This is a genomic window from Pseudomonas sp. P1.8 (genome assembly GCF_001269805.1).
In the GTDB taxonomy this organism is placed as follows: Bacteria; Pseudomonadota; Gammaproteobacteria; order Pseudomonadales; family Pseudomonadaceae; genus Aquipseudomonas.
In genome coordinates, this window is the sequence record NZ_LHVM01000016.1 from 115,344 (window position 1) to 172,424 (window position 57,081).

Genomic DNA, 57,081 nt, shown 5'->3' on the forward strand with positions numbered 1-57,081 from the left:
TTTGCTTGGCTCGGTATTGGCGTCGGACGGACGAATCGCTTCGTGAGCCTCTTGTGCGCCTTCCTTGCTGCTGTAGACGTTCGGGGTTTCCGGCAGGTACTTCTTGCCGAACTCGCCTTCAATATAGGTACGCGCCATCGCCACGGCATCAACCGAGAGGTTGGTGGAGTCGGTACGCATGTAAGTGATGTAGCCCGCTTCGTACAAACGCTGGGCCATCATCATGGTTTTCTTCACACCGAAGCCCAGGCGGTTACTCGCCGCCTGCTGCAGGGTGGAAGTGATGAACGGCGCCGACGGCTTGCTGCTGGTCGGTTTGTCTTCACGCTTGACGATGCTGTAGCTGGAAGCCTTGAGCTTTTCCAGCGCAGCCATGGCCTGGGTTTCGTTGAGCGGCTTGAAGGCTTCGCCCTTTTCGCGAGCCACATCGAAACGCACGGTCGCGCCTTTGGCGGTACCGAGGTCAGCGTGGACTTCCCAGTATTCTTCCGGGATGAACGCACGAATTTCACGCTCGCGCTCGACCACCAGCTTTACCGCAACCGATTGCACACGACCGGCGGACAGACCGCGAGCGATCTTGGCCCACAGCAGCGGAGAAACCATGTAACCCACGACCCGGTCGAGGAAACGACGCGCCTGCTGGGCATTGACACGATCGATGTCCAGTTCGCCCGGTTTCGAGAAAGCTTCCTGAATCGCCTTCTTGGTAATTTCGTTGAACACCACGCGCTTGTAGCGGGTGTCATCACCACCGATGGCTTCGCGCAGGTGCCAGGCAATGGCTTCCCCCTCGCGGTCCAAGTCGGTTGCGAGATAGATGGTGTCAGCATCCTTGGCGAGCCGGCGCAGCTCTTCGATGACTTTTTCCTTGCCCGGGAGGATCTCGTACTTGGCTTTCCAGCCATGATCCGGATCGACACCCATGCGCGCGACCAACTGCTTGCGCGCTTTCTCTTTCGGCGAGAGCACCGGACCTTCGCCCGCGGCAGCCTTGCCGCGCTTGGCGGCAGGCTCTTTGCTGGCGCTAGCCGAACCGCTGGTGGGCAGGTCTCGGATATGGCCGATACTCGACTTCACCACGTATTCGTTACCCAAATACTTGTTGATGGTCTTGGCCTTAGCCGGGGATTCCACAATGACCAGCGATTTGCCCATGGATCAGAAAATTCCTGAATTCGAGAAGTGAAAGGCGATTGGCGCCTGACGCGGCACCGCTATATATAGTTGATACAAGGTGAGGTCAAGCGCAGGGTTTTGCGCGCACTCAGCTTACGGCTTGGTAAAAAGGCTTTCTTCGGCCTGCACCAAAGCAAAGCGTGGCACCTGTTCGCCGTCAACCTCGACGGACTCCAGGAACATGCTCAAGGGACGCACCCAAAAGCCGTAATCGCCATACAGGGCTTGATAGAAGACCACTTCTTCTTCGGTTTCCGAATGCCGCGCAATACTGAAAACACGGTACTGCGGACCTTTGTAATGTTGGTAGAGCCCAGGTTGTATCGGCATGCTTTGGCCCTCACTCAAATGTTGTCAAAATAAAAACAAAAATAAATCCGCAAAAACAAAAACCGGGGCACTTGGCCCCGGCTTCCATCGACGAGACGCTTAAACGCGTTCGAAGACGGTGGAGATGCCTTGGCCGAGACCAATGCACATGGTGGCTACCCCGAAGGTACCGCCATTTTGCTTCATCACGTTGAGCAACGTGCCGGAGATACGGGCACCAGAGCAACCGAACGGGTGACCCAGAGCAATCGCGCCGCCGTGCAGGTTAACCTTCTCGTTCATCTTGTCGAGCACTTTCAGATCTTTCAGCACTGGCAGGGCCTGTGCGGCGAAAGCTTCGTTGAGCTCGAAGAAGTCGATATCGGAGATACCGAGACCCGCACGCTTCAGTGCTTTTTGTGTAGCCGGTACTGGACCATAGCCCATGATCGCCGGATCCACACCCGCCACTGCCATCGAACGAATCACCGCCAGAGGCTGGATACCCAGGTCCTGTGCGCGCTGCGCCGACATCACGATCATGCACGAAGCACCATCGGTGATCTGCGACGATGTACCGGCTGTCACAGTGCCGCCCTTTGGATTGAATGCCGGCTTCAGAGCCGCCAGACTTTCCAGGGTAGTTTCCGGACGAATGGTTTCGTCGTAGTCGAAGGTTTTCAGGAAACCGTTCTCGTCATAGCCCTGCATCGGGATGATTTCGTCTTTGAACTTGCCTTCCACGGTCGCCTTGTGGGCGAGTTGGTGGGAGCGCACGCCGAAAGCGTCCTGCTGTTCGCGAGTGATGCCGTGCATTTTGCCCAGCATTTCAGCGGTCAGGCCCATCATGCCCGAGGCTTTCGCCGCGTACAGGGACATGTGCGGGTTCGGATCGACACCATGCATCATGCTCACGTGACCCATATGCTCGACGCCGCCAACCACGAAAACGTCACCGTTGCCGGTCATGATCGCTTGCGCAGCAGTGTGCAACGCGCTCATCGACGAGCCACACAGACGGCTGACGGTCTGGCCGGCCGAGGTGTGCGGGATCTGGGTCATCAGCGACGCCATGCGGGCGATGTTCCAGCCCTGCTCCAGGGTCTGGTTCACACAGCCCCAGATCACGTCTTCGACTTCGCTCGGGTCGACCTTGACGTTGCGTTCCAGCAATTTGCTGATCAGGTGCGCCGACATGTCTTCGGCGCGGGTGTTGCGGTGCATGCCGCCTTTGGAGCGGCCCATCGGAGTACGACCGAAGTCGACAATCACGACGTCTCTAGGATTCAAGCTCATAAGTTCACTCTCACTCTAGTTGGGGGCGCTTAACCGAAGAAGCTCTGGCCGTTTTTGGCCATTTCGCGCAGCTTCGCGGTCGGGTGGTACAGCGCGCCCAAATCAGCGTACTGGTCAGCCAGGGCAACGAACTCGGCAACACCGAGCGAGTCGATGTAGCGCAGCGCGCCGCCACGGAATGGAGGGAAACCAATACCGTAGACCAGACCCATGTCGGCTTCGGCAGCGGTTTCGACGATGCCGTCTTCCAGGCAACGCACGGTTTCCAGGCACAGCGGGATCATCATCCAGTTGATGATGTCTTCGTCAGTGACTTCGCGCTGCTCGTAAACGATCGGCTTGAGCACTTCCAGCACCGAAGGATCGGCGACTTTCTTCTGCTTGCCGCGTTTGTCGGTCTCGTAGGCGTAGAAGCCCTTGCCGTTCTTCTGGCCCAGGCGCTTGGCTTCGTAGAGCACGTCAACGGCCGAACGACGGTCGTCCTTCATGCGGTCCGGGAAGCCTTCAGCCATCACGTCACGACCGTGGTGACCGGTGTCGATGCCAACCACGTCCATCAGGTACGCCGGGCCCATTGGCCAGCCGAATTTTTCCATGATCTTGTCGATGCGCACGAAGTCCACACCGGCGCTGACCAGCTTGGCGAAACCGCCGAAGTACGGGAACAGCACGCGGTTGACCAGGAAGCCCGGGCAGTCGTTGACGACGATCGGGTTCTTGCCCATTTTCTTGGCGTAGGCAACGGTGGTGGCAACCGCCAGCTCGCTGGACTTCTCGCCACGGATCACTTCCACCAGCGGCATCATGTGCACCGGGTTGAAGAAGTGCATGCCGACGAAGTTTTCCGGACGCTTGAGGGCCTTGGCCAACAAGGTGATGGAAATGGTCGAGGTGTTGGACGCGAGAATGGTGTCCTCTTTGACCTTGTCTTCGACTTCGGCCAGCACCGCTTGCTTGACCTTAGGGTTCTCGACGACCGCTTCAACCACCAGGTCCACGTGACCGAAATCGCCGTAGGACAGGGTAGGACGAATGCCGTTGAGCACTTCAGCCATTTTCGCGGCGGTCATGCGGCCTTTGTCAACGCGGCCGACCAGCAGCTTGGCGGCTTCAGCCAGACCCTGCTCGATACCGGCTTCGTTGATGTCCTTCATCAGGATCGGCGTGCCTTTGGAAGCCGACTGATACGCAATACCGCCGCCCATGATGCCGGCGCCCAATACGGCAGCCTGCTTCACGTCCTTGGCGATTTCGTCGTAGGCCTTGGCCTTTTTCTTCAGTTCCTGATCGTTCAGGAACAGGCCGATCAAGCTCTGCGCGGCAGAGGTCTTGGCCAGTTTCACGAAACCGGCAGCTTCGATTTCCAGCGCTTTTTCGCGACCGAAGTTCGCAGCTTTCTGGATGGTCTTGATCGCTTCAACCGGCGCCGGGTAGTTCGGGCCGGCCTGGCCAGCCACGAAGCCTTTGGCGGTTTCGAAAGCCATCATTTGTTCGATGGCGTTCAGCTTCAGCTTTTCCAGCTTCGGCTGGCGCTTGGCCTTGTAGTCGAACTCACCGGAGATGGCGCGCTTGACCAGCTCCAACGCCGCGTCCTGCAGTTTTTCAGGCGCAACGACTGCATCGACAGCGCCGACTTTCAGCGCGTCTTCAGGACGGTTTTCCTTGCCGGCGGCGATCCACTCGATCGCGTTGTCGGCACCGATCAGGCGCGGCAAACGCACGGTGCCACCGAAGCCCGGGTAGATGCCCAGTTTGACTTCCGGCAGACCGATCTTGGCCTTGGTGGACATGACGCGGTAATCCGCGGCCAGGCACATTTCCAGACCGCCACCCAACGCGATGCCATTGATGGCAACAACGGTTGGAACGTTGAGGTCTTCGAAATCGCTGAAAATCTTGTTGGCTTCGAGGTTGCCAGCAACAAGCTCTGCATCCGGCAGCTTGAAGTTGTCGACAAATTCGGTGATGTCGGCACCGACGATGAATACGTCCTTGCCACTGCTGACGATCACGCCCTTGATCGAAGCATCTGCCTTGATGGTGTCCACGGCCTGACGCAATTCGTTCAGGGTTAGACGGTTGAACTTGTTGACGGACTCACCCTTGAGGTCGAACTTCAGTTCGACGATGCCACTTTCAAGAGCCTTAACCGTGATGGCTTTACCTTCGTAAATCATCAACTGATCTCCACGATATGGAAGCTGAACAGTACACGTCGGACGCAGGTAAACGGCTCGGCAGGGACGTTAAACGTCGATGCTACGCCCATTTACCCGACACACCCGCCAACGCGATAGTCGGGATTCTGTAGGAGCGGTCTGAAATACAAACGCTCAATTCATACGCCCGTTTGATTTGGGTACGTCACCTTCACGGAATTTCCGACAATTGTCAATCGCCCGAAACGCGGGTTGAAACACGACTTTGCGGTCAGATCCGTAATACGAAGACTTTAAACATGCATGAGCATGGGAAATCATTCATAGGATCAATTATTAGAAAAGTCGCCCTAATTAGCTGCAGCCTGCGTTTAACAAGCTACGCTGGGAAACCAAGGGAAAAATGTGAACGCTTTGGCGAATGCCCAGCGCAAGATCAGCCCTAACCGTTTTACCGGCCTGCCTGGCCAACCCAGCCCGATGATTTTGTCGGGCTTTTTATTGCCTGATGTTTTTTACTGCTTACCTGTAGGAGCTGCCGAAGGCTGCGATCTTTTGATTTTGATTTCTTACAAACAAGATCAAAAGATCGCAGCCTTCCGGGGGCCGGTGTCAGGCTAATGCCTTGAGGGTCGCATCGATCTGTTGCAAAACCTCTGCCTCGCCCTTCTCGCCCCAATACAACGCGATCATCTGCTTGTCCGCTTCGACTTTGTAGACATTGCCTGGCAATTTTTCGAAATGATTGAGCAACGCCTGGTCTTCGCAGATTTCCTGCCACTGATTGACCCACACACCCGGTGATTTTTGCCAGTATGTCCAGCACGCCGGCTGACTGCCACGACGCGGCCGATGGTACTGGGCACAGGGGCTTGGCGGCTCCTGACTGAGCCAGTGCGGCCATTCCTGAGGCGCCAGTTGCATGGCCAGACCAATGCGTCGCGCCTCCATCCGCAGGGCGATGCGCCCGCTCTGTACACGCGACGGTCGCAACCATGCCAGCGGGCTGAGCACCACCAACAGGATTGACACCACTATCCAGACCGTCATATCTGTACTCCCGATTCTTGATGAGCACATTGGGTCACTTTGAAACCAATGCGCTTGAAACCAGCCATACTTACCAATATTGCAATCCTCAGGAGGAGCACCTCATGCCCTACAACCATATACTGGTCGCTGTAGATCTAACCGAAGAGTGCGACCCTGTAATCCACCGTGCTCGCGAGCTATCGGTGAGCAGCGGTGCAAAATTGTCGCTGGTGCACATCGTCGAGCCCATGGCCATGGCCTTTGGTGGCGATGTACCAATGGACCTGTCACAACTGCAACAACAGCAGTTCGACCAGGCCAAGGAGCGCCTTGACCGACTGATCGTGAAGTATCCGGAGCTTTCCAGGGAATACAGCCACCTGACTTACGGTCAGCCACGCCAGGAGATTCACCATCTGGCCAAGGAACAGACCTGCGACCTGATCGTGGTGGGCAGCCATGGCCGTCACGGCCTGGCGCTGCTACTGGGCTCCACCGCCAATGACGTGCTGCACGGCGCGCCTTGCGATGTGTTGGCGGTGCGCCTGCAAAACAAAAGCTGATCACACACAAACCTGCGGCAGCTCCTACGAAAAGCCCGGCGCTCATCACTGAACGCCGGGCTTTTCTTGTTACCGGATCATTCAGGCATCCAGCTCTGCCCAACGCTCGACCATCACGTCGAGTTCAGCCTGCAATTGCGCCAGCTGAGCAATCACGGCTGCGGTTTCGGTCGCAGGGCGCAGATAGAAACCAGCATCCGCCATTTGCGCTTCGACCGCAGCAATCTGCTGCTCCATGGCTTCGATCTGAACCGGCAAGGCTTCCAGCTCACGCTGCAACTTGTAGCTGAGCTTTTTCTTTGCAGGTGCTTCAACCACTGCCGCGACTGGCGCAGGCTCGGCCTTTACCACCGCAGAGTTCAAGTCGGCCTTGCCGGACTTGCTCTCGGTCACGCCCAGCAGACGCGGCGAGCCGCCCTGACGCAGCCAGTCCTGATAACCACCGACGTATTCGCGAACCTTGCCTTCGCCTTCAAAGACCAGGGTGCTGGTGACCACGTTGTCGAGGAATGCCCGGTCGTGGCTGACCATCAGTACGGTGCCGTTGAAGGTCAGCAAGACCTCCTCGAGCAGTTCGAGGGTTTCCACGTCGAGGTCGTTGGTCGGTTCGTCGAGCACCAGCAGGTTCGCCGGCTTGCTGAACAGCTTGGCCAGCAACAGACGGGCGCGCTCGCCACCGGACAGCGCCTTGACCGGCGTGCGGGCACGCTGCGGGCTGAACAGGAAGTCACCGAGGTAGCTGAGCACGTGGCGGCTCTGGCCGTCGATATCGATGAAGTCGCGACCTTCGGCGACGTTGTCGATGACGGTCTTTTCCAGATCCAGCTGATGGCGCAACTGGTCGAAGTAGGCCACGTCGATCTTCGTGCCCTCTTCCACCTTGCCGCTTGTAGGCTGCAGGCCGCTGAGCATCAGTTTCAACAATGTGGTCTTGCCGGTGCCGTTGGCGCCAAGCAGACCGATGCGGTCGCCGCGCTGCAAGACCATCGAGAAATCCTTGATCAGGAACGGGCCGCCCGGGTGAGCAAAGCTCACGTTCTCGAGCACCATCACCTGCTTGCCGGATTTGTCGGCGGTATCCAGCTGAATGTTGGCCTTGCCGGTACGCTCACGACGCTCGCTGCGCTCAACACGCAAAGCCTTGAGTGCACGGACGCGACCTTCGTTACGGGTCCGACGGGCCTTGATGCCCTGGCGAATCCACACCTCTTCCTGGGCCAGGCGCTTGTCGAACAGCGCGTTGGCCGTGGCTTCAGCGGCGAGTTCGGCCTCTTTGTGCACAAGGAAACTGGCGTAGTCGCCGTTCCAGTCGATCAGGCCGCCGCGGTCCAGTTCGAGGATGCGGGTCGCGAGGTTTTGCAGGAACGAACGGTCGTGCGTGATGAACAGCACGGCGCCCTGGAAATCCTTCAGCGCTTCTTCGAGCCAGGCGATGGCACCGATGTCCAGGTGGTTGGTCGGTTCGTCGAGCAGCAACAGGTCCGGTTCGGAAACCAGGGCCTGTGCCAGCAGGACGCGGCGACGCCAACCACCGGACAACTCGGCGAGGGTCTTGTCCGCCGGCAATTGCAGGCGGCTCAAAGTGCTGTCGACCAGCGTCTGCAGGCGCCAGCCGTCACGGGCTTCGAGGTCGTGCTGGACGTGCATCAGCTTGTCCAGGTCGGCGTCGGTGACGCAGTTCTGGCTCAGGTGATGATATTCGGCGAGCAAGGCGCCGACCCCGTCCAGGCCTTCGGCAACCACGTCGAACACCGTCCGCTCGTCGGCCACCGGCAATTCTTGCGGCAATTCGCCAATCTTGAGACCAGGTGCGCGCCAAACGGAGCCGTCATCCGGCTTCTGGTCGCCCTTGACGAGCTTCATCATGCTGGACTTGCCAGTGCCGTTGCGGCCGATGATGCACACCCGCTCTCCACGGGCGATCTGCCAGGACACCTTGTCCAACAACGGCATAGCGCCGAAAGCAAGGGACACATCGCTGAATTTGAGCAGGGTCATGAGCTTCTCCAAAAACCGGGCGCGCATTCTACCTGAATTGAGGCTTCATAAGGCCGGCTATTTCGCTCTCGTAGCACTCTGAATGACAAATGTTGCGAACTTGGGCAGACAAGCCAGCAAACCTTTCGCCGGCTGCTGGCAAAAGGCTAAGCTACAGATAATTCAGTGCGGGCCTGCCCCGCACTTGTCATGTTTTCTCTGCCTGGACGTCTCATGCGCAGTCGCCTTTTCAAAATCCTGTCCTGCCTTTTACTGTCAGCCACTGCGATTCAATCCGCCCAGGCGGTGGACCTGTCCACCCAACGCAGGTATTACGATGAAGCCAAGCGCGCCCTGGCCAAAGGCGATACCGGGCCGTATTTCCGCTACAACCAGGCCTTGGCCGACTATCCGCTGGAACCGTACCTGGCCTATGACGAACTGACAGCGCGCCTGAAAACCGCGAGCAACGCCGAAATCGAGAAATTTCTTGCCGAGCACGGCGACCTGCCGCAAGCCAACTGGATGAAACTGCGCTGGTTGCGCTGGCTGGCCGATCGAGGTGACTGGGCGACCTTCGTCAAGTACTACGATCCGAAAATGAATTTCACTGAACTGGACTGCCTGAACGCACAGTACCAGATCAGCCACAACCTCAAGTCCGAAGGTTACGCCAACGCCAACAAGCTCTGGCTGACCGGTAAATCACAACCCGAAGCTTGCGATACGCTGTTTGGCATGTGGGCCGCCGACGGTCAGTTGACCGAGCAAAAACGCTGGGAGCGCGTAAAGCTCGCGGCCCAGGCGCGCAATTATCCGCTGGCCAACAGCCTGGTCAACGGGCTGAGCAGCACCCTCGAATCTCGTGGTCGCTTGCTGATCGATGTGGCGCAGAAACCGGAACTGCTCAACCAGCCGTCGCGCTTCACACCGGCCGATGAAGCAATGTCCGATGTCGTCAGCCTCGGCCTGCGCCGCCTCGCCCGCCAGGACCCGGACAGGGCCATGAACCTGCTCGACGGCTACGCGAGCAGCATGCATTTCTCCCGGGATGAAAAAGTCGCGATCGCCAGGGAAATCGGACTGACCCTCGCCAAACGTTTCGACAGTCGCGCCCTGAACCTGATGACCCAGTACGATCCGGAACTGCGCGACAATACAGTTTCCGAATGGCGCCTGCGCCTGCTCCTGCGTCTGGCGCACTGGGACGATGCCTATCAATTGACCCGCCGTGTTCCGCAGGAGTTGGCGACGACCAATCGCTGGCGCTACTGGCAGGCCCGGAGCCTGGAACTGGCGCAACCGCAGAACCCGGAACCCCAGACCCTTTATCGAAGCGTGGCACGTGAGCGCGACTTTTATGGCTTCCTCGCCGCTGATCGTTCGCAGTCTCCGTACTCGCTGAACAATAAGCCGCTGGTGATGAGCCAGGCGCTGATCAACAAGGTGCGCAACACCCCCGGCATACGTCGCGCCCTGGAGTTCCACGCTCGCGGGCAGATCGTCGACGGTCGCCGCGAGTGGTATCACGTCAGCCGCCACTTCAACCGTGACGAAATGGTTGCCCAGGCGAAACTGGCTTACGACCTGAAATGGTATTTCCCGGCCATTCGCACCATCAGTCAGGCGCAGTATTGGGACGATCTGGACATACGTTTTCCCATGGCCCACCGCAACACCCTGGTGCGTGAAGCGAAGAATCGAGGCCTGCACCCGAGCTGGGCGTTCGCCATCACCCGTCAGGAAAGCGCGTTTATGGAAGACGCCCGCTCCGGTGTCGGCGCTTCGGGTCTGATGCAACTGATGCCCGCCACCGCCAAGGAAACCGCGCGCAAGTTCAGCATTCCGTACAGCTCGCCACAGCAACTGTTCGACCCGGACAAGAATATCCAGCTCGGCGCTGCGTACCTGAGCCAGGTGCATAGCCAGTTCAACGGCAACCGTGTCCTCGCCTCCGCCGCCTACAACGCCGGCCCTGGCCGCGTGCGCCAATGGCTGCGCGGTGCCGATCATTTGAGTTTCGACGTGTGGGTGGAAAGCATTCCGTTCGACGAAACCCGCCAGTACGTGCAAAACGTATTGTCGTACTCGGTAATCTATGGCGAGAAGCTCAACTCACCGCAGCCGATCGTGGATTGGCATGAGCGGTATTTTGATGATCAATGACCGGTTGATGCAGGAGCTGCAGCAGGCTGCGATCTTTTGATCCTCGCGCTTTCAACATTTCAACAAAAATGCCCGCATCGTTTGATGCGGGCATTTTTGTTGCGAGTGCAGATCAAAAGATCGCAGCCTGCGGCAGCTCCTACGGGTGGATGTGCAATTGGGCTTTGCCATCGGAAAACTGCAACGCCGCCAACCGCGCATACAGCGCATTACTTTCAAGAAGTTCCTGATGAGTGCCCACCGCCACCAGCTTCCCTTGATCCATCACTGCGATGCGGTCGGCGTTCTTTACCGTGGCCAGGCGATGGGCGATGACCAGGGTGGTGCGGTTTTTCATCAGGCTTGGCAGGGCTTGCTGAATCAGGTGTTCGCTCTGGGCATCGAGCGCACTGGTGGCTTCATCGAGCAACAGGATCGGCGCATCCACCAGTAGCGCCCGCGCAATGGCCAGGCGCTGGCGCTGGCCGCCGGACAAACCGAGCCCGCCATCACCCAGATGGGTCTGATAACCGTTGGGCATGGCCTCGATGAAATCGTGGGCGTAGGCAATTTTTGCCGCTTCCTGAACCTCGGCCAAAGTCGCCGCCGGGTTGCCGTAGCGGATGTTCTCTTCGATGCTGCCGAAAAACAGTGCCGGGGTTTGCGATACCAGTGCAAAGCAGCGACGCAGGTCCAGCGGATCGAGCCGGGTCAGCGGCGTGCCATCGAGCAGGATGCGTCCCTCAACGGGGTCGTAAAAACGTAGCAACAGGTCATACACCGTCGACTTGCCGGCACCCGACGGCCCGACCAGCGCAAGGGTCTCACCGGCGCTGATCGCCAGGTTCAAGCCATCGACGGCATAGCTTTCGGGGCGCGACGGGTAGGAAAAGCGCACATCCTGCAGCATCAGGTCACCCCTCACCCGTTCGGGCAAGGTCACCCGATCGGTCGCTGGCGGCTGGATGATGTTTTCCGCGCGCAGCAACTCGGCGATCCGCTCTGCCGCCCCGGCTGCGCGCTGCAACTCGCCGATCACTTCACTCAAGGTACCGAATGCACTGCCGACGATCAGGCTGTAAAAGACAAACGCCGCCAGCTCCCCCGCCGAAATTCGCCCGGCAATAACATCCATGCCACCGACCCAAAGCATCACCCCGACCGCGCCCAACACCAACACAATCACCAGGGTGATCAGCCAGGCCCGCTGAAAAATGCGTTTTCGCGCGGTGTCGAATGCCTCTTCCACCGTCACGGCAAAACGACGTTCGTCCTGGGACTGATGGTTATAGGCCTGCACGGTCTTGATCTGTCCGAGGGTTTCGGACACATAGCTGCCGATATCGGCAATCCGGTCCTGGCTCAGTCGCGACAGGTTGCGTACGCGACGACCGAAAATCAGGATCGGCGCGATCACCAGCGGCAAGGCAACTACCACGATACTGGTGAGCTTGGGATTGGTGACAAACAGCAGAATGATCCCGCCGATGACCATCAACAAATTGCGTAAAAACAGCGACAGTGAAGAGCCGATGACCGATTGCAACAACGTGGTGTCAGCGGTCAGCCGCGACTGGATTTCAGAGCTGCGATTGTCTTCGTAGAAACCCGGGTGCAGGTAAATCAGATGATTGAACACCTTGCTGCGGATGTCGGCGACACAGCGTTCGCCAATCCACGACACCAGGTAAAAACGCGCAAACGTGCCAATCGCCAACCCTATCACCAAGAGCATGAACAAACCGATGGACTGGTTTAGCTGGTGCGGCGACTGCGTCATGAACCCTTGATCCACCAACAGGCGAATGCCCTGCCCCATGGACAGAGTGATGCCAGCGGTCACGATCAGTGCGAGCAATGCGCCGAGCGCGTGCCAGCGATACGGGGCGATGAAACGACTGGCCAGGCGAATTGCGCGGCGGCGACGGGTAGAGAGCATCGCAATCATCCAGAAGTAATCAATAGGCCCAGCCTACACCGCCCAATGATCGGCCCGGTGTAAATCACAATGAGTCAGGTTAATTATGTCCGGCAAGACTACCTGCTAGACGCTATTGGTCTAAAGTTCGGCTAGCCAGATGAAAGCAATTCTGGTGGACTGTTATTGCCACCTCGAAGATCGCAGGGAGTTGTCACAGCCCGGTCACCTGGTGGTTCTAAAGTAGGCACACAACCTGATGAGGAGACAGGCCATGTCCTTGCAAAACAGCAGCGATGACAAGATTCAAGTGATCCGCACACAGCCAGACCAGTCTCTGGGTTGCTCGATTATTGATGAGGATGGCCGCGAAGTACCGATCACTGAAAACATGGTCCAGCAAGCGTGCAACGAACTGCAAAAGCGATTGGTCAAGCCTGCCGAACAAGAGTGATATAGCCACCGTCTTCTTGACCCGGCCCTGGTTGGCCGGGTTTTTTATGCCTGTTTATCCAGGTCTGTGGCGCGCCCTTCGCTAGCAGGCTCGATCAGATTGCCACCGCCCCCAACGCCGCCACGATCTTCTGCAATTCAGGCGACTCACCGTCGATCCGCACCTGCAATCCATCGATTTCACGCCGCGACGGATAATGCTTGCGCAGCACGTCAAACGCCGCACGCTGCTCGCCGACACTGCCTACAAGGCTACGGCGGAAATCAGCATCGTCGCGGCGTGGGTCGTACACGCCCCGGCACAACATCGCCAATGCCCAAGCCGGATCGCTTTGCGCATTCAAGGTAACGTGCGACAACCACGGTGCTGGCAACAAATCGCTCAGGCGGACCTTGGCCGACTGCCCGAGGAAGTCGCAAAACGCCTGGTAGATCTGCGCTGTGCCGCGTTGTTTGCCATCGAGGCTGTAACCGGCAATGTGCGGCGTTGCCAGTACGCACAGTTCGGCCAGCGCCAGGTCGACCTCGGGCTCGCCCTCCCAGACGTCCAGCACCGCTTGCAGGTCTTCACGCTCCAGCAACACTTCACGCAGTACCGCGTTATTCACCACCGGACCGCGACTGGCGTTGATCAGCCAGGTGCCGGAACGCAGCTGGTTCAGGCGCTTTTCATCAAACAGATGCCAGGTCGAGTGCGCGCCCTGCTTGGTCAACGGCGTGTGCAGGCTGATCACATCGCATTCAGCGACGATCTGTTCAAGGCTGACGTAATCCGCACCCTCGGCGACCTGCCGAGGCGGGTCGCAGACCAGCACTTTCCAGCCCAGTCCTTGCAGGACCTTGACCAATCGCCCACCCACCTCACCGGCGCCAACCACGCCGTATGTGCGACGGGTCAGGTCGGCACCTTCGATTTCGGCCAGGGTCAGCAGGCTGCCGAGCACGTAGTCGACCACGCCCCGGGCATTGCAACCCGGAGCGCTGGACCAGGTGATGCCGGCCTGCTCAAAGTACTTCAGATCCAGATGATCGGTGCCGATAGTACAGGTGCCGACAAAACGCACCTTGCTGCCTTCCAGTAACGCGCGGTTGACGTTGGTCACCGAGCGAACCAGCAACACGTCGGCCTGTTCGACGGTGGCACGGTCGATGGAGCGCCCCGGCAACCGGCGGATTTCACCGAAACCTTCGAAAAAGGCATCGAGCAGGGGAATATTTTCGTCGGCAACAATCAGCATGGCAGGCTCCTTTGGGGGACCGGCAGTGTAGGCGCAGATGGCCATCCTGAGCCAGTAGGCTTTGCGCCTCCCTCTGGGCGACGAAGCGGCCCCGGATCGCCCACTGCATTCCTGCAGGCACACCCTGCATCCTGAAAGCGACTGCTTCGCAGTCGAACCGGGGCAAGCCCCCTCACCACAACGATCGGCTTCCAATTTCAATTACAAATCCGCAACACGGGTCTTTTCCTGACCGGCGCGTCAACGCGTAGAATGCGCGCCTGTGCATCAAAACCTTCTGGACGTCTTGCTATTGAACCCTGCAACTCAAAATACCGTCGCCATCGACACCCCGCGTACGACGCCCGTTCGCCAGGAACTCAAAGGCCTGCTGAGCCTGGCTCTGCCCATCATGATCGCGCAACTGGCCACCACGGCCATGGGCTTCGTCGATGCGGTCATGGCCGGACGCGTGAGCCCACGGGACCTGGCCTCTGTGGCGCTGGGCAACTCGATCTGGATACCGGTTTATCTGCTGATGTCCGGTGTTTTGTTGGCCACCACCCCCAAGGTCGCACAACGCTTTGGCGCCGGGCAGTTTGACGAAATCGGCCCACTGGTTCGCCAGGCGATGTGGCTCGCGCTGTATGTCGGGTTGATCGGCAGTGGCCTGCTGCTGGCCGCCGAACCGATCCTGCACTGGATGAAAGTCGATCCACAATTGATCGAGCCAAGCATGGGTTACCTGGACGGTATCGCCTTCGGCCTGCCGGGCATGGCCTTCTATTACGTACTGCGCTGCTACAGCGACGGCATGGGTCGTACCCGCCCCAGCATGGTCATCGGTTTGTGCGGGCTGCTGCTGAACATCCCGCTGAACTACACGTTGATCTATGGCCATTTCGGCGCACCAGCGCTCGGCGGCGTCGGTTGCGGCTGGGCCAGTGGCATCGTGATGTGGTTCATGGCGTTGAGCATGGCAGCCTGGACGTTCTGGGCGCCCTTCTATGCCCGCACCCGTGTGCTGGTGCGTTTCGACCGCCCGAAGTGGTCGGTGATCAAGCGCTTGGTCAGCATTGGCCTGCCGATCGGTATCGCCGTCTTCGCCGAGTCCAGCATTTTTGCGGTCATCGCCCTGCTGATCGGCAGCCTCGGCTCGACCGTAGTGGCCGGGCACCAGATCGCCCTGAATATCAGCTCGCTGCTGTTCATGATTCCTTACTCGCTGGGTATGGCGGTGACGGTGCGGGTCGGCCAGGCATTGGGAGCTGGAAACCCGTATCAGGCACGCTTCGCGGCGAAGGTCGGACTCGGCGCAGCGCTAGTGTTTGCAGCGTTTTCAGCGACGCTGATCCTGTGTCTGCGTGAACCCATCGCCTCGATCTACACGCCCGACAAGAACGTGATCCAGATAGCGTCGATGTTGATTGTGTACGCCGCGCTATATCAGTTTTCCGATGCCATTCAGGTGATTTGCGCGGGCGCGCTGCGTGGCTACCAGGACACGCGAGTGACCATGATCCTGACCTTGTTCGCCTATTGGGGCATCGGCCTGCCGGTCGGTTACGTACTGGGTCTGACCGATTGGTTCGGTCCGGCGAGCGGCCCGAACGGGCTGTGGGAAGGGTTGATCGCCGGCCTGAGTTGCGCGGCGTTGATGCTGTCGATTCGCCTGACGCGCAGTGCGCGCAAGCGGATCCGCCTCAGCCAACACTCGGCGTGATCGCAAAAAGAAGACCTGCTTTCGCAGGTCTTTTTTGTTTCCACTAAACAGACTTCTTGCGAATCCAGTAGAGGAAGGTGCCCGCCTCTTCGTGCTGCGCCACCAGTTCATGGTCGAGAAACACACAGAACTTGGGGATGTCGCGACGGGTCGACGGGTCAGTGGCGATCACCTTGAGCAGACCGCCAGGGACCAGATCGCGGACGTGCTGGTGCAGCATCATCACCGGTTCCGGGCAGTTGAGGCCGGTGGCGTCCAAGGTGCCGTCTACCGGCGTATCAAGCATTTCACTCATGATTCACTCCTGAAACTGTCCAGCATTGTCGCGCATTGGCGGGTACTCGGTCATCTCTGGCATAAGGTCGGCTTTTGTAGGAGCCGGCTTGCCAGCGAAGGCGTATTGGCAGACACCACCCTGCCAAATGTGCCACCGTCATCGCCAGCAAGCCGGCTCCTACGGGTTATGCATTTTATCGTTCAGCGGGATTTTGGCTTCTTCACGTCAAGCCGGCGCAGGTGACAGGTGACTTCTTCGCGGTCATGGTACAGCTGCTTGCAACCGATCTCGACCCGAATGCCCCGTGCCTTGAAACCGTCGGCAATCCGTTCCAGCAAGCGCTTCACCTCGGCATAACGCTGCTTCATCGGCAGCTTGAGGTTAACCACCGCTTCGCGGCAATGCCCGTCGCCGATCCACTCTTCGAGCATCGCGGCATTGCGCGCCGGTTTCTCGACGATGTCGCAGACCATCCAGTCCACCGGTTGCTTGGGCTTGAAGGTGAAACCGTCGGCCATCAAGTGCTGTACCAGTCCCGTGTCCATAAGGCTTTCGGCCATCGGTCCGTTATCGATGGCAGTGACCAGCATGCCGCGGTTGACCAGTTGCCAGGTCCAGCCACCCGGCGCGGCACCGAGATCGACACCGGTCATGTCGCTATGCAGACGTTCGTCCCACTGATCACGCGGAATGAAATGGTGCCACGCTTCCTCCAGCTTGAGCGTCGAACGGCTCGGCGCCTCACGCGGGAACTTCAAACGCGGGATACCCATCGGCCACATCGCCGAGTTGTTCGACTCCGCCAGCCCCATGAACACTTCACGGCCACTTTTGAAAGTCAGCAACAGGCGTGGCTTGTGCGCGTCTTCCACCAGTTTGCCGGCGGCCATCAGCGCTTTACGCAGGTGCACTTCGAATTTCTTGCAGAAGTTCGACAGCTCTTTGCCATCGTTGGTATCGACCATCTCCAGCCACAGGCTGCCGCACAACGGAAAGTCCGCCATATGGGCGAGGATCACGCTGATACGGTCGGTTTCCGGCAGATCGATGAAGATCCCCCGGGCCCACTGGCGCGGGAAGATGAGATCGGCGAAACGCTGGCCGCGCATCAGGCGCTCGGCGCCGTCTTCTTCGGTGCAGACAAATTCGGCGCAGGCACTGGCGGTTTTCGCCTTGGCATAACCGGCCACGTTCAAGCGCGCGGCGAGGTCGGAAATCTCGGAACAGACTTCACCTTCGAAGCCCGGCCGGCAATGCATAAAAAGGGTGTTCATTCTTACTCCTGGGCAATGGCGACGAATTTCAGCCACTGCGCGATGCCCAGACTTGCGTTGAAGCAAAGCCTGTCATGAAAACCCGCGCATGATAGCCGAGTTCGGAACCTTGAACTTGCCCATAGAGTCCAGTTATTAGCCAGCTACCGAAAACAGGGCTAGGTTTAATGCTCTGCCCGTCCCCTCAGTCCGTAGCCGTGCGGACTCACAGGAGTGATCGTAATGCCGTCCGTTAATAGTTTGAAAACGCTCAAGACCCTGCAAGTCGACGACAAGACCTACCACTATTTCAGTCTGCCCGAAGCTGCCAAAAGCCTGGGCGATCTGGACAGGTTACCGATGTCACTGAAAGTGCTGCTGGAAAATCTGCTGCGTTGGGAAGACGAAAAAACCGTCACCGGTGCCGACCTCAAGGCGATTGCCGCCTGGCTCAAGGAGCGTCGCTCCGACCGAGAAATCCAGTACCGCCCGGCGCGAGTCCTGATGCAAGACTTCACCGGCGTGCCCGCCGTGGTCGACCTGGCCGCCATGCGTGCGGCGATGGCCAAGGCTGGCGGCGATCCCCAGCGGATCAACCCGCTCTCCCCCGTCGACCTGGTGATCGACCACTCGGTGATGGTCGACAAGTTTGCCACCAGCAGCGCCTTTGAGCAGAACGTCGACATTGAAATGCAGCGCAACGGCGAACGTTATGCCTTTCTGCGCTGGGGCCAAAGTGCTTTCGATAATTTCAGCGTGGTGCCACCGGGCACCGGCATCTGCCATCAGGTCAATCTGGAATACCTGGGGCGCACGGTGTGGACCAAGGACGAGGATGGCCGTACCTATGCGTTTCCCGACACGCTGGTCGGCACCGACTCCCACACCACCATGATCAACGGCCTCGGCGTACTCGGCTGGGGCGTCGGCGGTATCGAGGCGGAGGCGGCGATGCTCGGGCAACCGGTGTCGATGCTGATTCCGGAAGTGATCGGTTTCAAGCTCACCGGCAAACTGAAGGAAGGCATCACCGCCACCGACCTTGTACTGACGGTGACGCAGATGCTGCGCAAAAAAGGCGTGGTGGGGAAGTTCGTCGAGTTCTTCGGTGATGGCCTCGCCGACCTGCCGCTGGCCGACCGTGCAACCATCGCCAACATGGCTCCGGAATATGGCGCCACCTGCGGCTTCTTCCCGGTGGACGAGGTGACCCTGGGCTACCTGCGCCTGTCCGGCCGCCCCGACGCCACGGTGAAACTGGTCGAGGCCTACAGCAAGGCCCAAGGCCTGTGGCGTATCGCGGGACAGGAACCGGTGTTCACCGACAGCCTCGCGCTGGACATGGCCAGCGTCGAAGCGAGCCTGGCCGGGCCGAAACGTCCACAGGACCGCGTGTCGCTACCCAACGTCGCCCAAGCCTTCAGCGACTTCATCGACCTGCAATTCAAGCCCACCAGCAAGGAAGAAGGTCGACTCGAAAGCGAGGGCGGCGGCGGTGTCGCCGTAGGCAACGCGGATCTCGCCGGCGAAGCGGATTACAACTACGACGGCCAGACCTATCGCCTGAAAAACGGTGCCGTGGTCATCGCCGCGATCACCTCCTGCACCAATACCTCGAACCCGAGCGTGATGATGGCCGCCGGCCTGGTGGCGAAGAAAGCCGTGGAAAAGGGCCTCAAGCGCAAGCCATGGGTGAAAAGCTCACTGGCGCCCGGCTCGAAAGTCGTCACCGACTACTACAAGGCCGCCGGCCTCACGCACTACCTCGATGAACTGGGTTTTGCCCTGGTCGGTTACGGCTGCACCACGTGTATCGGCAACTCGGGACCATTGCCTGAGCCGATCGAAAAAGCCATCCAGCAAGCCGACCTCACCGTGGCATCGGTGCTGTCGGGCAACCGAAACTTCGAAGGCCGCGTGCATCCATTGGTCAAAACCAACTGGCTGGCCTCCCCGCCGTTGGTGGTGGCCTATGCGCTGGCAGGGACGGTGCGGATCGACATCAGCCGCGAGCCCCTGGGCGAAGACAATGAGGGCAACCCGGTTTACCTGAAGGACATCTGGCCGAGCAGCCAGGAAATCGCCGACGCGGTGAACCAGGTCAACACCGCCATGTTCCACAAGGAATACGCCGAAGTGTTTGCCGGTGACGAACAATGGCAAGCGATCAAAGTCCCACAGGCGGCGACCTATGTCTGGCAGGACGATTCGACCTATATCCAGCATCCGCCGTTCTTCGACGACATCGGTGGCCCACCGCCCGTGGTCAGGGACGTCTCCGGGGCGCGGATTCTCGCATTGCTTGGCGACTCGGTAACCACCGACCACATCTCCCCGGCCGGCAACATCAAGGCCGACAGCCCGGCAGGGCAATACCTGCGCGACAAGGGTGTTGAGCCTCGGGACTTCAACTCCTATGGCTCGCGGCGTGGCAACCATGAAGTCATGATGCGCGGCACCTTTGCCAACATCCGCATTCGCAACGAAATGCTCGGCGGTGAGGAAGGCGGTAATACCTTCTACATCCCGACCATGGAAAAGATGCCGATCTACGACGCCGCCATGCGTTATCAGGCCGCGGGCACACCCCTGGTGGTGATCGCCGGCCAGGAATATGGCACCGGTTCAAGCCGCGACTGGGCCGCCAAGGGCACCAATCTGCTGGGAGTCAAAGCCGTCATCGCCGAAAGCTTCGAGCGGATCCACCGCTCCAACCTGGTGGGCATGGGCGTGCTGCCGTTGCAGTTCAAGCTCGACCAGAACCGCAAGAGCCTGAACCTGACTGGCCGGGAAACCCTGGACATCCTCGGCTTGACCGGCGTCGAACTGACACCGCGGATGAACCTGACACTGGTGATCACACGCGAGAACGGCAGCCAGGAGAAAATCGAGGTGCTGTGCCGGATTGATACGCTCAATGAAGTGGAGTACTTCAAGTCGGGAGGAATATTGCATTACGTGTTGCGACAGCTGATTGCATCCTGACCGGGAAGCGCCCCACTGCCCCCTGTAGGAGCAAGCTTGCTCGCGATGCCTTCAAGAACGCCGCCTACAGTCAGGCAGCACGCGTAATCGTTCACGACCATCGCGAACAGGCTCGCTCCTACAGGGGGATACATCGGTGCCCCACCTAACTGATGCTGCCCACTGACTGTAGGAGCAAGCTTGCTCGCGATGCACTCAAAAGCGCCGCGTTCAGTCAGGCCGCACGCGTAAACGTTCACGACGATGATGTGCAGGCTCGCGCCGACAGAGGCCGTACGTTAGTTGGAGTAACACATCCGTGTGTTTGAAACTCACGACAGGAAGCAACAGGACTTTGCACGACGGCGGCTAGTACTCGGTATCGCCTTCAATTTTGAAATGGTGAGCCCAACCCTGTATCGAAGTAACAAGAACCATCAACGGCAGCAGCATCAACAATGTCACGGCAATTACGGGCCAAGTAGTCATGTGCGTTCCCTGATTCAGGATGATCCGGCAGCGCGCCTTTCGAATGAACGTCAGGCACCTATAAACGTAGTCACAGGTTTGGTTCTACACATTTCATGTTAAGGAAAAAAGTCAGCGACCTTGTTGCTGACTCACGGGTATATCTGCCTAAATGCCCCACTAAAGGTGCCCCACCAGTCAATTCGGATGACCCATGCTCGTAATGCCCTGGCCATACCTCACCTTACTCTCGGCCGGCTATGTGCTTGCGCTCACCTACGGAGAACTCACGGCCCAGGCCAGCATTGCAATCATTCTCCTGCTGCTCGCCGGTTTTTCCGTCCGCCAACAAAACATCCGCTACGTCCGCTATTTCGGCCACGCCCTGTTTATCCTCCTGGCACTCACCCTGGCCTTCCATATATGGCCAGGTTTCTACAATGCCAGAATGATCGACCACGAACGCTTCACCGACAACGCAGCCCCCTTCACGATGAACCTCAACCTCGACAAACCGCTGATCGGCTTCTGGTTGTTGCTCGTGTGTCCCTGGATCAACGGCCGTCATTCATTGCTGCAAACCGTCAAGGCAAGCACCGGCGCCTTGAGCCTGACGGCAATCGTCACCCTGGGGGGCGCCTGCCTGCTGGGGATCGTCGAGTTTTCGCCGAAATGGCCCGATCAGGCCTGGCTGTGGATGAACAACAACCTGCTGCTGGTGACATTAGTAGAAGAAGCGCTGTTTCGTGGCTATCTGCAGGGTGGCCTGAGTCGGCGCTTCAAACACCTGCAACACGGTGAGAATCTGGCCTTGCTGATTGCCTCACTGCTGTTCGGCCTGGTTCATTGGGGAGCTGGCTGGGAGTGGGTATTGCTGGCTACCCTGGCAGGCGTCGGTTATGGAATGGCTTATCGGTTCGGTGGCCTGGCGGCGGCCATTGCCACCCACTTCGGCTTGAACCTGCTGCATTTCGGATTGTTCACCTATCCAATGCTCGCCAGTTAAATCGTTGCGCGCTCGAACAAACCGAAAATTCTCCAAGGGATCAGACACCTACAAAATGCCCTGAGTTTTGGCAGAACCCACCGATTATCGGCAGGGAACCATGCGGCTTGACTCTTGTCTGGCCCAGCGTTTAACCTCCCGCCCCACGAATGGAAGCACTCTGTCACACATCGACAGAAAGTCCTCTGAAAATGAATTCAAGCAACGCGTTTATCGCGCCGTTGTGCTGTGCGGTAAATCATGCTTAAGCCCCGCTCTCCCCTGCAAATCAAAAAATCCGTCATTTTTGCCTTGGTCCTGCGTGAAGCACGCTCGCGTTTTGGCCAGCGACGGATGGGGGCTATCTGGACGCTGATCGAGCCCATTTGCCACCTGCTGATAATAAGTGTGGTGTTTGCCATCATTCGTGGCCGATCGGTGCCCGGACTCGAATATCCGGTTTTCGTATTGGTAGGTCTCACCCCCTTCTTGCTATTTCGTAACACCGCGTTGCGCCTGATGAATAGCCCCAAGGAAAACCGCTCGCTGTTTGCCTATAAACAGATCAAGCCCCTCGACACCTTTATCGCTCGTGTACTGGTGGAATTCAGTATTTCCGCGACCGTCTACGTCATTCTGATGTTTGGCTTCGCCTGGTACGGCTTCGACATGTCGATCAAATCGCCCATCGAGTGGATGCTGATTATCCTGCTGGGTCTGCTGTTTTCCTTTGGCCTGGGCATGCTGCTGTCGCTGATCGCCCACGCCATGCCCAGTAGCACGCTCTTTATACGGATGATGTTTTTCCCGCTGTATTTCATGTCGGGCGTGCTCATCCCCGCCTCCTACCTACCACACGCCATGTTGCCCGTGCTGCTGCTCAATCCTTTCCTGCACCTGCTGGAATTGATTCGCGCCGAGGTATTCCCGCACTACGTGCCAGTCGACGGTGTGTCGCTGAACTACGTGATCGCGTTCACCCTGGTCTTGCTCTTCGTGTCCCTGGGTACTTATCGGGTTCGTCGATTGCATTTGATCTCCACCAAGAACGGCTAACCGCAGGCTTCCAGTGTTCGAGCTCAGAAATATCACCAAGTCGTACCTGACCCCCAAAGGGCGTCGCCACGTGTTTCGCGACCTGTCGCTGAAGCTCCCCCCTGGCAAAAACATCGGCCTGATCGGCCGCAATGGCGCCGGCAAGTCGACCTTGATGCGCCTGCTGGGCGGCGCCGACGTGCCGGACTCCGGCACCATCGTCACCGACAAGAGCGTTTCCTGGCCCGTGGGCCTGTCCGGTGGTTTCCAAGGCAGCATGAGCGGCCGTGAAAACATCAAGTTCGTCAGCCGGGTCTATGGCGCCGAAGGCGACGCCATGCGCCAGAAAGTTGCTTACGTTCAAGACTTCGCCGAGATCGGTGACTGGATCGATGAGCCGGTCAAGACCTATTCCTCCGGCATGCGCTCGCGCCTGGCTTTCGGCCTGAGCATGGCCTTCGACTTCGACTACTACCTGATCGACGAAGTGATGTCGGTGGGGGACGCGCAATTCAAGCGCAAGTGCGCCGAAGTTTTCAAAGCGCGCCTGCAGAAATCCAAGGTGGTGCTGGTCTCCCACAACATGCCCGAAATCAAGAAGCTCTGTGACGTCGTGCTGCTGGTGCGCGATGGCGGGGTGCAGATCTATGACGATGTCGATGAAGGCATCAAGGCCTACAACACCTGATCGCCTGACCGTGGCGTGACAGTTTCATTTCAAGGATACGAGTGCATATGAGCAGTACGGGTAAATTCAAAGGCTGGCGCCTGACGCTGGGGCTGATCGTGCTACCGATGGTCCTGGCCGTCGTCTACTACAGCTTTTTCGCTGTGGATCGCTATGTCAGCTCCGCGCAGGTGGTCGTTCGCCAGGATGGCAACAACCCTGCTGCCCAGATGCCCGGCCTGGGCATGCTGATCAGCGGCACCAATCCGGCGTCCCGGGAAGAAACCCTCTACCTGCGCGAATACATCGTCTCGATGGACATGATGCAGCTGCTGGAGGACCGCCTGCACTGGGTCGAGCAATACAGCAAGCAACGCAATGACCCGTTCTTCTGGCTGGATGCCGACACCAGGCGCGAGGATCTGCTCGAGTACTACCAGAGCATGGTCTCGGCGCACTACGACGAAACCACCGGCCTGTTGAAAGTCGAAGTACAGGCGTTCAGCCCGGAACTGGCCGAGCAGATGGTCAAGACCATTCTGGAAGCCAGCGAACACTTCGTGAACGAAGTTTCCCACAGCATCGCCCGCGAGCAAATGCGCTTCGCCCAAGTCGAACTGGAAGGCGCGAAAAAGAACTACACCCAACGCAAGGAAGAGCTGCTGTCCTTCCAGAACCGCAACAAGGTCCTGGACGGTAAAAGCTCGGCCCAGGGCCGCGCCAGCATCATCGACACCCTCGAAGGCGAGCACTCCAAAGAACGCGCCGTGCTCACCCAGATGCTCTACAAGCTTCGCCCGGATTCACCTCAGGTCAAGCAACAGCAGCAGCGCGTGAACGCCATTCGCGAACAGCTGAATGCCGAAAAACGCTTGCTGGTGTCTGCACCCGATGGCGAGCAACTCAACGTCGTCGCCTCGCGCTTCCAGCAACTGACGCTGGATGCGGGCATCGCCGAAGAAACCTACAAGACCGCCGTTTCCGCACTCGACAACGCCCGTATCGAAGCCAGCAAGAAAATCCGCACCCTGGTCACCGTCGTCAGCCCGAACACCCCACAGATGGCCACATACCCAGAGCGCCTCTACAACCTGGCGACCATCTTCCTGGCCCTGCTGCTGCTCTACGGTATCACCCGCTTCCTAATTGCATCGATCGAGGATCATCGTGATTAAATCCATTCCTGGCCTGCCCCTTCGCCCCCTGAACTTGAGCATGCGAAACAGCGCTGTTACGGGCTTGATGCTGATGACCCTGACGTTGGCAGGGTGCGGCGGCACCCTGTCCGGTGCCGGCCCTTACAAGGGCGACATCGAAAGCAAAGAGCAAAACAGCGCTTACAACCTGGTCGAGATCAACGCCAACACCATCGCCCCGTACATGCGTGGCGAAGTGCGCCCTGTGCAGGCAAGCGTTGCCAAGCCAGTGCCCACATCGGTCCGGTTGATGGCAGGTGACACCCTCAACGTGCTGATCACCGACAACGCACCGGAAGGCTCGGCAGTGTTCGCCCCACTGTCCACCGGCGGCACCCAGCTGAAAACCCGCATCGACGACCAGGGGATGATCTCCCTGCCTTACGTCGGTCGTCAGTTCGTCGCCGGCATGACACTCAACCAGGTTGAGGACATGATCCGCAAGCAACTGAAAGGCGTAACCACCGATGTGCAAACCCACGTAGAACTGGTTGGCGACCTCTCGGGCTCGGTACTGGTAGCAGGCGCCGTCAAATCGCCTGGCCGCTTCAGTACCCTGCAAGGCCCGCTGACTCTTCTTGATGCCGTTAACCAGGCTGGCGGTCCGGTACTGGAACCACACTTGGTCAACGTTACCGTGCGCACCGGCAGCCAGGTTCAGCAGTTCAACTACGAAGACGTGTTGGCAGGCAACAACATGATGCTGCGCCCGAACTCGGAAGTGGTACTGGATCGTGCACGTCAGCGATTCGTTGCGATGGGAGCTGTGAGTGAGCCCGGCCTTCACGACCTGCCGGCTCAAAACGCCAGCTTGCTGGATGCCTTGGGTTCGGTTGGCGGCCTTAAAGAAGCGAATGCAAACCCTCAAGGCGTGTTCGTATTCCGTATGGGTGAAAACAGTAACAAGCCGACTGTGATGCGCATCGATATGCGCGACCCTGCCGCTATTTTCTATGCCCGCCAGGTCATGGTTAAGCCGGATGACACTATTTATGTCACCAATGCCGCCGTGTATGAATGGCAGAAAATTATCGGGCCTATTGTGCAGACAATGGTGTTGGGACGAGCGACTGGCCTTACTGAGTAATCCTGCATCGATACATACATTCCAGAGAGGGTGATCCATGCCCTTTCTGTCGATACTTTTTATCTACTAAATGACTGCCTAGCATCAACGCGACGCAAGGCATTTGGTTGCCTCGCAGTGTTACAATAAGAAATACAGCCAACAATTGTCAACGCTTTATTGGCGTCAAAAAAGAGCAAATCATCAATTAGCTTTAGTCACCCGTGTAATGTCATTTTGCATGCACAGTGAGATAAATAAATCACAAGGATCGAACACGTATGGCCATGAAGCCGAAAATTCTAGTAACGGGCGGTGCAGGCTACATAGGTAGTCACGCGGTACTAGCGCTTCTCGACGAGGGTTACCCCGTCGCCGTTATTGATAACCTGACCACTGGTTTTCGATGGGCCGTACCTGATGGAGTGCACTTTGTTGAGGGCGATATATCCGACAAACCTTTAGTTGAAAAACTGCTACGCGAACAAAATATTGGCGCGATCATGCACTTTGCTGGCTCAATTATCGTTCCGGAGTCAGTGGAAAACCCACTGAAATACTACTCCAATAACAGTTCTAAAAGCCGAGATCTTATTGAAACTGCAGTCCAATGCGGTGTCGCTCATTTCATATTTTCTTCGACAGCGGCAACCTATGGTATTCCGACGCAAAGCCCGGTCAGCGAGGAAAGCCCTAAGATTCCAATCAATCCTTACGGCATGTCGAAACTGATGACAGAGATGATGCTGGCTGACGTATCGAAAGCCCATCCTCTGAATTTTTGCGTATTGCGTTATTTTAACGTTGCTGGCGCAGACCCTCTCGCACGAAGCGGGCAATCGACTGAGGGTGCTACGCACCTAATAAAAGTTGCCGTAGAGGCAGCACTCGGCAAACGAAGTCACGTGTCAGTATTCGGCAATGATTTTGACACCCCGGATGGAACTGGCGTGCGTGATTACATCCACGTGTCCGACCTAGCAAACGCACACGTTCTTGCACTAGAGGCACTGTTAAAAACGCCTGAACGTAACTACACATTAAACTGTGGTTATGGCCGAGGCTTTTCCGTACTTGAGGTTCTAGACGCAGTAGATCGCGTAACTGAAATGAAAATTGATCGGCATGTTGAAGCGCGCCGCGCTGGAGATCCAGACTCACTCATTTCCGACAATCGCGCCATCATGACCGCTCTACCTTGGCGACCACAATATGCAAACCTTGACCAGATCATCAGTCACGCACTCAATTGGGAACGAAAACTGTCTGACATTCGTAAATAATCCACATGAATGGAAGCGCATAACCTGCTTATGAAAGCTTCAAAAATAAGCCAGGAGACCAAGACGATGCTGCGAAAATGCGACCGAAAATTTATACGCCTCAACAAGCAAGAATTGATTGAATCAGAAGGAGTGCCACAATGAAGGACGAGCGAACAAGGCAGATCATTACATCATTTTTACTGCGAGAGGACAAAGAGGCGTCCGACCTTAGCACGGCTCCTGACTCGCATTTTCTAATAGATATTAGTCACCATGAAGACAGCTTCTTCATATACGCTGTTACAGATAAACAAAATGGGATTCCTGAGAGAATATTCAACAGACCCAGAGGCAAAAAAAGACAATCATGGCCCACGTCGGTATGTTACGCCGATGATCAGTTGTTTATCTACAAGCTTATAATACCTGCAGACGAATTAATTTCAGGCGGCCGCTTTTTTATTGAAAAAAATAAAAGCTGGGTTCGCGCTCTGAATCCATACAACTCGCAATTAAAACTACCAGAAGGTTGGAGTTTTTCACCCTACCACTTATACGCCACCTACGATCTAGCCGAAAACCCAAAGGAATGGATACAGCGAGCCTTCATACGCACAGTTTCGGCCGATAAAGGCAAGTTGATATTTGAAGGTGTGTTAATCACCAACTATGACCCTGTCGGTGCATCGCTAACAATACGAAAATTCCGTGACGGTGGATTTTCTTGGGATTTCCCGCTTGAAATTGTAGATGCGCATCGAGTCTGGGGACGTACAGCCAACTCATATTCTACTTACAGAAATGAGAAAGCTTATAAGTTCAAGTGCGTAGTTGAATTACCATGGCAAGACTTAATAAGCTCTATCTATACCGCAATAATACATATTGGCGAAAGAAGTACTGGATTATTTCCGTTCAACCAGACATTCTCCAAGAAAAATGGCTTACTTGAAATAGCCGACCGAGCCATCCATGCATATATGGATGTGGTGGCTAACAACGTCCGCATTGACATCTACGATTTTGATAAAAAGTTTGCCATCAAAAGCATAGATAAAGCCAGAAAGGAAAAAACACTATCTGACACACCTGTTTGCCTCATTGGTGAATACACCAATGCCGCACGAGACAACGGGTTACGCCTATTTCAACGCGCTAACTCCTCTCGAGAAATTGAGTATTGGTATGTCGGTGAAGAAAGTTGCGGAGTCAGCGGTTACAGATTCGTCAAATTTGGAAGCAAGAAACACTTTGAGCTATCTCTACAGGCTAAATGTGTAGCCTTCACTCACCACCCAAATTATGTCCTTCCCATTTTGCCATGGATAAGCCGATCAGATCGCGGCCCGAAAACGTTGTTTTTACAACACGGGGTGACAGCTCTGAAAAATAGTATGCCGTCTTATCACTCCTCGAAGAGGCAGTTTGATGCGTTTGCAGTTTGTTCTGAACGTGAACAGCGCTCCGTTTCCATCGCTTGTGATTACCCACTCGCCTCTGTTCATGTAGTCGGCATGCCCCGTCTTGACAACCTGATGGCGATGTCGAAAAACGTCATAGGCGAGCGGAACGACGTTCTAATATTCCCCACATGGCGTAGGGGCTTGGATAAAATGAACGGGGAAGAGTTTTATAATACTGACTTTTATAAAATGTGGTCTGATGCAATGCAACGCATTCGACGCGCATGCCAACAGAGCGGAAAACGAGCCGTATTGGTTTCACATCCAATTATTGGTCATCATGTGGAGTATTTCAGAGAGTTTGTCGACAACGTCATCGATATTGAAAACGTACAAGAAGCGCTGTGCTCTGCTTATGTATTAGTAACTGACTACTCTTCGATATGTTTTGATGCGGTTTATATTGACATCCCCGTCGCCTTCTTCACTTTCGACGAAGCTGAGTATGGCTTCCAAGAAGGTGCTTTCATTGATACCAACTCTGAGCTGCCCGGACTTCATTGCAGCACGATAGAGGACCTCAGTGAAAATCTATCCAACATGGAGGACTTTGCATCACGTGCTCGCCAATGCGCTCAATCCAGGATGCCTTTGTACTTTGAGAATGTGGACACTGCAAACTGTGATCGAACACACGATTTGATCGTAACGCTCTCTACTGATCCAGCCAAACGCAACAATACTGATAGCCAGACCAAGAGTCGAAACACTATATCCGCTCAACCCACCTAAACAAAACAAGTCGAAACCCTATTTATGAGAGACCAACCTCAGATGGGATTGAAGCTGTAGTTAGAGCTGATATTAAAATCCTCGCGATAAGTGAAGAGTCAAACGTCAAAAAAAAACAATAAAATCGAATGACTCTTCGCTACCTTCATACCGCAGTTCACACCACCGCCCGGAACGCCTACCCCTCCCTATCGTTTGCGGACTAATTTCTTGCGAATCTGTAAAACTGAGCCGCTGACCATGCCTGCTTCTGAAATCCTTGCGTACTTATGACCCCATCGTTTGTAGTGGGAAATATTTGAAGTTGGAATACAAAAATGGACACGAGGTTTAAACGCTAGATTGTTCTTTGAAACGCTTACCAAGCGGACTGACATAAAAAATGCTCCGAGCGAATGCAACGGAGCATTTTTTTAGAATTTTAATACCAATCTAGAATCTGGCATTACGTTTAAGTTCGCGATTGAATTCAATAAAGCTTCACAAACTATCAGTAAGCCTTACCCGCCTTGTAGAAGTTCTCGAAGCAGAAATTGGTCGCATCGATGTAACCTTCAGCTCCGCCGCAGTCGAAACGCTTGCCTTTGAACTTGTAGGCCATCACACAACCGTTCTGGGCTTGTTTCATCAGGGCGTCGGTGATCTGGATTTCGCCACCCTTGCCTGGCTCGGTCTGTTCGATCAGGTCGAAGATGTCCGGGGTCAGGATGTAGCGGCCGATGATGGCCAGGTTTGACGGTGCATCTTCAGGCTTTGGCTTTTCAACCATGCTGTGGACACGGTAGATGTCGTCGCGGATCATCTCGCCAGCGATCACGCCGTACTTGTTGGTCTCTTGCGGGTCGACTTCCTGGATGGCCACGATCGAGCAGCGGAACTGCTTGTACAGCTTGACCATCTGGGTCAGCACGCCGTCACCGTCGAGGTTGACGCACAGGTCGTCCGCGAGCACCACGGCGAACGGTTCGTCGCCAATCAGCGGACGGCCAGTCAGAATCGCATGGCCCAGGCCTTTCATTTCGGTCTGACGGGTATAGGAGAACGAGCACTCGTCGAGCAGCTTGCGAATGCCGACCAGGTATTTTTCCTTGTCGGTGCCCTTGATCTGGTTTTCCAGTTCATAGCTGATGTCGAAATGGTCTTCCAGGGCGCGCTTGCCACGACCGGTGACGATGGAGATTTCGGTCAAGCCCGCATCCAGGGCCTCTTCAACGCCGTACTGGATCAGTGGCTTGTTCACCACCGGCAGCATTTCTTTAGGCATGGCTTTAGTCGCTGGCAGGAAGCGAGTACCGTAACCGGCTGCTGGGAACAAGCATTTCTTGATCATAAAAGTCCTTGAAAGGGCTGTGTGTACGAGTTTCGGCGCAGTCTAATCAGCCAGTGAGCACCTTACAATGCCCAGCGCTGGCTAACCGATGCCAACATAGAGAAATATTTGCTCGGATAGTTCCCCGTGGGTTACGCAGTCAGCTGCGCAGCTCTTAGGGATAGCAGAGACTCGCAGAATTGCACGCGCCCCACCGACATAAACCCCGCGCCTCAACCTCATCAGCACCGATTGCGTGCGTTTGGCGCTATCATGGCGCAATTGAACCAGCCAACGAGGCAAATAGATGTCGGCAGCAAAAAGCGTCAACGGGTACCTGATCAACAAGGCTAAAGATGGCCAATGGTGGGTCGACAGCGTCGGCGGTGAAAATATCGCCGGTCCTTTCCCTTCCGAAGCGATGGCAATCGAAGTGGCATCGGTGTTGCAACTGGAACATCCGGAACCCAAGCGACGCGGCAAGGACAAGAACTGATCGTCCCGTGCACGATCGTAGCCCTGCCATCGTGCAGGGCTTTTTTGTGAGCGCCCGCGAAGAAGTGGCCTTTCGCTATAACCTTTTGCCTGCGGCGCTGTCATAACCCTGGCCTACCCCCTGACGACGACCACGACATGACAAAATTTTTGCCTTTGATCGCATTACTGGCCCTGACCGGCTGCGCGACCTCCGAACAAACGTACCTGAACAATGGCGAGCAAGGCCTGGCAATTGATTGCTCTGGAGAAGCCAACTCCTGGGCCGCTTGTTACGAAAAAGCAGAAGCCTCTTGCGCGGGCACCGGCTACCGGATTGTCGGCACCGATGGAACGCCTTCACTCAAGGAAAGCGAAAAGACCCTTGGCGCCGACGTAGGGAACTACAAGAACCGCAGTGTCGTGGTGGTCTGCAAGTAAGGCGCCCTGCCCTACATGTGAATCTCGGCGAATTTGATCCCCAGACCGCGTATGGTCTCGATCAGCTCGTCGAGACTGACGAAGGATTCGACTTCGTCGTTTTCATCGACCAGAAAAAAACTGCGACCGGCGCTTTTTTTGAAAAACACGATCCATTCGCCGGGGTCAGCCGGACTCTGAATCACATGGGTCGCAGAGATCAGACCCTCTGCATGGCATTCCCGTACCCGCTCTCGCTTCATACTCGACTCCATAAATGACAATGCCGCCCAAACCTCGCCCGGACGGCATCGATAACGCTCGACAGTCTATCAGCCGGAAATGCACGCGTTCACGGCATCGCTGACATCTCGGGGACGTACCGGAACGTTGGACATGCTCTCATGCAACTTGATGCTGCTGCCGCCAGAGCGTTCTTCGATATCGATGACGGCGGCCGGCCCCGAGGAAAACTTCTGCGGCACAATCACTCGCTCGCCGTCCTTGTGGGGTTCGATTTGCAAGGCGCCTCGGCTTTCGGCCAGCTTCTGGCTCAGGCACTCGGAATACTCATGGGGTTTCTTGCCTGAAATCACGTTCATGGTCGGCAGCGACTCGTTGATATCGGTGACACTTGCACAACCACTCATCGCCAACGCCCACGGCAGAACCCAGTAACCCCACTTCATACAAAACCTCCGATAAAGACTGTCGGACAGCGCAATGGCGTTTTTTCTCCGGGATATTGCGCTTCGAATGCACAATTACTGCTTTTATTGCCTTCAGGACCCTTCCCGGCCGGATAATTAGCTGTACGGGCTGATAAACTGCGCGCCATTGACCCATGCTATCGTTTTGATTTTGTAGAAAAAGCCCTTCTGGAGGCGCCCCATGAAATTTATCCATCAGCGCGAGCACCTCAACGAAGACGACATCGTCGTCATTCAATGCTCCCAAACGTGCAACATCCGTTTAATGAACGACGCCAACTTCCGCAGCTTCAAAAATGGCGGTCGTCATACCTATCACGGCGGCGCGTTCGATACATTCCCGGCTCGCATCACGGCGCCGAGCACCGGTTTCTGGAACATTACGATCGACACGGTCAACCGCCGCCCCATCAGTGTTACCCGCAAACCCACGCTGACTCATTCGATCAAAATCATCCGTCGCTCCAGCACTAAACTGAGCTGAGAGACAGACCGATATAAAGAAAGGCAAATGAACGTGGCTCAAACGACCAAATACGTCATCAAATACAAACTCAATGGCGAACGCCGCTTCGAGTTTGCGCAACTGGAAAATGGTACGGCTGAAGAGGCCAAAGCGGCGCTGGACGCTCTCCACGGTCCTGGCGACGATGTCATCAGCGAAATCAGCGTCAGCAAAGCGCTCTAATCAGCGCTTTGAGTGAACCCGACGCCTGAGTTCGACCGCAAGTGTCAGAGTGCGCAAGCCATTCCCACCTCTTAAGCTGGTCACCTCAAGCATCGAGGATCGGCAATGAGCGAGCGCTACCTGGACAAGCTGGACTGGCCCGGGCTGGAACAGCAGCTGGACGAGGATGGCTATGCGCTCATCCCGTCTCTGTTGAGCCGCAAGGCGTGCGATGAAGTGAGCGCCTTGTACGGTCAATCCGAGCCATTTCGCTCAGAGATCGTGATGGCTCGCCACGGTTTCGGTCGTGGCGAGTACAAGTATTTTGCTTATCCGTTACCCGATCTCGTAGCCCGCTTGCGCAGCGCGCTCTATCCACGACTGGTCCCTATCGCCAATCGCTGGCATGCGCAGATGAGCCTGCCTTCGCGCTTTCCTGAATCCCATCAAGACTTTCTTGATCAATGTCATGCCGCCGGTCAGAAGCGTCCGACACCCTTGTTGCTGCAATATGGGCCAGGGGACTACAACTGTTTGCATCAGGACTTGTATGGCGAACACGTCTTCCCACTGCAAGTGGCAGTTGTGCTGTCAGACCCGGCACAGGACTTCAACGGTGGCGAGTTTGTAATGACCGAACAGCGCCCGCGCATGCAGTCACGTCCGATGGTCATTGGTCTGAAAAAAGGCGACGGGCTGATATTTGCCGTCAACCAGCGACCGGTCAAAGGCGTTCGCGACTATTACCGGGTGACGCTGCGTCACGGCGTCAGTCGCCTGCACAGCGGAAAACGGCATACCCTTGGAATCATCTTTCACGATGCGCTATGAGCTTATGAACCCGCATACGTTCGACCTGTTCACCGATGCCGAGCCAGAACAACAGCCCAAATGCGTGAAGATCGGCGAACAGTCCTGCGTGCTCAGAGGGTTCGCCTTACCCTGGCTGGACCGCGTGTTGCCTGCTCTGGAAGACGTCCTCATCGCGGCTCCGTTTCGCCAGATGGTCACGCCGGGCGGCTTTACCATGTCAGTTGCCCTGAGCAGTTGCGGCACGCTCGGCTGGACCACTGACCGCAGCGGATACCGGTACACCCGCCACGATCCGCAGACGGGAAAACCCTGGCCGGCGATGCCCGAGGTGTTCTTGCAGCTGGCACGATCGGCCGCCTGTGAGGCCGGATTTTCGGACTTCGTGCCTGACTCCTGCCTGATCAATCGATATATTCCCGGGGCGAAGATGTCTTTGCATCAGGACAAAGACGAACATGACTATGGGGCGCCCATCGTTTCGGTATCGCTGGGTCTGCCGGCGATGTTCCTGTTCGGCGGTTTTGAGCGCGGCGATAAAAGCCAGCGCATTCCATTGCTGCACGGCGACATCGTGGTGTGGGGTGGTGTCGATCGCTTGCGTTACCACGGCGTGCTGCCGATCAAGGCGGGAACCCATCCGCGACTGGGTGAGCAACGCATCAACTTCACGTTCCGCACTGCAGCCTGAACGCTGCGAGTTCGACCGCAAGCGCCGGAGTGCGATGCCACTGTCACGCGGGTTAACGTTCAGTAAATCCCTCAACGGACATGAGCCATGAGCAGTCAATCGAACCCGATCAACGCCGAAACCGATCCGCGCTGGGCTGCCGTTGTCGCCCGCGATCCCAAGGCAGACGGGCAGTTTGTCTACGCGGTGAAAACCACGGGCATCTACTGCAACCCCAGTAGCCTGGCGCGTTTGCCCAAGCCGCAGAACGTCGAATTTTTCGATACCGCCGAACAAGCGCAGGCTGCCGGATACCGACCGAGCAAGCGTGCTACGAAGGATCAAAGCGATGTCGCAGCGCAACATGCCGCCACTGTCGCTGCCGCATGCCGCCACATTGAAAACGCACCGACGCTTCCGGCATTGAGTGAACTGGCTGATGCCGCAGGACTGAGCAGTTTCCACTTCCATCGGGTGTTTAAAGCCGTCACCGGCCTGACACCCAAGGGTTACGCGACGGCTCATCGTTCCCGCCGGGTAAGAGAACAGCTGGCCCATGGCAGTTCAGTGACTGACGCTCTTTATGAAGCGGGCTTCAATTCCAACAGTCGTTTTTATGAAGCAGCGGATCAATTGCTCGGCATGAAGCCTGGCGATTACCGCGCAGCCGGTCAGAACAACGACATTCGTTTCGCTGTCGGCCAGTGCTCGCTGGGGGCGATTTTAGTGGCGCAGAGTGAACGTGGCGTGTGTGCGATCTTGCTGGGTGATGATCCGCACCAACTGGTGTGCGATCTGCAGGACAAGTTTCGGCGCGCCAACCTGATCGGTGCCGATCATGAATTCGAGCAACTGATCGCCAGGGTCGTAGGGTATATCGAGGCTCCGGCAATGGGCCTGGATTTGCCGTTGGATGTCCGCGGTACGGTGTTCCAGGAGCGGGTCTGGCAAGCGCTGCGCGAGATTCCCGTCGGCAGCACCGCCAGTTACGCCGACATCGCTCAGCGCATCGGATCGCCCAAAGCTGTTCGCGCCGTGGCTCAAGCCTGCGGCGCAAACAGTCTGGCAGTGGCGATTCCGTGCCATCGCGTGGTGCGCAGCGATGGCAACTTGTCGGGCTATCGCTGGGGCGTCGAGCGCAAACGTCTGTTGCTGGAGCGCGAGTCGCAATAATCAGCGATTCACATCCACCACGACCCGCCCGCGCAACTGGCCGGCAAGCAAGCGCGGAGCGGCGTCGATGGCTTCGCCCAAACCGATTTCATGACTGATCAGCGACAACAGATCGAAGTCCAGATCCGTGGCCAAACGATTCCAGGCTTCGATCCGCTTGGCTTTCGGCTGGGTCACGCTGTTGATGCCGGCCAGGGTCACACCCCGCAAAATGAATGGGGCAACGGACGCCGGGAAGTCCATGCCTTGCGCCAGGCCACACGCGGCGATGGTGCCGTTGGCCCTGGTGCTGGCACAGGCGTTGGCGAGGGTATGACTACCGACTGAATCGATGACCGCCGCCCAACGTTCCTTGGCCAAGGGCTTGCCCGGTTCGGACAGCGATGCACGGTCGATGATTTCGCGGGCGCCCAGTCGTTTGAGGTAGTCATGCTCCGACGGGCGCCCCGTGGATGCGACCACCCGATAGCCAAGCTTGCTCAGCAAAGCGATGGCGAAACTGCCTACGCCGCCGTTGGCCCCGGTGACCAGAACCTCGCCTTGTTCCGGCGTCACACCGTTATGTTCCAGTGCCAGGATGCACAGCATCGCCGTGTAACCTGCCGTGCCGACCGCCATCGCCTGGGCAGCGGTAAACGCCGTGGGCAGCGGGATCAGCCAGTCACCGTTCAGGCGAGCCTTCTGCGCCAACCCACCCCAATGTCCTTCACCCACGCCCCAGCCATTGAGCAGGACTTCGTCACCGACCTTGTAGTCCGTATGCCCGCTGACTTCGACCGTCCCTGCCAGATCTATCCCCGGCACCATGGGGAATTTGCGCACCACCGGGCTGCTGCCGGTGATCGCCAGGCCATCCTTGAAGTTCAGCGTGCTGTACGCAACACGCACGGTGACATCGCCCTCGGGCAGTTGATCGTCATTGATCTCTTGCAGTGTGGCCCGGTAACCGTTGTCGTCTTTGTCGATCAAAATACCTTTGAACATTGCGGCCTCTCAATGGAATCAATCAGGGGGGGGCATTTGAAATAACACAAGGCAACGTTTTGCCGTACTCGAGTTTAAGCCAACCGGCGAAAACGCCGGGCGATTCGAACAACGGCAACTATGCTTTTTTTTCGGTCTTTAAAAGCCGATAGTAGCGGTCCCGTCGATGGAGCTGACAATGTCTGGAATGCGCTTGTTCACCGCTACACACCCTGGACAGGCTGGACGTTCGGTTTTGGTTTCGGCTGGAGTTGGGGTGGCAGCACGGTCGCCGTGGGTTGGGGTTGGGGTGCCTACCCATGGTGGGGCAATTACGGTTGGGGTTATGCCTGGGGTCCGCACCGCTACCCCGCCCCGATGCCTTGAGGTGGTGCAGCTTACGGCTATCGCGGAGGCGCCGTTGCCTGGGGACCGGGTGGTTGGGCGGGAACCACCGGTAACGTCTACCGGCAGTGGGGCGATCGCGCTTCGGTCCGCCGCTATGGCGCTGGGTACAATGCCTGGACCGGCAATCGCTGGGTCGGTGAAGTCGGTGCTTCCTGTAATTCACGGACCGGCATCGCGGCGGCGGGTCAACGTGGCGCGGTGCACAACGTTTACACCGGCAACTATGCGGCAGGTCGCAGCGGCGCGCTGAAGGGTCCTGAAGGGGGGGCAATGGCCGACCAGCACGTGACGGCAGGCAACGCGCGCAACGGGGCCCAGGTCACCGCCAATCGCGGAGCGGTTTACACCCCGAACACCGGCAACACCACCCAGTATGGCGGTATCCATAATCGCAACTGCGGCATCGCTCACGTCGGCAACGATCGATTCAACAACTATCACTCCTCATCCCAGTTGATGAATCACTCTTTCGGTGGCGGTGGATTCCATCGACGCTGATAGCTGACACGCGAAGCGAAAAGACGACTGGCCTCGCACCAGTCGTTGCGTTACAAATCTGTCCTACCGTCCCGCCCCGGATTCACCGTCGGAGAACACTGCACATGAACCAATGGCCAGATACCCGCATTCTTGATTTGCTCGGAATCGAACTGCCGATTATCCAGGCCCCCATGGCCGGCGCTACGCTGTCGTCCATGGTCATCGAAGCCAGCAACGCCGGCGGCCTGGGTTCAATGCCGGCCGCCATGCTGAGCACCGAACAGTTGCGCGAGGAATTGAAAACAATCCGCCAACACACCCAGCGTCCAATCAACGTCAACTTTTTCTGCCATCGTCCCTCGGCACCTGACGAACAGCGAGCACAGGATTGGAAAAACCTGCTGCAACCCTACTATCAGGAGCTGGGCGTCGACTTTGATGCGCCGACCCCGGTTTCCAACCGCGCGCCTTTCGATAATGCCGCGTGTGAAGTCATCGAAGAACTTCGCCCCGAGGTCGTGAGCTTTCACTTTGGCTTGCCGGAAAAAGCTTTGCTCGATCGCGTGAAGGCTACCGGGGCAAAAGTACTGTCGTCGGCCACCACCGTAAAAGAAGCAATCTGGCTGGAACAACACGGCTGTGACGCCATCATCGCCATGGGCTATGAAGCCGGGGGGCATCGAGGAATGTTTCTCAGCGATGACCTGAGCAGCCAGGTCGGGACTTTTGCATTGGTTCCTTTGATTGTCGATGCGGTGAATGTGCCGGTGATAGCTGCTGGCGGCATCGCTGACGCACGCGGAGTTGCCGCCGCATTCATGCTTGGCGCTTCGGCGGTGCAGGTGGGGACGGCGTATTTGTTCACGCCGCAAGCGAAGGTCAGCGCGTCCCATCACAAGGCATTGCGCACTGCCAGGGAAAGCGAGACGGCACTCACCAACATTTTCACTGGCCGTCCGGCGCGCGGAATCCTTAATCGGGTGATGCGTGAACTCGGGCCGATGAGCGCCAAGGCGCCAGCCTTTCCGCTTGCCGGCGGCGCGCTTACGCCATTGCGAGCCAAGGATGAAGCGGATTTCAGCAACCTTTGGGCCGGGCAAGCATTCAATCTGGGCGTAGAACTGTCCACCGCTGAACTTACCAAACGCCTCGCCGAAGAGGGTTTGGCGAGGTTACTGCGTCGCTAGATCTCACACCTTTCGCCGCTGACACGGCTCGGTCAGCGGCGACAAAGTTTCGACTGGCAAATATTCGGCGTTCCGTTTGCATACAATTCGCTATATATTTCTGTACATAGCGAATTACCCCCAGTTGCATTTGCCTACGACGGAGCCGTTTCATGAACCTGCGTGCCTCACGTTTCGCCCCTACCTGCCTCGCATGCCTTGTTACCGTATTCGCCCTCGGCTCCGCCCAGGCGGACGAAGTCCAGGTAGCCGTGGCCGCCAACTTCACCGCGCCGATCCAGGCCCTCGCCACCGACTTCGAAAAAGACACCGGGCACAAACTGGTCACCTCCTTCGGTGCGACAGGCCAGTTCTACACCCAGATCAAAAACGGCGCGCCGTTCGAAGTGTTCCTCTCGGCAGACGAGAGCACACCGAAGAAACTTGAAGCAGAAGGCGATACCGTCAAGGGCTCGCGCTTCACCTACGCGGTCGGCACTTTGGCACTGTGGTCGGCTAAAGAAGGTTATGTCGATGCCAAGGGCGAGGTACTGAAAAAGAATGAGTACCAGCATCTGTCCATCGCCAATCCGAAGGCCGCGCCTTATGGCCTGGCAGCGACTCAGGTGTTGGCCAAAGAGGGCCTGACCGAGAAGGTCAAGGACAAGCTTGTTGAAGGCCAGAACATCACCCAGGCCTACCAGTTTGTCTCCACCGGTAACGCAGAACTCGGGTTTGTCGCGCTGTCACAGATCTACAAGGATGGCAAAATCACCACCGGCTCTGCCTGGATCGTACCGGCCAGCCTGCACGACCCGATCAAACAGGACGCCGTAATCCTCAACAAGGGCAAAGACAATCCGGCTGCCAAGGCCCTGGTCGATTACCTCAAAGGTCCAAAAGCGGCCGCTGTCATCAAGTCCTACGGTTACGAGATCTAAATGTCCCTCACGAGTGCCGACTTTTCCGCCATTTGGCTGACCCTGAAACTGGCGTCCCTGACGACCGTCATTCTGTTGATCGTCGGCACTCCGATTGCCTTGTGGTTGTCGCGCACTCAATCCTGGTGGCGCGGCCCGGTTGGCGCGGTTGTCGCCCTGCCCCTGGTGCTGCCGCCCACGGTGATTGGTTTTTACTTGTTGCTGGCCCTCGGACCTCACGGGTTCATCGGACAGTTCACCCAGTCACTGGGACTGGGGACCCTCACGTTCAGTTTTGCAGGATTGGTGATCGGTTCGGTGCTGTACTCGATGCCGTTTGTGGTGCAGCCACTGCAAAACGCCTTTTCCGCAATTGGTACCCGACCACTGGAAGTGGCCGCGACGTTGCGCGCCAATCCATGGGACACTTTCTTCAGCGTGACCCTGCCTTTGGCTCGCCCCGGATTCATCACGGCGGGCATTCTCGGTTTCGCTCACACCGTCGGCGAGTTCGGCGTGGTCTTGATGATCGGCGGCAATATTCCCGATAAGACTCGCGTGGTGTCGGTACAGATCTACGATCATGTCGAAGCCATGGAATACGCCCAGGCTCATTGGCTCTCCGGGGCGATGCTGGTGTTCTCGTTTGTTGTTCTGCTGGCGCTGTACTCCAGCCGTAAAAGCAAAATCGGCTGGAGCTGATCGATGATTCACATGCGCCTGAAACTGGCTTATTCGGGTTTTGCCCTGGATGTCGATCTGCAACTGCCAGGGCGTGGCGTCACGGCGCTTTATGGTCATTCGGGTTCGGGCAAGACCACTTGCCTGCGCTGCATCGCCGGTCTTGAACGCGCCGATGAAGGCTTTATCCAGGTCAATGACGAAGTCTGGCAAGACAGCGAACAGAACATTTTCGTGGCACCACACAAACGCGCCTTGGGTTATGTGTTTCAGGAAGCCAGTCTGTTTCCCCATTTATCGGTACTGGCCAATCTTGAGTTCGGTCTCAAACGTATTGCGAAGCACGAACGACGTGTCGACATGGCGCATGCCACCGAATTACTGGGAATCAGCCATTTGCTGGACCGGCATCCGCAGCACCTTTCTGGCGGCGAACGTCAACGTGTCGGGATGGCCCGTGCCCTGCTCACCAGCCCAAAACTATTACTGATGGACGAGCCACTGGCCGCGCTGGACGCCCAGCGCAAAAGCGAGATCCTGCCCTACCTGCAACGGTTGCACGATGAACTCGACATCCCGGTGCTGTACGTCAGTCACTCCCAGGACGAAGTGGCGCGGTTGGCCGACCATATCGTCCTGCTCAGCGACGGCAAGGCACTGGCCAGTGGCCCCATCGGCCAAACCCTGGCTCGCCTCGATTTGCCGCTAGCGCTCGGGGACGACGCCGGCGTGGTGATCGAAGGGTGCGTCAACGCGTATGACACCCACTATCAATTGCTGACCCTGCAAATGCCCGACACCACGCTGAGTATTCGCGTGGCCCACACGCCACTGGAGGTCGGTCATACATTGCGCTGCAAGGTTCAGGCACGAGATGTCAGCCTGAGCCTGCACAATGTCGAGCAAAGCAGCATCCTCAATCGCTTGCCAGTCACCGTTGTCAGCGAATTGAACGCCGACAATGCCGCTCATGTCTTGATACGCCTTGATGCCGCAGGCACTCCGTTACTCGCACGCATTACGCGCTTTTCGCGGGACCAGCTAGGTATTCATCCCGGCCAGCAACTCTGGGCGCAGATCAAAGCGGTGGCGGTACTGGCCTGAAATTCTCGGCACGAGCGCAGCGGCGTGGGGTCAATGACAATAACGGCCCCTGATTCCATAACAAGGACTATCGCCATGTCCGATGTATTGCCTCCCGACCTGCATTATGTCGATGACACTCAGCCCGGAATCAGCCGTAGAAAACTGCGGGGCAAATTCTGCTATTTCGACCCGACAGGGCAGCGAATCACCGACGCGGATGAGATTAAACGCCTCAACGCGTTGGCGGTGCCTCCGGCCTACACCGAGGTCTGGATCTGCGCCGATCCCCGAGGGCATCTGCAAGCCACCGGTCGGGATGCCCGCGGGCGTAAACAGTATCGCTATCACGCACGCTGGCGGGAGGTGCGAGATGCCGATAAATACTTGCGCCTGCGGGATTTCGGACTGGTTTTGCCTAAGCTTCGCAAACAGCTGGAAGCGTTGTTGGCGGCGCCAGGCTTCAGTCGCGACAAAGTCATGGCCACGGTCATCACCCTATTGGATGCGACCCTGATTCGCATCGGTAACAGCCAATATGCACGGGACAACCGCTCCTACGGCCTGACCACCTTGCGCAGCCGACATGTTGAAATCAACGGCAGTGCGATCCGCTTCCAGTTCCGCGGCAAGAGTGGCATCGAACACCAAATCACGGTGAAAGACCGACGCCTGGCACGAATCGTCAAACGTTGCCAGGAGATCCCCGGGCAAAACCTCTTTCAGTATTTCGATGAGAACGGTGAGCGGCACAGCGTCAGCTCATCCGACATCAACACTTACCTGCAATCGCTCACAGGTGCCGATTTCACCGCCAAGGATTACCGCACCTGGGCCGGTAGCGTGCTGGCGCTGGCCACCTTGCGGGAACTGCGCTGGGAAACTGAACCGGACGCCAAGCGCCATATGGTCGAAATGGTCAAGAACGTTGCCACGCGATTGGGCAACACCCCAGCCGTTTGCCGCAAGTGCTACATCCACCCGGCCGTGCTCGACGCTTTTGTTCTGGGAACCCTGGTCGAGCTGCCCAAACCACGCGCCCGTAAAGGCCTGACGCCCGAAGAAGTCGGACTGGCGATGTTCCTGGAAACGATGCTGACCGCGCCTCAACCGACGAACTGACCTGTCTATTTTTTGCACGATTGCCAATGGCTTCTATAGTTGATCTGATACAAATCAACTACGGAGACGCCATGGAAGACATTTTCGTCGTGAAGCGTTGCAACAAGATCATCATCCATGGTCGCAGAGACGGCGAAACCGATCACCCGCCACCGGATGCCGCCGTCTGGTACCGAATCACCGACACCCGTACCGAGGGGTTCATTGGTGATGGCTTTGATCTTGAAGCAGACGCCCAACAGACGTGCGATCAGTTGAATGCAAGATCACAAGTGACAGCACGACAAGGGTAAAGGCGTTTCATCATTTTTTAACGGGTCTATACTGAAATAGCTGAAGGCCCCGTGACCCAATCAGCAGTCAGCTCGCTCCCTGCGGGCTTTTTGCTGCCCTGCCAGGTTTCTTGAACGGAGGTGTTTCCCATGTCCGAAAAAGAGTCCATCACCACCCTGCTCACCCTCCTTGATTCGCGTCAGGCTCGCCTGGCTGCAGCTTGCAAGGAAATTGCCGATTGGGTTGACCATCAAGGCGGGCATCCAACCGCCCTGAGAATTCGTGATCGCCTGAACGACATCGAAAAAGACACACCGCTGATTCGCCACACACTGTCTTCTCTGCAACCGGTTGATCGGCCCCTACCTCGGTTCAGATGATCAAATCTGCACACAAGGCAGGAAGACCTGGCCTGAACCCTGGCGCATGGTCGGTGTTTCGACGGTCTGCAAGCGTGCGTGCACCTGAACAAAAATTACGACTGCCTCCAACCCAGCCTGGTGCTGGGTTTTTTGTGAGTTCAATATAAACGAACGTCTGCGTGGGCTTGAGGTCAAACGATCACACGTCGCAAAGGAGACGTTCCGATGGTAACTCACTTCAAAATCAGTGGGCATCTGGCCTGTGGTCACAAAGGTAATAACCTCACCTCCACACGTGAACTCAATCGTGTGAAATGCAGAAGTTGTCGCAATACAGACGCTTACAAGGAGGCGCGCAAAGCCGAGCGCAACGCTGTCCGGCGCGCGGCACGCAAAGCCAAAGCTGTTCAAACGGTTACTGACTGGCGTTCAGCATGGACAGAACGGCTGACTGCGATGGCCGGCCTGCAGCGATTGCCCCGCGGCTTTTCCGGTCAACCTTTCGTTTAATCGCGATACTCAGGGGCCCCGTGGGAAGAAAATGCCATGAACAGAATTATTCTGCTTGTCATCGCCAGCCTGGGGCCCGCCGAGGCCAACGCTCAAGGATGTGATGTCCTGACGCGCTCGCAAAGTCCATCTGTGCCTGTAATTGTGTCGCACACTTGTGTCGCACACTTGTTATGAATATGAAGGTATGCCGGTCGACGCTATAAATTGGTCCTGCAGCAATGAGAGCAAGGAAATGCTCAGCAATACGAAAAAACCCGTTGCGCAATGTGGCGATCATTACCAGGCGGCGTGTCTGGCAACTTTGACTCAAGAGTCGCTGGCCAACCCGCAGTCCACCAGCAAGGACAACAGCAAATCAATTAACATTCCCGACAATGCACGGATCATCACGTTCTACTACAACGCGGAAAACCTGGCACAGGCAAAAATTGATTGTGAAACGGGCGGGGGCGAATGGAAGTCGAAGTAACCGCAAAGGATTACTGAAGATCGGATTCAACGATCGCCGGCGCCATGATTTCGCGCAACGACATGCGTTTGAACGCTTCAACCAGACCGCGCCCCTCCTTCGGCTCGCACGTGATGGCCAGCCGCATCGTCGCCTCACCCAGGTGCCAGATCAGAAAAGCAGCTTCCTCAACCTGTTGCGCATCACGACCTGGATAAACGCGAAGCATCGCTTGCGCCAAAAATTTTCCCGCTACCCGACTTTCCTCCAACTCCAGTTGCAACAATTGCTTGTCAGCCTGCATCGCGGACCAGATGTCTCGCATGACCGGTGTCGCAAAAACAATCTCGTAGTACTGGTCGAGCAACCCTGCATACGCCTTGCGTAACCCTTGAGTATCCTCGACCGCGGATAATGCCTTTTCGATACAACGACGACTCTCAGCATTGTAGCGTTCGGCCAGCGTATGGATGACAGAACTCTTGTCGGGGAAATATTGATACAGAGAGCCAATTGAAATCTCCGAACGCTGAGCAATTTCGCTCATCTTGAGTTGGTCGCTGCCCTTGTTTGCAATCAACTGCGTTGCTACCGCAAGAATCCGCTCTTGTCGCTCGCGGCTGCGTTGCTGCGTGGGGCGGCGTCGAGTCATTTCTGTGGGCCGTTGCGTTGCTTCGATTGTTTTCCTGGGCACGAGCGTACTTCTCGATCAATAACGTGACATGTACTCACCTTAGCACCGCACACCAATGTTCCCAAGTGATGTCCATCCATCGGGAGACTGGATTTGCACAGTTGACGAAAAAACATGAGCATCTATCATATTTAAACGTGAGTATAACTCACATTAATCGATGGAGGTGAATGTCATGAATTCTCTTCAGGAAACCATTCTGGTCCTTGGCGCGACAGGCAAAACCGGAAGACGGGTCAAAGAGCGCCTTGATGCTGCTGGTGTTTGTGTTCGTCTCGGCTCCAGAGAGGCAAATCCACCCTTCGACTGGGAGGACCGATCGACCTGGGTAGCCGTGCTGGAAGGCGTGCACGCGGTCTACCTTTGCTATCAACCAGACCTCGCCGTGCCCGGTGCCCTGGAGACCGTTCAGGCGTTCACTGACCTGGCAGTCAAACTCGGCATCCGCAAATTGGTGTTGCTGTCCGGTCGCGGTGAGATTGAAGCGCAACAGGCTGAACGCGTCGTGCAGAACAGCGGTGTCGACTGGACGATCCTGAGAGCGAGTTGGTTCTGCCAGAACTTCAGCGAGGCGCACTTTCTTGAGCCGATCCTGCAAGGCGAACTGGCGCTGCCCGTCGGCAACATCGCCGAGCCCTTTGTCGATGCAGAAGACATCGCGGAAATCGCCGTTGCAGCTCTGACCCAGCCCGGGCACAACCATCGACTCTACGAACTGACCGGACCGCGTGCCCTGACCTTTGCAGAAGCCGTTCAGGAGATCGCACGCGCAACACACCGTGACATAGATTTCGTAGCGATCCCGAGCGAAGCCTATCGTGAAGCGCTGGAACAGGAGCAAATCCCTTCACAATTGATCGATCTGGTGTTGTATCTGTTCACCACGGTGCTCGATGGCCGCAACACTCTGGTGGCCGATGGCGTGCAGCAAGCACTCGGTAGACCCGCGCGAGACTTCTCCGATTACGTGCGGCGCACCGTCGGTTCAGGAGAATGGGCAAACGCGCGCTGACATCCATCGCCCAGCATTGGCGACCTTCAGCTTCCTCGACTAGGGTCTCTGTCGTATCGATCGGCACCACCTCAATTGGCGGGAGTGTAATGAAGGAGGAAACAATGTCACCCATTCGTAGTGCCGAAACAACCTACCGCCAGTGGTCCAGCCCGATCCTGCTTGAACTCAAGGAACGAGAACATCAATTGCAACCGTGCGACCGACAGGCTTTGCAAAATATCCTCCTGGAACGACGGTTGATTAACGAGGGTAACCCTTGCGGCGAAGAGCGACGCAATGTTGATGCGGGTCCAGATAGCGACTCGCGGTAACCTTGAGGGACGGCGCTCAAAAGCTATTTTTGATAATTATTAATTTCCTGACACCTCGCCCACCAACCTTAAATGCGCTGGGGGGACCATTTGGTTTTTCCACGTTCAAACGGGGCAAAACCACACACGGAGGGATTCCAGGATGCTGATAAAAATCGAAAAAGCGGTCACACCGGAAGGCTGGAACGTATGGATGGACGCGTGGTGCGTTAAATTTCGCAGCTATGCAGAAGCTTTGGCATTCGCGGACAAGCTGGAATATCGGATCAACTCACCACATCCCTTGCCTTTCAGCGTGGATATCCTTGAGTTGGAACTGGCATAGCGTCGCTTGCAGGGATTGTCTTCTTGTTTAGGCTCGGGTTTTGCTTTCAACGGGTACGCCGTGCAATCCATCTTTGATAATTATTAATTTCCTTACTTACTTCGCTCAGATTTAAATGCCGCTCGAGGAGGGTTGGTTAAGGTGGGGTTTACAGGTGACGCCTTTAACGGACACTTCGAATGCAGCCCAGTTTGCATTTGAAGCATGCTGACTCTCCTCTCCATGTGTACGACTTTACCCCGCATCTTCCCCCAGGAGATGTGGGGTTTTTTTTGGTATCGGGTAGCTGACGGTTCTAGAACCACCCACTACGATTGTCTTCGAGTTCTTGGCGACATTGCTTGAGTTGGGCGTTATAAATCTCTGACTGCTGCTGCACTTTACGGGCTACCTGCATCAGCCAGGGTTTACTGCGATAGGTGTTTCGGCTATAGCCTCCACGTCCTTCGTGGTAAGCCAGATATTGGTTGTAAGTATCCCACTGGGAGATTCCGAGCTGACGGTAAGTGCCGCTGGCGTACCAACCGATAAACATGATCGCGTCGTCGAAGCTGTCGCGAGAACCACCGTTACCCGTTCCCTTCTTGTATTCACCCCATACCGGATCCTGAGCCTGCGCATAACCGTACGCAGAACTGACGCGCCCCCATGGAATTACCCAAAGCAGGTAGTCACGAGGTGGCAGTGCGTCGGCCACGAAACTGCTTTCCTGCTTCATGATGGCCAAGGCCACATGCAAAGGTGTCCCATAATCCTTCTGCATTTCCAGCGAATCTTCGTACCAGTCAGGATACTCACGGTAGATGCTGCAGATGTTGCCTTGATCACTGGGTGGTGTGGTAACACAACCCGACAAGAACATAAGCAATACGGCCAATAGAAAAATCGGTCTTGGTTTCATTCATTATCCTGAGGAAATAAGGGCAAAGAGGCCCCGGATTTGCTGCAAGGAACCTGAGTGAGGCAGGCGCAGACAAAAACGTCAGAAGACATCAATCTCGACAGAGTCACCCTTTTAAGAGGCTGCTTTTGTAAGTCACTGTTGCGGAAGTCGCCGAGCCAACCAACGAGAGCGCAATTAACCATTGCACTTGCAGTGAAAAAGGAGGACCCACAGCGAGGATGGAGAATCACGTCCGCAATTGCGATCCCAAAGAAGCAAGGTTTCACACCAGCTGTCGTCCGCAAACCCTTGGACTTTCGATGGCAACACGGGAACCTGGCTGGCGCGAATTATTTGCAGATTTTTGGGGGGGAAATCGCAGACTTCTATGATGATGTACCCATCACTTGCGTCTCCTCCCTCACCGGGCTTCCCTGGTCATGGCATCAACGCTCGCAAGGCAACAGTGACAGAGCTCATACCGAGCTTTTGAAACAATCCTGATACGAGTAGGATGCATACGCCTTAAATAGCGGCCAACTGACACTTGGAATAATGCCAAAAATGACGTCCTCTGCTGAACAAGCCATCAGGCTAGCGCCCCACGATACCACTCACCCGAAGTATCGCCCCGACATCGATGGCCTGCGTGCCATCGCTGTGCTGTTGGTGGTCCTGTATCACGCAAAATTCCCGGTCCTCGGTGGGTTCGTCGGTGTAGACGTGTTCTTTGTTATTTCGGGCTACCTGATCACATTCATTCTGCGCAGGGAAATTCTGACAGACCGGTTTTCGTTTCAGTCGTTTTATGTTCGACGGATAAAACGTCTTCTGCCTGCTTACGCTTTCATGCTGTTATGTTTGTCGGCCTACTGCTATCAGTACCTTATGCCGGACGATCTGTTGTCGTACGCCAAAAGCGCCCTTTATTCGATGGTTGCCGCCAGCAATATCTACTTTTTTTCGGGAACTGGCTATTTTGGATCTGCCAGCACAGAACCTCTTCTGCACACCTGGTCAATCGCAGTAGAAGAACAGTTCTATATCGTGTGGCCTGTGATTCTGTTGGGACTGGCGTGGGCAGGAAGCAAGAAGACCGCCCGATGCGTAATTGCCGCGATCTTTGTCGGGTCTCTTGTAGCTTCTGAAATTTATGCGGTCGACCATAAAAACGCGGCCTATCTACTTCTGCCATTTCGGTTCTTTGAACTGATGATCGGATGCACTCTGGCGCTCTATCAACACCGGGTCGCACGACTGATAAGCGCTCCTGGTGCACTCTCGATCGTCGGCTTGATCCTTATCATCGGTAGCGCTTTACTGATGAATGAATCTTTTTCCTTCCCGGGACTCAACGCATTACCTGTATGTCTGGGTACAGCGTTCGTGATCGCGGCCGGGTTCAAGTCGCAAACCGGCATTGGTACCAAAGTTCTCGGCCTCGCGCCGATTCGCTACGTTGGCAAGGTGTCCTATTCCTTTTACCTGTGGCATTGGCCGGTGCTGGTCCTGGCTCAGTACCGCGGTATCGAACTGACCCACTTCAACGCGGCAATTCTGATGGTGTTTGCTTTTGCAGCCTCTGCCATCAGCTATCACCTGGTTGAGACGCCATTTCGGTCAATGCGCGCAAAAGGGTTCAAAACGATCGTTGCCACCATGTATCTGGTACCACTCGTGGCCATCGGCAGTATGACCTACGTGATCATTGAGAATGACGGTTTTCGTGCTCGAGCTGGCGAGTTGGTGGCAGAACTGGAAGAGACCAATACGTCGCACGTGCAGCGCGCCCAATGCATTAGCACTTTGCAAGTGGGCAATACCGACGAGTGCCACTTGGGTGTGACCAAAATGGCAATGGACGGAATGCTGATAGGGGATTCTTTTGCGAACGCCTATGCCCCTTTTGTTGATGTACTGGCAAAGGACGCAGGCTTGATGATTCACGACACCACGGCAGGCTCTACACCTGCAATACCAGGTGTGTTCGTGATGGATATGCAGAACAAAATATCCAATGAAGAATCACTGAAAATTGCGACATACAACACATTGCGTTTTGAGATGGCAAAAAAACAAAAAATCGTCATTTTATCTAACTTCTGGAACAGTTATGCCGATTGGCAAGTCAGATTTAGAGTCCACAACTCAAATATTAGCGACATCAATGACGACGTTGAAGAGCTACAATTCAATACCGTTAAAGCTTTCCTGGATTCTGGTGTAAAGGTTGTAATACTTGCTCAACCCTTCGCCGAAATCGGTCGGGCAACCGTCAGTAAAATGCGAGAGATGAAGCTGCACCACACAGCCCTTTCCACTGTCCTGATTCCACCGGTACAAAAGAAGACAGACAGAATTGAATACAAAATAAAGGAACGCTTTCCAGAGGTCATATTGATTGATCCAAACGATGTCTTGTGTGAACAGACTTGCTCACCTGTCGTTAACGGAAAAATCATATTCCGGCTGGATGGCTCTCATTTGAATGCGCCAGGCGCAGCTGCACTAGGAAATGAGTTCATCAGAAAAAAAGGAAACCCTCTTAAGTCTCTTTGAGCGGTCAAGGGCGCAACGACATGCGCCCTCTCCCTCGATCAAACCTTCATCTTTCCACGGCAGCGTACTTGTCTCGTCCGCCGACAGCCTTGAAGCGATTGGCGATGATGAAAGCAAGCGCTTGGTCGAACTGCTGCTACCGTCGCCGATGGTGGATCTGGCTACGAATAGTGCCGTGATCCCTGCTACGACGGGACGGGATAACTGACCGACCGCGTCCACGCTGAGTCATCATGAACTCAATCGATGCAGGCCCCATACAGACGTCGAGCCTATCACTTGTTCCTCTGAATCCACCCAATCAGCAACAAGGTGCAGCCTGAGATGAACAGGCCAAAAGCCAGGTAACCGAAGGCTACGTCCCTAAGCAAATGGTTCAGACCAACGCCTAGTCCGACAATCGCCATTGGTATTCCAGCGGCAAACATGGGGTTTCGAAACGCGTTTTCCATCTCTGCTTCTCGCTCAGGATCTAACTGCATTAAACGATAAGCCTCTCAGCTAACTGCTGGCGAGGAGTATTTTCTGAATACCGCACGCAACGCCCCCCCCACGAGGAGCTAGTCGAGCTCATTCTGCGACCAAAAATCAGAGTGCTGACCGGCCCGGACAGAGTTCTGCGTACTGACCAGCCAAGGCCTGCTCCTGAAAATTGTCGCAGGCGAAGTCGAAACGAAATATTTCGTTCAACCGGATCCGGCCTTGCAAGCAATGTTGAGCGCTCCGCACCTCACGATCACCCTCAAACAGCCGGTACACCAGCCCTTGACGTCGGCACCAAGTCTTTGCGAGGTAAAGTTTCCCTCCTCAGCGGCGCCCTTCTTAGCCTTCACCCACTTTGATAATTTGAAGGCATACCACTCGTTTGCGAAAAACTCGATTTTCTTGACCGCGCGGAGGACCGGCGGCTCGCTTCTCTTCACGTTTTACCGGGGATCTGTACCCTTGACCACAAGCGTGCTCACCTGATGGTGTCCGGTACGCGAAGCACGCCATCAACCACCAAGGTGTTTGGAGATCGCCAGACGTTTGAAAAGACGTCGATCTTACGCAAAAATGGCCGTTGGCCATCATCTTGATGCGACCGAAATTAACAGGGAAAAATGGAATGAAGTTAAAGATCGCAGTCGCATTCAGCTGCCTCCTCGGCTTTTCGAATGTTGCGTATGCTCAGCTGGACTTTCAATACCAGGAGCTGCCCAAGGATAGAAATAGCAGGGAATATGGCGTTCAAATTAAAGCTTTGGAAAAAGTGATAGACGGTTACAAGTGGGTCGCTGATAACGGTTTTGGCTTCATCATCACTTCAATTCCAAATCCAATACCCACCGCCACAAGTGACAGAGCTGTAAACGGGCTTTACTTCGGAATGCAACGCTTCTATTACAACAAGGAACAAGTTCGGACTATTCCATACGAGCTTTATGCCAGGCAGAGTGAGCGCTCGGGCTATGTAGAGCTTTGGGACGATGAAAGCTCTCGATCAATGCACGTAAAAGTCATTGACGACGACACCCTTGAAGTTTTCAACGACGCAAAGGAGAGAAACGAAAAGGACCGCCTGATTTACAAAAAAGCAGCGAAATTTGAAAACAACCCTCAAGAAGACAGGCTCGAAAGCGCGGAAGAGTCCGGCGTTTTTCACTAGCTTCACTTTTTATTAGAGGCTACGGCCGTAGCCTCACCCCTTAGAGCCCGGCGCAACTTAGTATTCACTTGAGGTTCTAGGCTTCGGACCAAACTCAACCAATCTCTCACTCGGTGCCAGAATTCGCACCGACTTCGTTTCTTTTGTCTGCTTTTCCATATCGCGATTGACGAGAATCTTCTCTGGTGGCACGTGGCCAATCCTCGCCGATGAGAATTGAAAAGAATTCGCTATTTTTGAGTCGGTTAAGAAATTTACGAATCTTGCCAATCACGATTCTACAACTCATTGAAGGGAGGCCACTTTTGTGCCATACCCTATGCACATCAAAACCCTGGCACGCTGAAAAAATCTTGAAAATTAAAGTTTTTCGCTGCTACTTCTGGCGATAAGGCAGGTCAGATTCTCATCTTTAAGAAGAACGGCGCCAGTCACATCGTCAAGGTGAATGGCAGTCCAAGCGTCACCGCGATGGCGGTGACCACGGTCGTATGTTTGAGCCTCAGAAACCCGCATGCACACCACGCAATGCTATCTAACATGGGACGACGCCAAACAAACCCGGAGCAATCGCCCGCATGATGAAAAGATCTGCTACAGCCTTCGACAGGCGTGGCAACTGGTAAGCCAGTAATGCAGGCGTATATTGATATTGTCGATCCAGGTAGTTGAGGCGATGAAAGATCGCCAATGGTGGGACAAGCGAAAGTGCTGGGGGCGCTAGTGGATAACCCAGAACGTTTGGAGGTGTCACATGAGACAGTATCAACGACTCTTTCTGATCGCAGGTCCAACCATGCGTCACTCGCCGGCGATGGAGCGGGCAATCGCACTGGCCGACGCTACAGGCGCAGCGCTGCATATCGCGGTGTTCATCGAAGACTTCGACCTTATGCGGTTAATGAGCAACAGTGAACCACTTCGTGAAAGTTGTCGGCAGGAGAACCTGCAGTGGTTGGCGGATGAGGCCGAACTCATGCGCAGGAAGGGCATCGATGTGACCACCGAAGTTGCATTGAGCCGTGACCCGCTGCAAGAGATCCTTGGGCATGTGGCTGAAATGCAGCCGGACCTGATTATCAAGGACGTACATCATGAATCAGCGCTCAAACGTGTATTCGTCACGCCCTTGGATTGGCAGTTGTTGCGCGAATGTGCGCCCCCCATACATCTGGTCAGCGAAGTCAGGTGTCCGCTTCCTCGGGTGATTGTCGCGGCGATTGACCCATCGCATCCAGAGGGTCAAATCAGCGGAATCAACGACAGCATCATTCAGGCGGCTAACGAAATGGCGGCGCAATGTGATGCTGAGTTGCACATGCTATATGCCTATGAACTGACACACACACATTTCTCTGATGCAGGTGCTGGCGCCGTGACGATGCCAGGCTTCAGCAACGAAGTGCGCCGGTCTCTTGAAAAGTGCTTTGTTGCCTTGGCAGGACGGTACGACGTGCCAGTTGAGCGACAACACTTCATCGCAGGGCCGCCAGCCAAAGCGATGGTTGACTTTGCCACTCATTCTCGAGCAGACGTCTTCGTAATGGGAAATACCCATCACAAAGGGGTAGAAAAACTGATTGGCAGTACCACGGAGCATGTTCTGTATCAGGTGCCCTGCAGCGTTTTGGCGATCAAGGGAGAAGCGGATCACTGACCGAAAAAACCGCCACTATCGCAGCCGGTTGTTGGTGCTGATGTGGTTATGACCCAAACCGCTGACTTCAGCTGAACCTTAGGCGGTCTATGAAGACACGCATAAGACCCTCGATTACCGAGTATTCAGGTAGGTCAGTCCGGATCAAAACTGCATCAGCGCCAACATCTTTTAAAGCCAGCAACAGTACTGAAAACTTCAACCTCCACACCTCAAATCAGTATGGCCTCCTGGGGCATTGTGTCTACTGTCATGGAGACACAGTACCTGCCGTTGTTCAAGACGGGTTTAGTCTTGGGAGTGATCAAACCGCAAAGACTTCAGTACCAACGGGTGGCGTAGCACTGACGCTCTACATTTCTATCCCCTTACTGAAAATAAGCTAGAAAAGCTCGCCATCGGCTTTTTGGGGGTTAAGCGCCGATACGTGAGGGAGCGGATCAGCGCGAAGAAGAGGTCGCCAGATCCTCTTCGACAAAGCGCAGCATCGCCTCCGCCAGCGCCTCGCGCGGATAGGCATTCTGTGTCACCAATAGTGAAGCGAGGGTTGAATGCGTCCTGGCGATCGGCACTGCCAGTGCCCAATGATCGGCGTTGATATAGCCCATCAGGCTGCTGCCAGGCACAATCTGATCGTAGAAGATCATTTGGCTGTCGTTGCGGGCATCGATGCGCGCCAGCTTGTTGTAACTCGATTTCAGCACGGCCGAGATGTGATCCGGCTGCGGGAAGGTAACGAGCGAATAGAAGTTCAGATCGGACGGCAGCCGGTTCTGCGCCAGCCAGCTCTTACGCGTTGCGGGTCGCAGGCTGTCGATCGCGCCACCGTCACCCGAATCGCAAGTCGCACCGGGAAAGTACCGCAACAGGTCAGCCTGGTACTGCTCTGCATCGTTGGCCAGCGCCGAGCCGCCGACCGAGCCGGCTGCGCTGATCACTGCCGCCACGCGGGGGCGGATTTCCGGGTAAGCGACCATTGCTTCGAGAATGTCGGGCGCGCCTTTCGAATATCCGATCAGGACGAGGCGCGGCGGTCCGGCTTCGGCTGGCATCGCCATGATCGCGTCGCGTATCTGTCGTGCGTTCTTTGCGGAGCTCGATAAGGCGTCGACCTTCATCTGCACCAGGTCATATCCGAACTGACGCAGATGAGTTGCTACGCTGCCGGGCGCTTGCAGCCATTGCTCGAAGCATTCGTAGCCGACGCCGGCTACCACAGCGCCGATCAGACGGCGTTTCGATTGACCGAGATTAACGGGTTTGCCAGTGCCACCAGGTTCGATTCCGACGCGCGTCAGTGCCTCCTCGCAAGGGCGGCTATCGGGCAAGGCACTTCCTCGCTTGTCGAGGATCGAGCAGAAAATCTCGCGAAAGCGCGCCCGCTTGTCCTTCACGCCGGCCTGCGACGCAGGGACCAGCACAAGCGGTGGTGTATCCGTCGAGTAGGCAATCAGCGGCGCGGGTGTGCAGGCAGTGAGCGCATGACAACCTGCTATCAGCAGCCATACCATTCCCGCGCTGCACAACAATTGGTGGGCACCGCACCAACGGCTGGCTTTGTCATCCGGCCGGCTGAACAGGTCACTTGCGGGCATCGTCGACCTCCTTGCGTGCAGGCGATTCGCGCCAGTCCAGATACGGTTCCCAATCGAGCATCTGAACCTGTGACAGGCTGAGCGGCCGCGTCGCAAAGAACATGACCGCACGCAGACCGTCGCTGAAGTAATGGGCGCCGCTGGACGTCGTTCGCGGTTGTGCCTGGGACGTGGGACCGACGCCGGTGACGAACCCGAGCTTGTCCAGACCGGCCGAATACATCATGTCCTGGATCAGGAAATTTCTCGCCTCATCGACGTCCTCATGCAAAACGAGGTTTTGTGCCTCGCGCGGTGCAAAGCGTCCGCCGGTCGGTCTTGCGACCTGCGCGACATAGACGGAGTGACCTTCGAAGCGCATAGGCGTGATCCACACACGCACCCAAGTCGCCGGCGCTCCGGCTTGCGATTGCTTGCGAACCACGGCATCGGGCATGCGGCCGAATGCACGTTCGGCCGCATCTACGGGGTGCGCGGCACGCCGGTAGCCGCGACGCACAAATGCGGTGGCGATATCGGCGAACTCGCCGACGAGAATCGCATTGAACGGATCGCCGCTCGTCCGGCCGTTCGCGTCAGCGGCGCAGCAGGGAAGGCGCTCCAACGCAGAACGCAACGCGGCCAGATCGTCATAGTCCTTGATCTCGGAACCCTGATGCTGAAACAAGCCTTCGGCAAACCATTTTTCCCCGGCATCGTCGGGTACCCGCAAGAAGAGGGAGAACGGGATCAGGGTCTTTCTCTGCAGCAGATCGATATTCAGCAGCCGCGTAACGCGCTCAGGGTTGATGAACAGCACGCCCGCCTTCGTTTCACCTGGCAGGACGGGATTTTTGAACCCCAGTTGGTCCAGGTGTGCATTGATGCGCGCGTTCGCTGCCGGGGCGAATGTGCCATGCATGGACCAGGCGACTTCGAGTGGCGAGAAATAGTCGGGATCGGTTCCCGGCTGCAACAACAAGAGCGGTTCGACAGTCTGGTTCTGGACTTCGACCCACACGGGCTGCACGCGTGTCTTGTCCAACTCTAACCCCAGCATGCGCCGCCTGTCTTCGGCACTGAGCACGGCAGCGCTGACGCGTATCTCGTGCCTGGTGGCCGTCTGCGCACGTTCACGCAACTCGGCAGTACTGAAATCGGCAGGTGCCTGCCAGGTCGAACAAGCAACGGCGAGCGCAAGAACCGCTGCACAACCCACGGTGCACAAGCAGCGCATTGCACATCGCAGAGTACCCCAGCCGCATGGCGTCGATGTCAAGCGGCTCATGGCTTGACCCGCCCCGGTGATTGTCCGCCATTCTCGTAGATTCCCTTTGACAGAAAGAATTCGATTTGCGCCAGGGAAGTGTGCGTGTGATCGAACACCAGGACACAGCGCAGGCCATCCGTGTAGTAAGGATCGGTTGTCAGGTTCTCGCGCGGTGCGCTCTTGGTAGCCGCCCCCACACCCTTCACAAATCCGAATTTGGCCAGCGTCACCGAATACGCCATATCCTGTGTCAGCGCACTGCGCGCTTCATCGACGTCAGGGTCGATCTTGTGCGTCGTCAGCGTCGCAGAATGCACGGTCAACCGGCTGCCGATATCACGGCTGATCTGTCCGACCCACACCTTCTTGCCGTGATATTGCATCGGACTCAGCCACAGCCTCAGGTGATTGCGCTGGTGGACGTTGTCACGCGCCTTTTGCAAGGCAAGGTCCTGAGCTCGGCCGAATAGATAGAGATCGCTCACCGGAGCATAGGGATAGCGTTCGCCGGCAAGCGCCGAATTAACCATTTTCATGATCGACCCCGACCACTTTTCCTCGGTTCCTCGCCAGCCGCGACGCGCGAATGCGGGGAAGGCATCATCGAGGCCGCCGACGATCACCAGGTTCAGCGGATCGCCGTTTCTGGAGCCCTCTTCGTTGGTGACGCAGCACGGAAGCGCCTCCAGCGCCGCCTGGAAACTGGCGTCATCCGTGTAATTCACAATGTCTTCTGGAGGATAGATGCCCTGTCTGAACACTTCGCTGATGTGGTAATCGGTGCGCAGTCCCGGCACGATGGCCAGGACAGAGAAATGTCTCGCCCGCCCGTCTGCCACCAGATCGAGGTTAACGAACTTGAACCCCTCGTCGAGATTGGTCAACACGAAGCCCGAGGTTGTCGTGCCAGGTGCGACAGGATTGCGAAAGGCCAGCCGACGAAAGTGCCGGTCGAGCGCCGTCCGCTCGTCCAGCGGAACACCCGGAAAAAACGCTTCGGCCGCCTCGGATGCAGGGAAGAAATTTGGATCGAGGCCCGGCGAAAGCAGATAGTAGGTGCGGTCTTCCCGATTTTTGACTTCGATCCAGACTGGCTGTATCGATGTATTCGCCAGAGGCACGCCGTAGACCGCCTCGCTTTCTGCGGCCGA

General features: G+C 56.4%; 54 protein-coding genes and 1 pseudogene (2 of these 55 running past the window's edge). 36 read left to right on the forward strand and 19 right to left on the reverse strand.

The window, feature by feature from the left end; genetic code table 11:
* From topA to fadB, 4 genes are all read right to left on the reverse strand, one after another.
* Positions 1-1,158: the beginning of a type I DNA topoisomerase gene (gene topA, locus AD668_RS17080; protein ID WP_053160734.1), read on the reverse strand. The gene continues 1,470 nt to the left of window position 1, outside the view; 1,158 of the gene's 2,628 nt are visible here — the first part of the coding sequence; its start codon is at positions 1,156-1,158; its stop codon lies beyond the left edge, outside the window.
* Between the two features lie 114 nt (positions 1,159-1,272).
* Positions 1,273-1,509 carry a DUF1653 domain-containing protein gene (locus tag AD668_RS17085; protein ID WP_053160735.1) on the reverse strand — a complete coding sequence of 79 codons (237 nt, stop codon included), beginning with the start codon at positions 1,507-1,509 and terminating at the stop codon, positions 1,273-1,275.
* Between the two features lie 99 nt (positions 1,510-1,608).
* Positions 1,609-2,784, reverse strand: a complete 1,176-nt coding sequence (gene fadA / locus AD668_RS17090) for an acetyl-CoA C-acyltransferase FadA (RefSeq protein WP_053160736.1) — start codon at positions 2,782-2,784, stop codon at positions 1,609-1,611.
* 29 nt (positions 2,785-2,813) lie between these two features.
* Entirely contained in the window at positions 2,814-4,961 is a 2,148-nt protein-coding gene (fadB, locus tag AD668_RS17095) for a fatty acid oxidation complex subunit alpha FadB (protein WP_053160737.1), read from the reverse strand.
* 387 nt (positions 4,962-5,348) lie between these two features.
* On the opposite strand from fadB, the gene AD668_RS17100 reads away from it, so the two are divergent.
* Positions 5,349-5,564, forward strand: a complete 216-nt coding sequence (locus AD668_RS17100) for a hypothetical protein (protein WP_053160738.1) — start codon at positions 5,349-5,351, stop codon at positions 5,562-5,564.
* Here the strand turns inward: AD668_RS17100 and AD668_RS17105 are convergent.
* Complete coding sequence (locus AD668_RS17105) at positions 5,556-5,993, reverse strand: hypothetical protein (protein ID WP_053160739.1); 438 nt, start codon at positions 5,991-5,993, stop codon at positions 5,556-5,558. The genes AD668_RS17100 and AD668_RS17105 overlap by 9 nt on opposite strands.
* 104 nt (positions 5,994-6,097) lie before the next feature.
* Here AD668_RS17105 and AD668_RS17110 point away from each other — a divergent pair, with 104 nt between their 5' ends.
* Positions 6,098-6,538 carry a universal stress protein gene (locus AD668_RS17110; protein WP_053160740.1) on the forward strand — a complete coding sequence of 147 codons (441 nt, stop codon included), beginning with the start codon at positions 6,098-6,100 and terminating at the stop codon, positions 6,536-6,538.
* Between the two features lie 81 nt (positions 6,539-6,619).
* Here the strand turns inward: AD668_RS17110 and AD668_RS17115 are convergent, their stop codons facing one another.
* Entirely contained in the window at positions 6,620-8,536 is a 1,917-nt protein-coding gene (locus tag AD668_RS17115; RefSeq protein ID WP_053160741.1) for an ATP-binding cassette domain-containing protein, read from the reverse strand.
* A 213-nt stretch (positions 8,537-8,749) separates the two neighbouring features.
* Between AD668_RS17115 and AD668_RS17120 the strand changes: the two genes are divergently transcribed.
* Complete coding sequence (locus tag AD668_RS17120) at positions 8,750-10,681, forward strand: transglycosylase SLT domain-containing protein (RefSeq protein WP_053160742.1); 1,932 nt, start codon at positions 8,750-8,752, stop codon at positions 10,679-10,681.
* A 139-nt stretch (positions 10,682-10,820) separates the two neighbouring features.
* On the opposite strand, the gene AD668_RS17125 is transcribed toward AD668_RS17120, so the two are convergent.
* A complete protein-coding gene (locus AD668_RS17125) occupies positions 10,821-12,608 on the reverse strand; it encodes an ABC transporter transmembrane domain-containing protein (protein ID WP_172681834.1) in 1,788 nt (595 codons plus the stop codon).
* 244 nt (positions 12,609-12,852) lie between these two features.
* Here AD668_RS17125 and AD668_RS17130 point away from each other — a divergent pair, with 244 nt between their 5' ends.
* Complete coding sequence (locus tag AD668_RS17130; protein ID WP_053160743.1) at positions 12,853-13,032, forward strand: PA1571 family protein; 180 nt, start codon at positions 12,853-12,855, stop codon at positions 13,030-13,032.
* A gap of 94 nt (positions 13,033-13,126) precedes the next feature.
* On the opposite strand, the gene pdxB is transcribed toward AD668_RS17130, so the two are convergent.
* Positions 13,127-14,269, reverse strand: a complete 1,143-nt coding sequence (pdxB, locus tag AD668_RS17135; protein ID WP_053160744.1) for a 4-phosphoerythronate dehydrogenase PdxB — start codon at positions 14,267-14,269, stop codon at positions 13,127-13,129.
* A gap of 292 nt (positions 14,270-14,561) precedes the next feature.
* On the opposite strand from pdxB, the gene AD668_RS17140 reads away from it, so the two are divergent.
* Positions 14,562-15,971 (forward strand): MATE family efflux transporter, encoded by a 1,410-nt coding sequence (locus AD668_RS17140; protein ID WP_053161335.1) that lies wholly within the window; start codon positions 14,562-14,564, stop codon positions 15,969-15,971.
* A 43-nt stretch (positions 15,972-16,014) separates the two neighbouring features.
* Here AD668_RS17140 and tusA read toward each other — a convergent pair whose 3' ends face one another.
* Complete coding sequence (gene tusA, locus AD668_RS17145; protein ID WP_053160745.1) at positions 16,015-16,266, reverse strand: sulfurtransferase TusA; 252 nt, start codon at positions 16,264-16,266, stop codon at positions 16,015-16,017.
* Positions 16,267-16,448: 182 nt separating this feature from the next.
* Positions 16,449-17,522, reverse strand: a complete 1,074-nt coding sequence (gene rlmM / locus AD668_RS17150) for a 23S rRNA (cytidine(2498)-2'-O)-methyltransferase RlmM (RefSeq protein ID WP_053160746.1) — start codon at positions 17,520-17,522, stop codon at positions 16,449-16,451.
* Between the two features lie 222 nt (positions 17,523-17,744).
* Here rlmM and acnA point away from each other — a divergent pair, with 222 nt between their 5' ends.
* The 8 genes from acnA to AD668_RS17190 all read left to right on the forward strand — a co-directional run bounded on the left by acnA (position 17,745) and on the right by AD668_RS17190 (position 29,342).
* Positions 17,745-20,486, forward strand: a complete 2,742-nt coding sequence (gene acnA, locus AD668_RS17155; RefSeq protein WP_053160747.1) for an aconitate hydratase AcnA — start codon at positions 17,745-17,747, stop codon at positions 20,484-20,486.
* A 661-nt stretch (positions 20,487-21,147) separates the two neighbouring features.
* Positions 21,148-21,939, forward strand: coding sequence for a CPBP family intramembrane glutamic endopeptidase (locus AD668_RS17160; RefSeq protein ID WP_053160748.1), 792 nt, complete (start codon positions 21,148-21,150; stop codon positions 21,937-21,939).
* Positions 21,940-22,179: 240 nt separating this feature from the next.
* Positions 22,180-22,974 (forward strand): ABC transporter permease, encoded by a 795-nt coding sequence (locus AD668_RS17165; protein ID WP_082344502.1) that lies wholly within the window; start codon positions 22,180-22,182, stop codon positions 22,972-22,974.
* 13 nt (positions 22,975-22,987) lie between these two features.
* The gene (locus AD668_RS17170) at positions 22,988-23,641 is read left to right on the forward strand and encodes an ABC transporter ATP-binding protein (protein ID WP_053160749.1); all 654 of its coding nucleotides are present in this window, start codon (positions 22,988-22,990) and stop codon (positions 23,639-23,641) included.
* A gap of 47 nt (positions 23,642-23,688) precedes the next feature.
* A complete protein-coding gene (locus tag AD668_RS17175; RefSeq protein WP_053160750.1) occupies positions 23,689-24,795 on the forward strand; it encodes an ABC transporter permease in 1,107 nt (368 codons plus the stop codon).
* 40 nt (positions 24,796-24,835) lie between these two features.
* Positions 24,836-25,903, forward strand: coding sequence for a polysaccharide biosynthesis/export family protein (locus AD668_RS17180; protein ID WP_053160751.1), 1,068 nt, complete (start codon positions 24,836-24,838; stop codon positions 25,901-25,903).
* Positions 25,904-26,163: 260 nt separating this feature from the next.
* A complete protein-coding gene (gene galE / locus AD668_RS17185) occupies positions 26,164-27,165 on the forward strand; it encodes a UDP-glucose 4-epimerase GalE (RefSeq protein WP_053160752.1) in 1,002 nt (333 codons plus the stop codon).
* 140 nt (positions 27,166-27,305) lie between these two features.
* Complete coding sequence (locus tag AD668_RS17190) at positions 27,306-29,342, forward strand: CDP-glycerol glycerophosphotransferase family protein (RefSeq protein WP_053160753.1); 2,037 nt, start codon at positions 27,306-27,308, stop codon at positions 29,340-29,342.
* Between the two features lie 490 nt (positions 29,343-29,832).
* Here the strand turns inward: AD668_RS17190 and galU are convergent, their stop codons facing one another.
* Complete coding sequence (galU, locus tag AD668_RS17195) at positions 29,833-30,672, reverse strand: UTP--glucose-1-phosphate uridylyltransferase GalU (protein WP_053160754.1); 840 nt, start codon at positions 30,670-30,672, stop codon at positions 29,833-29,835.
* A gap of 286 nt (positions 30,673-30,958) precedes the next feature.
* Here galU and AD668_RS17200 point away from each other — a divergent pair, with 286 nt between their 5' ends.
* Positions 30,959-31,147, forward strand: a complete 189-nt coding sequence (locus AD668_RS17200; protein ID WP_053160755.1) for a hypothetical protein — start codon at positions 30,959-30,961, stop codon at positions 31,145-31,147.
* Positions 31,148-31,284: 137 nt separating this feature from the next.
* The gene (locus AD668_RS17205; RefSeq protein WP_053160756.1) at positions 31,285-31,566 is read left to right on the forward strand and encodes a hypothetical protein; all 282 of its coding nucleotides are present in this window, start codon (positions 31,285-31,287) and stop codon (positions 31,564-31,566) included.
* Positions 31,567-31,577: 11 nt separating this feature from the next.
* Here the strand turns inward: AD668_RS17205 and AD668_RS17210 are convergent, their stop codons facing one another.
* Complete coding sequence (locus tag AD668_RS17210; protein WP_053160757.1) at positions 31,578-31,808, reverse strand: hypothetical protein; 231 nt, start codon at positions 31,806-31,808, stop codon at positions 31,578-31,580.
* A 69-nt stretch (positions 31,809-31,877) separates the two neighbouring features.
* Positions 31,878-32,234 carry a hypothetical protein gene (locus AD668_RS17215; protein WP_053160758.1) on the reverse strand — a complete coding sequence of 119 codons (357 nt, stop codon included), beginning with the start codon at positions 32,232-32,234 and terminating at the stop codon, positions 31,878-31,880.
* 202 nt (positions 32,235-32,436) lie between these two features.
* On the opposite strand from AD668_RS17215, the gene AD668_RS17220 reads away from it, so the two are divergent.
* The 5 genes from AD668_RS17220 (at position 32,437) to ada (ending at position 35,575) form a co-directional block, all read left to right on the forward strand.
* Complete coding sequence (locus tag AD668_RS17220; protein WP_007946189.1) at positions 32,437-32,739, forward strand: DUF1883 domain-containing protein; 303 nt, start codon at positions 32,437-32,439, stop codon at positions 32,737-32,739.
* A gap of 27 nt (positions 32,740-32,766) precedes the next feature.
* The gene (locus tag AD668_RS29515) at positions 32,767-32,943 is read left to right on the forward strand and encodes a hypothetical protein (RefSeq protein WP_156322361.1); all 177 of its coding nucleotides are present in this window, start codon (positions 32,767-32,769) and stop codon (positions 32,941-32,943) included.
* A gap of 105 nt (positions 32,944-33,048) precedes the next feature.
* Positions 33,049-33,753: a 2OG-Fe(II) oxygenase gene (locus AD668_RS17225; protein WP_053160759.1), complete on the forward strand. Its 705-nt coding sequence runs from the start codon at positions 33,049-33,051 to the stop codon at positions 33,751-33,753.
* Entirely contained in the window at positions 33,743-34,423 is a 681-nt protein-coding gene (alkB, locus tag AD668_RS17230; protein ID WP_053160760.1) for a DNA oxidative demethylase AlkB, read from the forward strand. The genes AD668_RS17225 and alkB overlap by 11 nt, the downstream gene beginning before the upstream one ends.
* Before the next feature lie 87 nt (positions 34,424-34,510).
* Positions 34,511-35,575 carry a bifunctional DNA-binding transcriptional regulator/O6-methylguanine-DNA methyltransferase Ada gene (gene ada, locus AD668_RS17235; RefSeq protein ID WP_053160761.1) on the forward strand — a complete coding sequence of 355 codons (1,065 nt, stop codon included), beginning with the start codon at positions 34,511-34,513 and terminating at the stop codon, positions 35,573-35,575.
* On the opposite strand, the gene AD668_RS17240 is transcribed toward ada, so the two are convergent.
* Positions 35,576-36,559 carry an MDR family oxidoreductase gene (locus AD668_RS17240; RefSeq protein WP_053160762.1) on the reverse strand — a complete coding sequence of 328 codons (984 nt, stop codon included), beginning with the start codon at positions 36,557-36,559 and terminating at the stop codon, positions 35,576-35,578.
* A 585-nt stretch (positions 36,560-37,144) separates the two neighbouring features.
* Between AD668_RS17240 and AD668_RS30015 the strand changes: the two genes are divergently transcribed.
* The 10 genes and pseudogenes from AD668_RS30015 to AD668_RS17290 all read left to right on the forward strand — a co-directional run bounded on the left by AD668_RS30015 (position 37,145) and on the right by AD668_RS17290 (position 44,015).
* Positions 37,145-37,444 (forward strand): hypothetical protein, encoded by a 300-nt coding sequence (locus AD668_RS30015; RefSeq protein WP_053160763.1) that lies wholly within the window; start codon positions 37,145-37,147, stop codon positions 37,442-37,444.
* Between the two features lie 104 nt (positions 37,445-37,548).
* Positions 37,549-38,613: a nitronate monooxygenase family protein gene (locus AD668_RS17250; RefSeq protein ID WP_053160764.1), complete on the forward strand. Its 1,065-nt coding sequence runs from the start codon at positions 37,549-37,551 to the stop codon at positions 38,611-38,613.
* 152 nt (positions 38,614-38,765) lie between these two features.
* Entirely contained in the window at positions 38,766-39,533 is a 768-nt protein-coding gene (gene modA / locus AD668_RS17255) for a molybdate ABC transporter substrate-binding protein (RefSeq protein WP_053160765.1), read from the forward strand.
* Positions 39,534-40,214: a molybdate ABC transporter permease subunit gene (modB, locus tag AD668_RS17260; RefSeq protein ID WP_053160766.1), complete on the forward strand. Its 681-nt coding sequence runs from the start codon at positions 39,534-39,536 to the stop codon at positions 40,212-40,214.
* Positions 40,215-40,217: 3 nt separating this feature from the next.
* Positions 40,218-41,297, forward strand: a complete 1,080-nt coding sequence (gene modC / locus AD668_RS17265) for a molybdenum ABC transporter ATP-binding protein (protein WP_053160767.1) — start codon at positions 40,218-40,220, stop codon at positions 41,295-41,297.
* A gap of 75 nt (positions 41,298-41,372) precedes the next feature.
* Positions 41,373-42,398 carry a DNA topoisomerase IB gene (locus AD668_RS17270; protein ID WP_053160768.1) on the forward strand — a complete coding sequence of 342 codons (1,026 nt, stop codon included), beginning with the start codon at positions 41,373-41,375 and terminating at the stop codon, positions 42,396-42,398.
* Positions 42,399-42,469: 71 nt separating this feature from the next.
* A complete protein-coding gene (locus tag AD668_RS17275) occupies positions 42,470-42,691 on the forward strand; it encodes a hypothetical protein (protein WP_053160769.1) in 222 nt (73 codons plus the stop codon).
* Positions 42,692-42,820: 129 nt separating this feature from the next.
* On the forward strand, positions 42,821-43,051 hold the full coding sequence (locus tag AD668_RS17280) for a hypothetical protein (RefSeq protein ID WP_007975977.1): 231 nt from the start codon (positions 42,821-42,823) through the stop codon (positions 43,049-43,051).
* 207 nt (positions 43,052-43,258) lie between these two features.
* The gene (locus AD668_RS17285) at positions 43,259-43,543 is read left to right on the forward strand and encodes a hypothetical protein (protein WP_053160770.1); all 285 of its coding nucleotides are present in this window, start codon (positions 43,259-43,261) and stop codon (positions 43,541-43,543) included.
* Positions 43,544-43,579: 36 nt separating this feature from the next.
* Positions 43,580-44,015, forward strand: a pseudogene (locus tag AD668_RS17290) (hypothetical protein).
* A gap of 10 nt (positions 44,016-44,025) precedes the next feature.
* On the opposite strand, the gene AD668_RS17295 reads toward AD668_RS17290, so the two are convergent.
* Positions 44,026-44,646, reverse strand: a complete 621-nt coding sequence (locus AD668_RS17295) for a TetR/AcrR family transcriptional regulator (protein ID WP_156322362.1) — start codon at positions 44,644-44,646, stop codon at positions 44,026-44,028.
* Positions 44,647-44,863: 217 nt separating this feature from the next.
* Between AD668_RS17295 and AD668_RS17300 the strand changes: the two genes are divergently transcribed.
* From AD668_RS17300 to AD668_RS17310, 3 genes are all read left to right on the forward strand, one after another.
* Entirely contained in the window at positions 44,864-45,700 is an 837-nt protein-coding gene (locus tag AD668_RS17300) for an NAD(P)H-binding protein (protein WP_053160772.1), read from the forward strand.
* Positions 45,701-45,804: 104 nt separating this feature from the next.
* Positions 45,805-46,014: a hypothetical protein gene (locus tag AD668_RS17305; protein WP_053160773.1), complete on the forward strand. Its 210-nt coding sequence runs from the start codon at positions 45,805-45,807 to the stop codon at positions 46,012-46,014.
* A gap of 142 nt (positions 46,015-46,156) precedes the next feature.
* Positions 46,157-46,339 carry a hypothetical protein gene (locus AD668_RS17310; protein WP_053160774.1) on the forward strand — a complete coding sequence of 61 codons (183 nt, stop codon included), beginning with the start codon at positions 46,157-46,159 and terminating at the stop codon, positions 46,337-46,339.
* A gap of 295 nt (positions 46,340-46,634) precedes the next feature.
* Here the strand turns inward: AD668_RS17310 and AD668_RS17315 are convergent, their stop codons facing one another.
* Positions 46,635-47,240, reverse strand: coding sequence for a hypothetical protein (locus tag AD668_RS17315; protein ID WP_053160775.1), 606 nt, complete (start codon positions 47,238-47,240; stop codon positions 46,635-46,637).
* A gap of 546 nt (positions 47,241-47,786) precedes the next feature.
* Between AD668_RS17315 and AD668_RS17325 the strand changes: the two genes are divergently transcribed.
* The 3 genes from AD668_RS17325 (at position 47,787) to AD668_RS17340 (ending at position 53,086) form a co-directional block, all read left to right on the forward strand.
* The gene (locus AD668_RS17325; protein ID WP_053160777.1) at positions 47,787-49,781 is read left to right on the forward strand and encodes an acyltransferase family protein; all 1,995 of its coding nucleotides are present in this window, start codon (positions 47,787-47,789) and stop codon (positions 49,779-49,781) included.
* Between the two features lie 1,108 nt (positions 49,782-50,889).
* Positions 50,890-51,429, forward strand: a complete 540-nt coding sequence (locus AD668_RS17335) for a hypothetical protein (RefSeq protein ID WP_053160779.1) — start codon at positions 50,890-50,892, stop codon at positions 51,427-51,429.
* A 754-nt stretch (positions 51,430-52,183) separates the two neighbouring features.
* Positions 52,184-53,086 carry a universal stress protein gene (locus AD668_RS17340; protein WP_053160780.1) on the forward strand — a complete coding sequence of 301 codons (903 nt, stop codon included), beginning with the start codon at positions 52,184-52,186 and terminating at the stop codon, positions 53,084-53,086.
* Positions 53,087-53,526: 440 nt separating this feature from the next.
* Here AD668_RS17340 and AD668_RS17345 read toward each other — a convergent pair whose 3' ends face one another.
* The 3 genes in view from AD668_RS17345 to AD668_RS17355 are tightly spaced (each overlapping or abutting the next) and all read right to left on the reverse strand, a layout consistent with a single transcriptional unit that may run on beyond the window.
* Positions 53,527-54,681, reverse strand: coding sequence for a hypothetical protein (locus AD668_RS17345; protein WP_053160781.1), 1,155 nt, complete (start codon positions 54,679-54,681; stop codon positions 53,527-53,529).
* Positions 54,668-55,948, reverse strand: coding sequence for an LssY C-terminal domain-containing protein (locus AD668_RS17350; RefSeq protein ID WP_218187258.1), 1,281 nt, complete (start codon positions 55,946-55,948; stop codon positions 54,668-54,670). Before AD668_RS17350 ends, AD668_RS17345 begins: the two co-directional genes overlap by 14 nt.
* A protein-coding gene (locus AD668_RS17355; protein WP_053160783.1) for an LssY C-terminal domain-containing protein crosses the window boundary here: on the reverse strand, positions 55,945-57,081 show its 3' portion. Its footprint extends 156 nt past the window's final position; only the last 1,137 of its 1,293 coding nucleotides appear in the window; its start codon lies beyond the right edge, outside the window; its stop codon occupies positions 55,945-55,947. Before AD668_RS17355 ends, AD668_RS17350 begins: the two co-directional genes overlap by 4 nt.

Excerpts from the sequence above, each read along its gene's own strand:
- AD668_RS17085 (WP_053160735.1), bottom strand. The coding sequence starts at position 1,509 with ATGCCGATACAACCTGGGCTCTACCAACATTACAAAGGTCCGCAGTAC.
- fadA (WP_053160736.1), bottom strand. The coding sequence starts at position 2,784 with ATGAGCTTGAATCCTAGAGACGTCGTGATTGTCGACTTCGGTCGTACT.
- fadB (WP_053160737.1), bottom strand. The coding sequence starts at position 4,961 with ATGATTTACGAAGGTAAAGCCATCACGGTTAAGGCTCTTGAAAGTGGC.
- AD668_RS17105 (WP_053160739.1), bottom strand. The coding sequence starts at position 5,993 with ATGACGGTCTGGATAGTGGTGTCAATCCTGTTGGTGGTGCTCAGCCCG.
- AD668_RS17110 (WP_053160740.1), top strand. The coding sequence starts at position 6,098 with ATGCCCTACAACCATATACTGGTCGCTGTAGATCTAACCGAAGAGTGC.
- AD668_RS17115 (WP_053160741.1), bottom strand. The coding sequence starts at position 8,536 with ATGACCCTGCTCAAATTCAGCGATGTGTCCCTTGCTTTCGGCGCTATG.
- AD668_RS17120 (WP_053160742.1), top strand. The coding sequence starts at position 8,750 with ATGCGCAGTCGCCTTTTCAAAATCCTGTCCTGCCTTTTACTGTCAGCC.
- AD668_RS17125 (WP_172681834.1), bottom strand. The coding sequence starts at position 12,608 with ATGATTGCGATGCTCTCTACCCGTCGCCGCCGCGCAATTCGCCTGGCC.
- AD668_RS17130 (WP_053160743.1), top strand. The coding sequence starts at position 12,853 with ATGTCCTTGCAAAACAGCAGCGATGACAAGATTCAAGTGATCCGCACA.
- pdxB (WP_053160744.1), bottom strand. The coding sequence starts at position 14,269 with ATGCTGATTGTTGCCGACGAAAATATTCCCCTGCTCGATGCCTTTTTC.
- tusA (WP_053160745.1), bottom strand. The coding sequence starts at position 16,266 with ATGAGTGAAATGCTTGATACGCCGGTAGACGGCACCTTGGACGCCACC.
- rlmM (WP_053160746.1), bottom strand. The coding sequence starts at position 17,522 with ATGAACACCCTTTTTATGCATTGCCGGCCGGGCTTCGAAGGTGAAGTC.
- acnA (WP_053160747.1), top strand. The coding sequence starts at position 17,745 with ATGCCGTCCGTTAATAGTTTGAAAACGCTCAAGACCCTGCAAGTCGAC.
- AD668_RS17160 (WP_053160748.1), top strand. The coding sequence starts at position 21,148 with ATGCTCGTAATGCCCTGGCCATACCTCACCTTACTCTCGGCCGGCTAT.
- AD668_RS17165 (WP_082344502.1), top strand. The coding sequence starts at position 22,180 with ATGCTTAAGCCCCGCTCTCCCCTGCAAATCAAAAAATCCGTCATTTTT.
- AD668_RS17175 (WP_053160750.1), top strand. The coding sequence starts at position 23,689 with ATGAGCAGTACGGGTAAATTCAAAGGCTGGCGCCTGACGCTGGGGCTG.
- AD668_RS17180 (WP_053160751.1), top strand. The coding sequence starts at position 24,836 with ATGCGAAACAGCGCTGTTACGGGCTTGATGCTGATGACCCTGACGTTG.
- galE (WP_053160752.1), top strand. The coding sequence starts at position 26,164 with ATGGCCATGAAGCCGAAAATTCTAGTAACGGGCGGTGCAGGCTACATA.
- AD668_RS17190 (WP_053160753.1), top strand. The coding sequence starts at position 27,306 with ATGAAGGACGAGCGAACAAGGCAGATCATTACATCATTTTTACTGCGA.
- galU (WP_053160754.1), bottom strand. The coding sequence starts at position 30,672 with ATGATCAAGAAATGCTTGTTCCCAGCAGCCGGTTACGGTACTCGCTTC.
- AD668_RS17200 (WP_053160755.1), top strand. The coding sequence starts at position 30,959 with ATGTCGGCAGCAAAAAGCGTCAACGGGTACCTGATCAACAAGGCTAAA.
- AD668_RS17205 (WP_053160756.1), top strand. The coding sequence starts at position 31,285 with ATGACAAAATTTTTGCCTTTGATCGCATTACTGGCCCTGACCGGCTGC.
- AD668_RS17210 (WP_053160757.1), bottom strand. The coding sequence starts at position 31,808 with ATGAAGCGAGAGCGGGTACGGGAATGCCATGCAGAGGGTCTGATCTCT.
- AD668_RS17215 (WP_053160758.1), bottom strand. The coding sequence starts at position 32,234 with ATGAAGTGGGGTTACTGGGTTCTGCCGTGGGCGTTGGCGATGAGTGGT.
- AD668_RS17220 (WP_007946189.1), top strand. The coding sequence starts at position 32,437 with ATGAAATTTATCCATCAGCGCGAGCACCTCAACGAAGACGACATCGTC.
- AD668_RS29515 (WP_156322361.1), top strand. The coding sequence starts at position 32,767 with ATGAACGTGGCTCAAACGACCAAATACGTCATCAAATACAAACTCAAT.
- AD668_RS17225 (WP_053160759.1), top strand. The coding sequence starts at position 33,049 with ATGAGCGAGCGCTACCTGGACAAGCTGGACTGGCCCGGGCTGGAACAG.
- alkB (WP_053160760.1), top strand. The coding sequence starts at position 33,743 with ATGCGCTATGAGCTTATGAACCCGCATACGTTCGACCTGTTCACCGAT.
- ada (WP_053160761.1), top strand. The coding sequence starts at position 34,511 with ATGAGCAGTCAATCGAACCCGATCAACGCCGAAACCGATCCGCGCTGG.
- AD668_RS17240 (WP_053160762.1), bottom strand. The coding sequence starts at position 36,559 with ATGTTCAAAGGTATTTTGATCGACAAAGACGACAACGGTTACCGGGCC.
- AD668_RS17250 (WP_053160764.1), top strand. The coding sequence starts at position 37,549 with ATGAACCAATGGCCAGATACCCGCATTCTTGATTTGCTCGGAATCGAA.
- modA (WP_053160765.1), top strand. The coding sequence starts at position 38,766 with ATGAACCTGCGTGCCTCACGTTTCGCCCCTACCTGCCTCGCATGCCTT.
- modB (WP_053160766.1), top strand. The coding sequence starts at position 39,534 with ATGTCCCTCACGAGTGCCGACTTTTCCGCCATTTGGCTGACCCTGAAA.
- modC (WP_053160767.1), top strand. The coding sequence starts at position 40,218 with ATGATTCACATGCGCCTGAAACTGGCTTATTCGGGTTTTGCCCTGGAT.
- AD668_RS17270 (WP_053160768.1), top strand. The coding sequence starts at position 41,373 with ATGTCCGATGTATTGCCTCCCGACCTGCATTATGTCGATGACACTCAG.
- AD668_RS17275 (WP_053160769.1), top strand. The coding sequence starts at position 42,470 with ATGGAAGACATTTTCGTCGTGAAGCGTTGCAACAAGATCATCATCCAT.
- AD668_RS17280 (WP_007975977.1), top strand. The coding sequence starts at position 42,821 with ATGTCCGAAAAAGAGTCCATCACCACCCTGCTCACCCTCCTTGATTCG.
- AD668_RS17285 (WP_053160770.1), top strand. The coding sequence starts at position 43,259 with ATGGTAACTCACTTCAAAATCAGTGGGCATCTGGCCTGTGGTCACAAA.
- AD668_RS17295 (WP_156322362.1), bottom strand. The coding sequence starts at position 44,646 with ATGACTCGACGCCGCCCCACGCAGCAACGCAGCCGCGAGCGACAAGAG.
- AD668_RS17300 (WP_053160772.1), top strand. The coding sequence starts at position 44,864 with ATGAATTCTCTTCAGGAAACCATTCTGGTCCTTGGCGCGACAGGCAAA.
- AD668_RS17305 (WP_053160773.1), top strand. The coding sequence starts at position 45,805 with ATGTCACCCATTCGTAGTGCCGAAACAACCTACCGCCAGTGGTCCAGC.
- AD668_RS17310 (WP_053160774.1), top strand. The coding sequence starts at position 46,157 with ATGCTGATAAAAATCGAAAAAGCGGTCACACCGGAAGGCTGGAACGTA.
- AD668_RS17315 (WP_053160775.1), bottom strand. The coding sequence starts at position 47,240 with ATGAAACCAAGACCGATTTTTCTATTGGCCGTATTGCTTATGTTCTTG.
- AD668_RS17325 (WP_053160777.1), top strand. The coding sequence starts at position 47,787 with ATGACGTCCTCTGCTGAACAAGCCATCAGGCTAGCGCCCCACGATACC.
- AD668_RS17335 (WP_053160779.1), top strand. The coding sequence starts at position 50,890 with ATGAAGTTAAAGATCGCAGTCGCATTCAGCTGCCTCCTCGGCTTTTCG.
- AD668_RS17340 (WP_053160780.1), top strand. The coding sequence starts at position 52,184 with ATGAGACAGTATCAACGACTCTTTCTGATCGCAGGTCCAACCATGCGT.
- AD668_RS17345 (WP_053160781.1), bottom strand. The coding sequence starts at position 54,681 with ATGCCCGCAAGTGACCTGTTCAGCCGGCCGGATGACAAAGCCAGCCGT.
- AD668_RS17350 (WP_218187258.1), bottom strand. The coding sequence starts at position 55,948 with ATGAGCCGCTTGACATCGACGCCATGCGGCTGGGGTACTCTGCGATGT.